This is a genomic window from Tsuneonella sp. HG094 (assembly GCF_053819285.1).
Genome location: NZ_JBSORA010000001.1, coordinates 2,073,187 through 2,124,714, shown reverse-complemented (window position 1 = coordinate 2,124,714; position 51,528 = coordinate 2,073,187). Strand labels below are relative to the sequence as shown.

At 65.3% G+C, this 51,528-nt stretch carries 68 protein-coding genes and 1 tRNA gene (2 of these 69 cut by a window edge); 34 read left to right on the top strand and 35 right to left on the bottom strand.

Going from position 1 to position 51,528, the window contains the following annotated elements:
• From ACWPMX_RS10615 to ACWPMX_RS10605, 3 genes are all read left to right on the top strand, one after another.
• Positions 1 to 479, top strand: partial view of a transglutaminase family protein gene (locus ACWPMX_RS10615; RefSeq protein WP_455699974.1) — the 3' portion only. Its footprint begins 337 nt before the window's first position; 479 of the gene's 816 nt are visible here — the last part of the coding sequence; its start codon lies off the left edge, out of view; the stop codon is at positions 477 to 479.
• Positions 480 to 541: 62 nt separating this feature from the next.
• Complete coding sequence (locus ACWPMX_RS10610) at positions 542 to 1,300, top strand: peptidase (protein WP_455699973.1); 759 nt, start codon at positions 542 to 544, stop codon at positions 1,298 to 1,300.
• A 175-nt stretch (positions 1,301 to 1,475) separates the two neighbouring features.
• Complete coding sequence (locus tag ACWPMX_RS10605; RefSeq protein ID WP_455699972.1) at positions 1,476 to 2,090, top strand: response regulator transcription factor; 615 nt, start codon at positions 1,476 to 1,478, stop codon at positions 2,088 to 2,090.
• On the opposite strand, the gene ACWPMX_RS10600 is transcribed toward ACWPMX_RS10605, so the two are convergent.
• The 11 genes from ACWPMX_RS10600 to ACWPMX_RS10550 form a co-directional block, all read right to left on the bottom strand.
• Positions 2,091 to 2,756 (bottom strand): extensin family protein, encoded by a 666-nt coding sequence (locus ACWPMX_RS10600; protein ID WP_455699971.1) that lies wholly within the window; start codon positions 2,754 to 2,756, stop codon positions 2,091 to 2,093. It lies immediately after the preceding gene.
• A gap of 80 nt (positions 2,757 to 2,836) precedes the next feature.
• A complete protein-coding gene (gene grxD / locus ACWPMX_RS10595; protein ID WP_455699970.1) occupies positions 2,837 to 3,166 on the bottom strand; it encodes a Grx4 family monothiol glutaredoxin in 330 nt (109 codons plus the stop codon).
• A gap of 36 nt (positions 3,167 to 3,202) precedes the next feature.
• Positions 3,203 to 3,436, bottom strand: coding sequence for a BolA/IbaG family iron-sulfur metabolism protein (locus ACWPMX_RS10590; RefSeq protein WP_455699969.1), 234 nt, complete (start codon positions 3,434 to 3,436; stop codon positions 3,203 to 3,205).
• A 4-nt stretch (positions 3,437 to 3,440) separates the two neighbouring features.
• Complete coding sequence (locus ACWPMX_RS10585) at positions 3,441 to 3,764, bottom strand: DUF1476 domain-containing protein (RefSeq protein ID WP_455699968.1); 324 nt, start codon at positions 3,762 to 3,764, stop codon at positions 3,441 to 3,443.
• Between the two features lie 114 nt (positions 3,765 to 3,878).
• The gene (locus ACWPMX_RS10580; protein ID WP_455699967.1) at positions 3,879 to 4,877 is read right to left on the bottom strand and encodes an NADPH:quinone oxidoreductase family protein; all 999 of its coding nucleotides are present in this window, start codon (positions 4,875 to 4,877) and stop codon (positions 3,879 to 3,881) included.
• Positions 4,874 to 5,482 (bottom strand): 3-isopropylmalate dehydratase small subunit, encoded by a 609-nt coding sequence (leuD, locus tag ACWPMX_RS10575; protein ID WP_455699966.1) that lies wholly within the window; start codon positions 5,480 to 5,482, stop codon positions 4,874 to 4,876. Before leuD ends, ACWPMX_RS10580 begins: the two co-directional genes overlap by 4 nt.
• Positions 5,482 to 5,640: an isopropylmalate isomerase gene (locus ACWPMX_RS10570; RefSeq protein WP_455699965.1), complete on the bottom strand. Its 159-nt coding sequence runs from the start codon at positions 5,638 to 5,640 to the stop codon at positions 5,482 to 5,484. Before ACWPMX_RS10570 ends, leuD begins: the two co-directional genes overlap by 1 nt.
• A 40-nt stretch (positions 5,641 to 5,680) precedes the next feature.
• Positions 5,681 to 6,202 carry a DNA-deoxyinosine glycosylase gene (locus tag ACWPMX_RS10565; protein WP_455699964.1) on the bottom strand — a complete coding sequence of 174 codons (522 nt, stop codon included), beginning with the start codon at positions 6,200 to 6,202 and terminating at the stop codon, positions 5,681 to 5,683.
• On the bottom strand, positions 6,169 to 6,576 hold the full coding sequence (locus tag ACWPMX_RS10560; RefSeq protein WP_455699963.1) for a GFA family protein: 408 nt from the start codon (positions 6,574 to 6,576) through the stop codon (positions 6,169 to 6,171). Before ACWPMX_RS10560 ends, ACWPMX_RS10565 begins: the two co-directional genes overlap by 34 nt.
• Positions 6,573 to 8,003: a 3-isopropylmalate dehydratase large subunit gene (gene leuC, locus ACWPMX_RS10555; protein WP_455699962.1), complete on the bottom strand. Its 1,431-nt coding sequence runs from the start codon at positions 8,001 to 8,003 to the stop codon at positions 6,573 to 6,575. The genes ACWPMX_RS10560 and leuC overlap by 4 nt, the downstream gene beginning before the upstream one ends.
• A 71-nt stretch (positions 8,004 to 8,074) precedes the next feature.
• Positions 8,075 to 8,443 carry a hypothetical protein gene (locus tag ACWPMX_RS10550; RefSeq protein ID WP_455699961.1) on the bottom strand — a complete coding sequence of 123 codons (369 nt, stop codon included), beginning with the start codon at positions 8,441 to 8,443 and terminating at the stop codon, positions 8,075 to 8,077.
• Between the two features lie 180 nt (positions 8,444 to 8,623).
• On the opposite strand from ACWPMX_RS10550, the gene ACWPMX_RS10545 reads away from it, so the two are divergent.
• On the top strand, positions 8,624 to 9,031 hold the full coding sequence (locus ACWPMX_RS10545; protein ID WP_455699960.1) for an acyl-CoA thioesterase: 408 nt from the start codon (positions 8,624 to 8,626) through the stop codon (positions 9,029 to 9,031).
• 55 nt (positions 9,032 to 9,086) lie between these two features.
• On the opposite strand, the gene ACWPMX_RS10540 is transcribed toward ACWPMX_RS10545, so the two are convergent.
• A complete protein-coding gene (locus ACWPMX_RS10540) occupies positions 9,087 to 9,536 on the bottom strand; it encodes a hypothetical protein (RefSeq protein WP_455699959.1) in 450 nt (149 codons plus the stop codon).
• Between the two features lie 138 nt (positions 9,537 to 9,674).
• Between ACWPMX_RS10540 and ACWPMX_RS10535 the strand changes: the two genes are divergently transcribed.
• The gene (locus ACWPMX_RS10535; protein WP_455700768.1) at positions 9,675 to 10,193 is read left to right on the top strand and encodes a sterol desaturase family protein; all 519 of its coding nucleotides are present in this window, start codon (positions 9,675 to 9,677) and stop codon (positions 10,191 to 10,193) included.
• 198 nt (positions 10,194 to 10,391) lie between these two features.
• On the opposite strand, the gene ACWPMX_RS10530 is transcribed toward ACWPMX_RS10535, so the two are convergent.
• The 10 genes from ACWPMX_RS10530 to ACWPMX_RS10485 are packed head-to-tail and all read right to left on the bottom strand — an operon-like array spanning position 10,392 to position 13,988.
• On the bottom strand, positions 10,392 to 10,814 hold the full coding sequence (locus ACWPMX_RS10530) for a SufE family protein (protein WP_455699958.1): 423 nt from the start codon (positions 10,812 to 10,814) through the stop codon (positions 10,392 to 10,394).
• A 34-nt stretch (positions 10,815 to 10,848) separates the two neighbouring features.
• Positions 10,849 to 11,022 (bottom strand): hypothetical protein, encoded by a 174-nt coding sequence (locus ACWPMX_RS10525; protein WP_455699957.1) that lies wholly within the window; start codon positions 11,020 to 11,022, stop codon positions 10,849 to 10,851.
• Positions 11,019 to 11,273, bottom strand: coding sequence for a hypothetical protein (locus ACWPMX_RS10520; protein ID WP_455699956.1), 255 nt, complete (start codon positions 11,271 to 11,273; stop codon positions 11,019 to 11,021). The genes ACWPMX_RS10525 and ACWPMX_RS10520 overlap by 4 nt, the downstream gene beginning before the upstream one ends.
• A gap of 28 nt (positions 11,274 to 11,301) precedes the next feature.
• The gene (locus ACWPMX_RS10515; RefSeq protein ID WP_455700767.1) at positions 11,302 to 11,580 is read right to left on the bottom strand and encodes a hypothetical protein; all 279 of its coding nucleotides are present in this window, start codon (positions 11,578 to 11,580) and stop codon (positions 11,302 to 11,304) included.
• Positions 11,581 to 11,582: 2 nt separating this feature from the next.
• Positions 11,583 to 11,921, bottom strand: coding sequence for a hypothetical protein (locus ACWPMX_RS10510; RefSeq protein ID WP_455699955.1), 339 nt, complete (start codon positions 11,919 to 11,921; stop codon positions 11,583 to 11,585).
• The gene (locus ACWPMX_RS10505) at positions 11,921 to 12,217 is read right to left on the bottom strand and encodes a hypothetical protein (protein ID WP_455699954.1); all 297 of its coding nucleotides are present in this window, start codon (positions 12,215 to 12,217) and stop codon (positions 11,921 to 11,923) included. The genes ACWPMX_RS10510 and ACWPMX_RS10505 overlap by 1 nt, the downstream gene beginning before the upstream one ends.
• A 27-nt stretch (positions 12,218 to 12,244) precedes the next feature.
• Positions 12,245 to 12,622: an envelope stress response membrane protein PspC gene (gene pspC, locus ACWPMX_RS10500; protein WP_455699953.1), complete on the bottom strand. Its 378-nt coding sequence runs from the start codon at positions 12,620 to 12,622 to the stop codon at positions 12,245 to 12,247.
• Positions 12,619 to 12,915: an envelope stress response membrane protein PspB gene (gene pspB / locus ACWPMX_RS10495; RefSeq protein ID WP_455699952.1), complete on the bottom strand. Its 297-nt coding sequence runs from the start codon at positions 12,913 to 12,915 to the stop codon at positions 12,619 to 12,621. The genes pspC and pspB overlap by 4 nt, the downstream gene beginning before the upstream one ends.
• Positions 12,916 to 12,918: 3 nt before the next feature.
• Positions 12,919 to 13,839: a phage shock protein PspA gene (gene pspA, locus ACWPMX_RS10490; RefSeq protein WP_455699951.1), complete on the bottom strand. Its 921-nt coding sequence runs from the start codon at positions 13,837 to 13,839 to the stop codon at positions 12,919 to 12,921.
• Positions 13,836 to 13,988, bottom strand: coding sequence for a hypothetical protein (locus ACWPMX_RS10485; RefSeq protein WP_455699950.1), 153 nt, complete (start codon positions 13,986 to 13,988; stop codon positions 13,836 to 13,838). The genes pspA and ACWPMX_RS10485 overlap by 4 nt, the downstream gene beginning before the upstream one ends.
• 133 nt (positions 13,989 to 14,121) lie before the next feature.
• Between ACWPMX_RS10485 and pspF the strand changes: the two genes are divergently transcribed.
• From pspF to ACWPMX_RS10410, 15 genes are all read left to right on the top strand, one after another.
• A complete protein-coding gene (gene pspF / locus ACWPMX_RS10480) occupies positions 14,122 to 15,147 on the top strand; it encodes a phage shock protein operon transcriptional activator (protein ID WP_455699949.1) in 1,026 nt (341 codons plus the stop codon).
• Positions 15,148 to 15,567: 420 nt separating this feature from the next.
• Entirely contained in the window at positions 15,568 to 16,788 is a 1,221-nt protein-coding gene (locus ACWPMX_RS10475; RefSeq protein WP_455699948.1) for a vanadium-dependent haloperoxidase, read from the top strand.
• Between the two features lie 209 nt (positions 16,789 to 16,997).
• Positions 16,998 to 17,591 carry a ribosome maturation protein RimP gene (gene rimP, locus ACWPMX_RS10470; protein WP_455699947.1) on the top strand — a complete coding sequence of 198 codons (594 nt, stop codon included), beginning with the start codon at positions 16,998 to 17,000 and terminating at the stop codon, positions 17,589 to 17,591.
• 6 nt (positions 17,592 to 17,597) lie between these two features.
• Complete coding sequence (gene nusA / locus ACWPMX_RS10465) at positions 17,598 to 19,247, top strand: transcription termination factor NusA (RefSeq protein WP_455699946.1); 1,650 nt, start codon at positions 17,598 to 17,600, stop codon at positions 19,245 to 19,247.
• Entirely contained in the window at positions 19,228 to 19,953 is a 726-nt protein-coding gene (locus ACWPMX_RS10460; protein WP_455699945.1) for a DUF448 domain-containing protein, read from the top strand. The genes nusA and ACWPMX_RS10460 overlap by 20 nt, the downstream gene beginning before the upstream one ends.
• 22 nt (positions 19,954 to 19,975) lie before the next feature.
• Positions 19,976 to 22,507: a translation initiation factor IF-2 gene (gene infB, locus ACWPMX_RS10455; protein WP_455699944.1), complete on the top strand. Its 2,532-nt coding sequence runs from the start codon at positions 19,976 to 19,978 to the stop codon at positions 22,505 to 22,507.
• Between the two features lie 218 nt (positions 22,508 to 22,725).
• On the top strand, positions 22,726 to 23,262 hold the full coding sequence (locus ACWPMX_RS10450) for a DUF1697 domain-containing protein (RefSeq protein WP_455699943.1): 537 nt from the start codon (positions 22,726 to 22,728) through the stop codon (positions 23,260 to 23,262).
• On the top strand, positions 23,262 to 23,663 hold the full coding sequence (gene rbfA / locus ACWPMX_RS10445) for a 30S ribosome-binding factor RbfA (RefSeq protein ID WP_455699942.1): 402 nt from the start codon (positions 23,262 to 23,264) through the stop codon (positions 23,661 to 23,663). The genes ACWPMX_RS10450 and rbfA overlap by 1 nt, the downstream gene beginning before the upstream one ends.
• Positions 23,663 to 24,238, top strand: a complete 576-nt coding sequence (locus ACWPMX_RS10440) for a thymidine kinase (protein WP_455699941.1) — start codon at positions 23,663 to 23,665, stop codon at positions 24,236 to 24,238. Before rbfA ends, ACWPMX_RS10440 begins: the two co-directional genes overlap by 1 nt.
• Before the next feature lie 23 nt (positions 24,239 to 24,261).
• Complete coding sequence (locus tag ACWPMX_RS10435; protein ID WP_455700766.1) at positions 24,262 to 24,948, top strand: site-2 protease family protein; 687 nt, start codon at positions 24,262 to 24,264, stop codon at positions 24,946 to 24,948.
• An 11-nt stretch (positions 24,949 to 24,959) separates the two neighbouring features.
• On the top strand, positions 24,960 to 25,868 hold the full coding sequence (gene truB / locus ACWPMX_RS10430; RefSeq protein WP_455700765.1) for a tRNA pseudouridine(55) synthase TruB: 909 nt from the start codon (positions 24,960 to 24,962) through the stop codon (positions 25,866 to 25,868).
• Position 25,869: 1 nt separating this feature from the next.
• Positions 25,870 to 26,139 (top strand): 30S ribosomal protein S15, encoded by a 270-nt coding sequence (gene rpsO / locus ACWPMX_RS10425; protein WP_455699940.1) that lies wholly within the window; start codon positions 25,870 to 25,872, stop codon positions 26,137 to 26,139.
• A gap of 164 nt (positions 26,140 to 26,303) precedes the next feature.
• Positions 26,304 to 28,619, top strand: coding sequence for a polyribonucleotide nucleotidyltransferase (gene pnp, locus ACWPMX_RS10420; RefSeq protein ID WP_455699939.1), 2,316 nt, complete (start codon positions 26,304 to 26,306; stop codon positions 28,617 to 28,619).
• Positions 28,620 to 28,727: 108 nt separating this feature from the next.
• Positions 28,728 to 29,780, top strand: coding sequence for a sensor histidine kinase (locus tag ACWPMX_RS10415; RefSeq protein WP_455699938.1), 1,053 nt, complete (start codon positions 28,728 to 28,730; stop codon positions 29,778 to 29,780).
• Positions 29,780 to 30,463 (top strand): spermidine synthase, encoded by a 684-nt coding sequence (locus tag ACWPMX_RS10410; RefSeq protein WP_455699937.1) that lies wholly within the window; start codon positions 29,780 to 29,782, stop codon positions 30,461 to 30,463. Before ACWPMX_RS10415 ends, ACWPMX_RS10410 begins: the two co-directional genes overlap by 1 nt.
• Here ACWPMX_RS10410 and ACWPMX_RS10405 read toward each other — a convergent pair.
• Positions 30,460 to 31,002 (bottom strand): DUF1993 domain-containing protein, encoded by a 543-nt coding sequence (locus tag ACWPMX_RS10405; protein ID WP_455699936.1) that lies wholly within the window; start codon positions 31,000 to 31,002, stop codon positions 30,460 to 30,462. The genes ACWPMX_RS10410 and ACWPMX_RS10405 overlap by 4 nt on opposite strands.
• A 65-nt stretch (positions 31,003 to 31,067) precedes the next feature.
• On the bottom strand, positions 31,068 to 31,766 hold the full coding sequence (locus ACWPMX_RS10400) for a GcrA family cell cycle regulator (RefSeq protein WP_455699935.1): 699 nt from the start codon (positions 31,764 to 31,766) through the stop codon (positions 31,068 to 31,070).
• Between the two features lie 98 nt (positions 31,767 to 31,864).
• Between ACWPMX_RS10400 and ACWPMX_RS10395 the strand changes: the two genes are divergently transcribed.
• Positions 31,865 to 32,743 carry an ABC transporter permease gene (locus tag ACWPMX_RS10395; protein WP_455699934.1) on the top strand — a complete coding sequence of 293 codons (879 nt, stop codon included), beginning with the start codon at positions 31,865 to 31,867 and terminating at the stop codon, positions 32,741 to 32,743.
• Between the two features lie 21 nt (positions 32,744 to 32,764).
• Here ACWPMX_RS10395 and hspQ read toward each other — a convergent pair whose 3' ends face one another.
• Positions 32,765 to 33,145, bottom strand: coding sequence for a heat shock protein HspQ (gene hspQ / locus ACWPMX_RS10390; RefSeq protein WP_455699933.1), 381 nt, complete (start codon positions 33,143 to 33,145; stop codon positions 32,765 to 32,767).
• 159 nt (positions 33,146 to 33,304) lie between these two features.
• Here hspQ and ACWPMX_RS10385 point away from each other — a divergent pair.
• Positions 33,305 to 33,394 (top strand) — tRNA-Ser (locus ACWPMX_RS10385).
• A gap of 153 nt (positions 33,395 to 33,547) precedes the next feature.
• Positions 33,548 to 33,736, top strand: coding sequence for an Arm DNA-binding domain-containing protein (locus ACWPMX_RS10380; RefSeq protein WP_455699932.1), 189 nt, complete (start codon positions 33,548 to 33,550; stop codon positions 33,734 to 33,736).
• A 69-nt stretch (positions 33,737 to 33,805) separates the two neighbouring features.
• Here the strand turns inward: ACWPMX_RS10380 and ACWPMX_RS10375 are convergent, their stop codons facing one another.
• Positions 33,806 to 35,422, bottom strand: coding sequence for a hypothetical protein (locus ACWPMX_RS10375; RefSeq protein WP_455699931.1), 1,617 nt, complete (start codon positions 35,420 to 35,422; stop codon positions 33,806 to 33,808).
• Positions 35,423 to 35,442: 20 nt separating this feature from the next.
• Here ACWPMX_RS10375 and ACWPMX_RS10370 point away from each other — a divergent pair, with 20 nt between their 5' ends.
• Positions 35,443 to 37,203: an ATP-dependent nuclease gene (locus tag ACWPMX_RS10370; RefSeq protein ID WP_455699930.1), complete on the top strand. Its 1,761-nt coding sequence runs from the start codon at positions 35,443 to 35,445 to the stop codon at positions 37,201 to 37,203.
• Positions 37,203 to 38,903, top strand: a complete 1,701-nt coding sequence (locus ACWPMX_RS10365; protein ID WP_455699929.1) for a UvrD-helicase domain-containing protein — start codon at positions 37,203 to 37,205, stop codon at positions 38,901 to 38,903. Before ACWPMX_RS10370 ends, ACWPMX_RS10365 begins: the two co-directional genes overlap by 1 nt.
• 368 nt (positions 38,904 to 39,271) lie before the next feature.
• Here the strand turns inward: ACWPMX_RS10365 and ACWPMX_RS10360 are convergent, their stop codons facing one another.
• From ACWPMX_RS10360 to ACWPMX_RS10325, 8 genes are all read right to left on the bottom strand, one after another.
• Positions 39,272 to 39,907: a S24 family peptidase gene (locus ACWPMX_RS10360; RefSeq protein ID WP_455699928.1), complete on the bottom strand. Its 636-nt coding sequence runs from the start codon at positions 39,905 to 39,907 to the stop codon at positions 39,272 to 39,274.
• Positions 39,908 to 40,215: 308 nt separating this feature from the next.
• Entirely contained in the window at positions 40,216 to 40,386 is a 171-nt protein-coding gene (locus tag ACWPMX_RS10355) for a DUF6961 family protein (RefSeq protein WP_455700764.1), read from the bottom strand.
• A 29-nt stretch (positions 40,387 to 40,415) separates the two neighbouring features.
• Positions 40,416 to 40,553, bottom strand: a complete 138-nt coding sequence (locus ACWPMX_RS10350; protein WP_455699927.1) for a hypothetical protein — start codon at positions 40,551 to 40,553, stop codon at positions 40,416 to 40,418.
• Positions 40,547 to 41,737 (bottom strand): conjugal transfer protein TraB, encoded by a 1,191-nt coding sequence (locus ACWPMX_RS10345; RefSeq protein WP_455699926.1) that lies wholly within the window; start codon positions 41,735 to 41,737, stop codon positions 40,547 to 40,549. The genes ACWPMX_RS10350 and ACWPMX_RS10345 overlap by 7 nt, the downstream gene beginning before the upstream one ends.
• A complete protein-coding gene (locus ACWPMX_RS10340) occupies positions 41,737 to 42,558 on the bottom strand; it encodes a type-F conjugative transfer system secretin TraK (protein ID WP_455699925.1) in 822 nt (273 codons plus the stop codon). The genes ACWPMX_RS10345 and ACWPMX_RS10340 overlap by 1 nt, the downstream gene beginning before the upstream one ends.
• Entirely contained in the window at positions 42,555 to 43,121 is a 567-nt protein-coding gene (locus ACWPMX_RS10335; protein ID WP_455699924.1) for a type IV conjugative transfer system protein TraE, read from the bottom strand. Before ACWPMX_RS10335 ends, ACWPMX_RS10340 begins: the two co-directional genes overlap by 4 nt.
• A gap of 13 nt (positions 43,122 to 43,134) precedes the next feature.
• The gene (gene traL, locus ACWPMX_RS10330; RefSeq protein ID WP_057883310.1) at positions 43,135 to 43,422 is read right to left on the bottom strand and encodes a type IV conjugative transfer system protein TraL; all 288 of its coding nucleotides are present in this window, start codon (positions 43,420 to 43,422) and stop codon (positions 43,135 to 43,137) included.
• Between the two features lie 29 nt (positions 43,423 to 43,451).
• Complete coding sequence (locus ACWPMX_RS10325; protein ID WP_455699923.1) at positions 43,452 to 43,763, bottom strand: hypothetical protein; 312 nt, start codon at positions 43,761 to 43,763, stop codon at positions 43,452 to 43,454.
• 205 nt (positions 43,764 to 43,968) lie between these two features.
• On the opposite strand from ACWPMX_RS10325, the gene ACWPMX_RS10320 reads away from it, so the two are divergent.
• Together ACWPMX_RS10320 and ACWPMX_RS10315 are read left to right on the top strand one after the other, a co-directional pair.
• Entirely contained in the window at positions 43,969 to 44,628 is a 660-nt protein-coding gene (locus tag ACWPMX_RS10320) for a hypothetical protein (RefSeq protein ID WP_455699922.1), read from the top strand.
• Complete coding sequence (locus ACWPMX_RS10315; RefSeq protein WP_057883312.1) at positions 44,621 to 44,836, top strand: helix-turn-helix transcriptional regulator; 216 nt, start codon at positions 44,621 to 44,623, stop codon at positions 44,834 to 44,836. The genes ACWPMX_RS10320 and ACWPMX_RS10315 overlap by 8 nt, the downstream gene beginning before the upstream one ends.
• 123 nt (positions 44,837 to 44,959) lie before the next feature.
• Here ACWPMX_RS10315 and ACWPMX_RS10310 read toward each other — a convergent pair whose 3' ends face one another.
• Positions 44,960 to 45,343, bottom strand: a complete 384-nt coding sequence (locus ACWPMX_RS10310; protein WP_455699921.1) for a MerR family transcriptional regulator — start codon at positions 45,341 to 45,343, stop codon at positions 44,960 to 44,962.
• On the opposite strand from ACWPMX_RS10310, the gene ACWPMX_RS10305 reads away from it, so the two are divergent.
• From ACWPMX_RS10305 to lpdA, 7 genes are all read left to right on the top strand, one after another.
• A complete protein-coding gene (locus ACWPMX_RS10305; protein ID WP_455699920.1) occupies positions 45,303 to 46,127 on the top strand; it encodes a class I SAM-dependent methyltransferase in 825 nt (274 codons plus the stop codon). The genes ACWPMX_RS10310 and ACWPMX_RS10305 overlap by 41 nt on opposite strands.
• Before the next feature lie 33 nt (positions 46,128 to 46,160).
• Complete coding sequence (locus tag ACWPMX_RS10300) at positions 46,161 to 46,796, top strand: cation diffusion facilitator family transporter (protein ID WP_120717221.1); 636 nt, start codon at positions 46,161 to 46,163, stop codon at positions 46,794 to 46,796.
• Complete coding sequence (locus ACWPMX_RS10295; protein WP_455699919.1) at positions 46,793 to 48,748, top strand: FTR1 family protein; 1,956 nt, start codon at positions 46,793 to 46,795, stop codon at positions 48,746 to 48,748. Before ACWPMX_RS10300 ends, ACWPMX_RS10295 begins: the two co-directional genes overlap by 4 nt.
• Before the next feature lie 47 nt (positions 48,749 to 48,795).
• Positions 48,796 to 49,362, top strand: a complete 567-nt coding sequence (gene lspA, locus ACWPMX_RS10290; RefSeq protein ID WP_131621708.1) for a signal peptidase II — start codon at positions 48,796 to 48,798, stop codon at positions 49,360 to 49,362.
• A complete protein-coding gene (locus ACWPMX_RS10285; protein ID WP_455699918.1) occupies positions 49,359 to 49,934 on the top strand; it encodes a hypothetical protein in 576 nt (191 codons plus the stop codon). The genes lspA and ACWPMX_RS10285 overlap by 4 nt, the downstream gene beginning before the upstream one ends.
• 134 nt (positions 49,935 to 50,068) lie before the next feature.
• The gene (locus tag ACWPMX_RS10280) at positions 50,069 to 50,590 is read left to right on the top strand and encodes a cytochrome P450 (protein WP_455699917.1); all 522 of its coding nucleotides are present in this window, start codon (positions 50,069 to 50,071) and stop codon (positions 50,588 to 50,590) included.
• A 9-nt stretch (positions 50,591 to 50,599) separates the two neighbouring features.
• Positions 50,600 to 51,528, top strand: the 5' portion of a protein-coding gene (gene lpdA, locus ACWPMX_RS10275) for a dihydrolipoyl dehydrogenase (protein ID WP_455699916.1). 481 nt of this gene lie beyond the right edge of the window; only the first 929 of its 1,410 coding nucleotides appear in the window; it begins with the start codon at positions 50,600 to 50,602; the stop codon falls past the right edge of the window.

Below are 51,528 nucleotides of genomic sequence, written 5' to 3'. Positions count from 1 at the left end.
GCCTGCGGCACCTCGTCCGGGGGCTCGACTTCACCGATCAGCGCCGCCTCGAATTCCTCCATGCGCTGTCCGCGGCGGTGCGCGAGGAAGTAAAGTACGCGACGGGCGCCACGGGCGTCTCGACCACCGCTGAGCAGGCCCTCGAAGCAGGGTGCGGCGTTTGCCAGGATCATTCGCACATATTCATCGGCGCGGCCCGCAGCGTGGGAGTGCCCGCGCGCTATGTCTCGGGCTACCTGATGATGAACGACCGGATCGACCAGGAAGCGACCCACGCCTGGGCCGAAGCCTACGTCGACGGACTCGGCTGGGTGGGTTTCGACATATCGAACGGGATCAGCCCGGACCCGCGCTACGTGCGCGTGGCGACGGGCCGCGATTACCGCGACGCGGCTCCGATCACCGGAATCGTCTTCGGCAGCGCGACCGAAAACCTGCACGTCGACGTCGCTGTGGAACAACAAAAGCAGGAACAGTGACGCCGCCGAAGCTTTGGTACCATACCGAGCGGGGCTAAGAAGGGCCGGGGGGCCAGGAAGACATGACCTATTGCGTGGGAATGGTGCTCGAAAAGGGCCTCGTCCTTATGAGCGACACGCGGACCAACTCGGGCGTCGACAATATCTCGGTGTTCCGCAAGATGATGCACTGGGAAGTGCCTGGCGAACGGGTGGTCGCGTTGATGACCGCGGGTAACCTCGCCACCACCCAGGCCGTCGTCAGCCAGCTCGAAGAACGCACCAAGGCGCCGGGCGACCGGCACAACACCGTTTACGATGCGCCGACGATGTTCCAGATCGCGACCGAGATCGGCCGTTTGCTGCGCGACACGATCGACGAGCGGCAGCTCGCCAACGGCGCGCATGGGCAGGGGCGCTTTACCGCCTCGATGATCATCGCCGGGCAGATCAAGGGCATGGAGCCGCGGCTGTTCCTGATCTACCCCGAAGGCAACTTCATCGAAGCAAGCTGGGACACACCGTTCTTCCAGATCGGCGAGACCAAGTACGGGCGCCCGATCTTGCTCCGCGCTTACGACCGAACGATGAGCTTCGAAGACGCGGTGAAGCTGCTGATGGTGAGCTTCGATTCCACGCTCAAGGCGAACCTCTCGGTCGGCCTGCCGCTCGACATGATGGTGATCGAACGGGATACCTTCGCCGCTTCTCACCAGCGCCGCATCACGCACGAGGACAGCTATTTCCAAGCGATATCCGCCGGATGGAGCGACTCGTTGAAGGACGCTTTCACGAGGCTTCCCGACTACAGTTTCTACAGCGAAGACGCGGAGAAGCACTAGATTAGGACTCGAACCGCCGTCGAAATGCGGGATTCTGCGTAAATTTAGCTCCGAATCGGAGCGAACGACGCCAAGCGACGAGAATAGCGCCACGGATGATTACTTATTCGAGAATATCCGTTTCGGTATTGGTCTCGAATTGTCATGAAGGCGCATCCGGCTGACTATCATCGGCATGGGTCACAAACTGTTCGTCCACTTCATCGAGGCCGACATGTGGATGCGCGCGGAGCTTGCGCGCACCACGTTCGGATTGGGTCACCACGCCGAGGTTTATGCTGACCTCGACGAGTTGCGCGAGCATCCGCCGCAGCATGGCGTCATCGCGGTGCGCGATGCCGAAGAGGCGGGAGGTATCGCGGCGACGCTCGAGCAGCTCGAAAATTGCGGAATCTGGTTGCCGGTCGTGGCGATGGGCGCGGCGCCGCATACCTCGAAGGTGGTCGCCGCGATCAAGGCGGGTGCGCTGGATTACCTCGCGCTACCGCTCGAACCGCATCGCCTCAGCGCCATGCTCGAGCGGATCGGAGAGGAGGCGCGCGACCAGGCCGAACTTCGCCGCCGGATGATCGAGGCACGCGGGCGGATCGACAATCTTTCGACCCGCGAGCGGGAGGTACTCGACCTCCTTGCGGAGGGCAGCAGTAACAAGGCGATCGCGCGCGATTTGCAGATCAGCCCGCGGACGGTCGAAATCCACCGGGCCAACATGATGAGCAAGCTCGGTGCGAGCCATGCGGCGGAGGCAGTGCGCTTGCGCATCGAAGCCCGCCTCGACGGCGTGAGCTGATCAGCGGCAGAAGCCGCGGCCGGTCGCTTCGAGATGAAAATGGTCGCGGTGCGCGGCGTTATAGGCGGGGCCGAGGATCGTGCCGAAGCGCTTGCAGGCACTCGCATGGACCAGTTGCAGGAAGCGGCGCTCTTCGGGGGTACCGGCGCCCCAGTCGTCGAGCACGCTCACGCGGCGGCCGTCGGCGAGGATGAAGGCGGCGACGTCGACCGCTTGCGCGGTCGCATGGGCCGACATTCGTCCGCTTCCCGCGACCGTGCGGCACGAATAGCTTCCCATGGTCTCTATGCGGACGAGCGCGCTGCCCATCACTTCGCGCGCCGCGCGATCGACGCCGTAGCGTGCCCATGCCGCGAGCGTGTCGGCCAAAGGACAGGCGACTGGGCCAAGGTTGCTCAGCTGGAAGCCGGCGTCGTCGCCCTGCAAGCCTGCAAGGGTGACCGTGCCGACGGTCGAGCAGCCTGCGCCATAGAAGCGGTCGGGCAGCGGCGTGAAGTTCGCTCCGCGGGCGCCAAGCTCGCCGAGGCACACCTGGTTTTGCGGACTGACGGCGACCGCTCGCGGTGCTGCCTGCACCTGCGGTTTAGCTGGAGCTCGTGCATCAGGCACAAGCCCGCCGCACGCAGCGAGCGCAAGAGCGGCAAATGGGGCGAGGCGGCGGAGCACAGCCGCCACTCTCAGGCACCGTGGTTAATCGAACCCTAACTGCGGCGCCATTTGCGGCGAGCCGAGCGCAATGCGAGCGATCAGTCGCTCGTCGCCAGTCCGTTTTCGTTGAACATGGTCTGCAGCTCGCCGGCCTCGAACATCTCCATCATGATGTCGCTGCCGCCGACGAATTCGCCCTTTACGAAGAGCTGCGGGATCGTCGGCCAGTCGCTGAACGACTTGATGCCCTGGCGGATCTCCATATCCTGCAGCACGTCGACGCTTTCATACGTCACGCCGCAGTGATCGAGAATCGACACCGCGCGATTGGAGAAGCCGCACTGGGGGAAGAGCGGGGTGCCCTTCATGAACAGGACGACATCGTTGGTGCCGACGATGTCGGAAATGCGCTGGTTGACGTCGGACATGGCCGGACCTTGCTTATGGAAACGGGAAGTTGGTGGTCAGTTGGGTACGGCGGTCGTCAGTTGCAAGGCGTGGAGTTCGCCTCCCATCCGTCCGCCCAGCGCCTCGTAGACCAGTTTGTGCTGGGCGACGCGGCTCAGCCCTGCGAACTGCGGTGCGGTGACATGGGCCGCCCAGTGATCGTTATCGCCGGCGAGGTCGCGCATTTCCACGACCGCGCCGGGCAAGGCTGCCGCGATCATATCGACGATGTCGCCCGCGGCCATCGGCACGGGATCAGGACCCGGTCATGAACTGGCGGCGGGCCTCGATCGCCTTCGCGTCGAGCGCGGAGCGCACTTCGGCTTCGTCCACCTCGACCCCCGCCTGGGTTAGATCGCCCAGGACCTTTCGGATCACGTCCTCGTCGCCCGCTTCTTCGAAGTCGGCCTGCACCACCGCCTTCGCATAGGCGTCAGTTTCCTCAGGCGTGAGGCCCATCTTTTCGGCGGCCCACTGCCCAAGCAGGCGATTGCGCCGCGCAGCGATGCGGAATGCGGTGTCTTCGTCCATGGCGAACTTCGCCTCCTCGGCGCGCTCACGATCCTGAAAACTGGTCATGGAAAATCTGCCTGGTTGAATCGATGCGGGTTCGCCCACGTGCTTTGCACATGGGCCCGCCGGGTGACAAGCGAAACGGACGGCTGCGGGAATCCCTAACGGCCGCACGCACCATCAGTCGAAGGTGACCACCAGCTTGCCGACAGCCTCGCGCGCTTCGAGCTTGGCGATCGCCTCGCCGCCCCGCTCGAGCGGGAAGGTCTCGGAAATGAGCGGATCGATCTTGCCGGCCTTGAGCAGGTCGAACAACTCGGCCGTCTGCGCGCGGAACTTCTCGGGCTCGCGGGCAACGAAGGCGCCCCAGAACACGCCGCAGATGTCGCAACTCTTCAGCAGCGTCAGGTTGAGCGGCATCTTCGGGATCCCTGCGGGGAAACCGACGACGAGGAAACGGCCTTCCCACGCGATCGCGCGTAGGGCCGGCTCGGAATACTGCCCACCGACGATGTCGTAGACGATGTTGGCGCCCTCGGGGCCGCAGGCGGCCTTGAACTTGTTGGCGAGGTCCTTCGACGCATCCTTGTCCATCGCTTCGCGCGGATAGATCACGACATCGTCGGCCCCGGCCTTGCGCGCGACCTCGGCTTTCGCTTCGCTCGATACGGCGGCGACGACCTTCGCCCCGAACGCCTTGCCGAGTTCGATGGCCGAGAGGCCGACCCCGCCTGCCGCGCCGAGCACGAGCATGACGTCGCCAGCCTTGATATGGCCGCGGTCCTTGAGGCCGTGGATCGTCGTCCCGTAGGTCATCATCAGCGAGGCGGCCTTTTCGAACGGCACGCCGTCAGGGACGGGGAACAGGCGCCGCGCATCGACCACGACCTGTTCTGCGAGGCCGCCGTTGCCGATGCCGCCAAATACGCGATCACCGGGCTGAAACGCAGTCACGCCCTCGCCCACCGCCTCGACCACTCCAGCGATCTCTCCGCCGGGCGCGAAGGGGCGCTCCGGTTTGAACTGGTAGAGGTCACGAATGATCAGGGTGTCGGGATAATTGATCGCGCAGGCCCTGACCGCGACGAGCACCTGTCCGACTCCGGGCGCAGGTGTCTCGATCTCGTCGAGGGTAAGCGTCTCCGGGCCCCCGACCGCGTGCGTGCGCAGTATCTTCATGCGGCTATCCCCGTTCCCGTGCCTTGGGCCAACCATGGCATCTGGTTTGCCCGGCGATCCTCGTATTTCGAAATGGAACTGTCGCGCGCCAGCGTGAGTCCGACCTCGTCGAGGCCTTGCATCAGGCAGTCCTTGCGAAACGGATCGATCGCGAAGCTGAAACGGTCCTGGAACGGGGTCGTGACGACCTGGTGTTCGAGATCGATGAAGATCGGATCGGTCCGCGCCACTTCGAGCAGGCGGTCGACCTGTTCCTGCGGCAGAGCGACGGTCAGGATGCCGTTCTTGAATGCGTTGCCCGAGAAGATGTCCGAGAAACTCGGCGCGATTACTGCGGTGATACCAAGATCGAGCAATGCCCAGGCAGCGTGCTCGCGGCTGGACCCGCAGCCGAAGTTGTCGCCCGCGATCAGGATCGGTGCCCCGGCGAACTCGGGATCGTCGAAGACGTTGCCGGGCTGCGCGCGGACGGTCTCGAACGCGCCGCGGCCGAGGCCTTCGCGGCTGATCGTCTTGAGCCAATGGGCTGGAATGATGACGTCGGTATCTACGTTCTTCGCGCCATAGGGAATGGCGCGCCCCTCAACCTCTCGCAGCGGCTCCATCAGTCGGTCTCGGGCGGCTCGCCGGAGGGGGTGGGCGCGGGTTGCGGCGGGTCCTTCTTCTCCTTGCGCTTGCTTGCGTAGAGCAGCGCGGCGGCGATGGCGGCGGAACCGATCGCGGCACCCGCGGCGATGGCCTTGTTGGTCAGCTTTCTGGTCATGGCCTTACCCATGCGGAACCGCGCCAAGCCGCGCAAGTGGTCAGCCGAGGAAATCGGCTAGCCGTGCCCAAAGTCGCTCTTTCTGCGCCAGCGGCATGGCGGCGTAGGCGGGCGATGACGAGGGGAGGTCTATCAGGGCAAGGCTTCTCCCCTCAATTTGGCGCCGCCCGATTTTGCTGGCGGTCCGGCCATTGAAGGCCACCGCGCGCAAGGCTGGCAGCGTGACGACGAAATCGGCGAGCGGTGCATGCTCGGCGTCGCGGATCGCCGCGTCGAGGCTTCCGGACCGGTGTGCGGAGGCGACCGTGTCCCACAGCGCGATACCGCTCGATGTGAGTAAATCGAGTCGGCGATCGTAATCGAGCGAGACGAGATCGGCACCAAGCGCTGTTCCCACGAGATGCCAGAAGCGGTTTCGGGGATGCGCATAATAGTGAGCGGCGGCGAGAGAGGCCTCACCCGGCAGGCTGCCAAGGATCAGGAGCCGGGCGTCGGACGCGGCGACCGGGGCGAAGGCGTTCTTGCGCGTCAGAACACCGTGCCCTCGCCATAGGGCAGGCATGGATGGCGCTCATCGGGTCGCTCGCCAGTCCAGTTGAGGCCGTCGGGAAACCGGGTTTCGATGCCCTTCAGTTCCGAGGGCTCGAAAAGTCGCATGTTGACGCCCATCCTGCGGCTGTCGAACTCGGGTAGCGGGACCCAGCACACCACCGCGCCGCAGGTCGGGCAGAAGCGCGTCTCGAGGCAGGTTTCCTCGGGCTTGAGATCGCTCCGGACGAACCCGTGCACCTCGCCCGAGACGGTCACCTCGTCGCGGTCGTAGTAGCCCCAACCGCCTCCCATCCGGCGGCACAGCGAACAGTTGCAGAAGTTGATGTAGTCAGGCGGATGCGCGACCGAAACGGTCACCTGCCCGCAGGCGCAGCGGCCCTTCACACCAGTTCGCGCACGTCGGTCAGCTTGCCGGTGATCGCCGCTGCTGCTGCCATCGCCGGGCTGACGAGGTGGGTGCGGGCACCCGGCCCCTGACGGCCGACGAAGTTGCGGTTGCTGGTCGATGCGCAGCGCTCGCCCGGCGGGACCTTGTCGGGATTCATCGCGAGGCAGGCCGAACAGCCGGGTTCGCGCCACTCGAGACCGGCGTCGATGAACACGCGGTCGAGACCCTCGGCCTCGGCCTGCCGCTTCACGAGGCCCGAGCCGGGGACGACGATCGCCCACTTCACGCTATCGGCTTTGCGGCGTCCGCGCACAACGTCGGCGGCGGCGCGCAAGTCTTCGATCCGGCTGTTGGTGCAGCTGCCGATGAATACGTTCTCGATGGCCACGTCGGTCATCGGCTGGCCGGGTTCGAGGCCCATGTAGTCGAGGCTGTGGCGCGCGGCATCCTGTTTGGCGGGATCGGCGAAGCTGGCCGGATCGGGCACCGTGCCGCCGATGGGGACGACGTCTTCCGGGCTGGTGCCCCAGCTGACGGTCGGCTCGATCGCGCCGGCGTCGATCACCACCGACTTGTCGAACGGGGCGCCGGAGTCGGTGTGAAGCGTGCGCCACCAGGCGACCGCGCGGTCCCAGTCCTCGCCTTTGGGCGCGTAGCGACGCCCCTCGAGATAGGCAAAGACGGTGTCGTCGGGTGCGATCAGGCCGGCGCGCGCGCCGGCCTCTATGCTCATGTTGCAGACGGTCAGCCGCCCTTCGACGCTCATCGTCTCGAACACCGGGCCGCGGTACTCGATGACGTGGCCGGTTCCGCCCGCGGTGCCGATTACGCCGATGATATGGAGGATCAGGTCCTTTGCCGTCACGCCCGGTCCGAGGTGCCCTTCGACGCGCACTTCCATGGCTTTTGATCGGCGCAGGAGCAGCGTCTGTGTCGCCAATACGTGTTCGACCTCGCTCGTGCCGATGCCGAACGCCAATGCGCCGATGCCGCCATGCGCAGCGGTGTGGCTATCGCCGCAGACGATCGTCGAGCCGGGGAGTGAGAAGCCCTGCTCGGGACCGACGACGTGGACGATCCCCTGCTCGGGCGCGGTGGCGCCGATGTATTCGATGCCAAAGGCGGGTGCATTGGCCTCGAGCGCGGCGAGCTGCGCGGCGCTCTCGGGGTCGGCGATCGGCAGGCGCGAGCCGTCGGGCGCGAGGCGCGGGGTGGTCGGCAGGTTGTGGTCGGGTACCGCCAGCGTCAGGTCGGGGCGCCGCACCGGGCGGCCGCTCTCCCGCAATGCTTCGAATGCCTGCGGGCTGGTGACTTCGTGGACGAGATGGCGGTCGATGTAGATCAGGGCCGTCCCGTCGTCGCGCGTTTCGACGACGTGGGCGTCCCAGATCTTTTCGTAGAGGGTGCGGGGGCGGCTGGCCATGAGGGGAGGGCTAGGCCCGCCGCCCCGCCGCGGACAAGATGGGAAATCTTGTCCGCGCCCAGTAGCGGTGTTTAACGACGCCAGCCGTCGCGCGGGTCGTTGCGGGTGAAGCGGTCGCCGTCTCGCGCCTGGACGGCAACCTGGCGCTTCAGGGCGGAGACCCGGGTGTCGAGCGATGCGAGTTCGTAACGGGTGAACCCGCCGCGGGCGTAGCTGCGGAAAATCGATTCGAGTCGGTCGACCTGCGCATTGAGCTGGGCGGCTTCGCGGCGCGAGATGATCCGGCGATCCTCGGCGCGGTCGATCTGCCGGTCGAGCTGGGCGATCTCGGCGCGAAGCTGGCCGGGCCGGTCATAGACGGCGGCGGCGGCGGGCACTGCCGCACCCAGCGCCAGCGAGGCGACGAGGGCCGAAGCAGCGATCTTGGTGACGGTCTTCATGATGTGGTCCTGTCCGTAAATGCGAGGGGTTCGACCCGCACGTTCAGAAATATGGCCTTAAACATGAATGGCGGAGATACGATCGGTCGCCATTTGCCTCAGCTTGGTAACGAAATGTCGCAGCGGGCTAATTTGCTCGACGTCATGGCATCGCAACACGTTCTGCGCTAATTGACAGCCATGTCAGCAGCTTTGCCCTTCCGCTTCCCGATTCGCATCGTTCCCGGCGACATCGACTTCATGGGGCATGTGAACAACGCGCGCTATCTCGGCTGGGTGCAGGATGCGGTGCTGGCGCACTGGAACAAGCTCGCCCCGCCCGACGCGGTGGCGGAGCGGCTGTGGGTCGCGCTCAAGCACGAGATCACCTACCGCCGTCCGGCTTTCCTGGACGACGACGTGATCGCGAACACCGTGCTCGAAAAAATCCACGGCGCACGTGCATTCTATCGCACGGTCATCCAGCGCGGCGAGGAGGTGCTGGCCGAGGTATCGTCGAGCTGGTGCTGCGTCGATGCCGACACCCTGCGCCCTGCGCGGATCGGCGAGGAAATTTCGCGCTTCTTCTTCCCCGGCGGCCAATCCTGAACGCCGAAGGCGCCCCGCCGGTAGCGGGACGCCTCCTGTCTAACGCGGGTTCCGATTACCAGCCGCGGCCGTCGCGATCACGACGTTCATAACCTAGACGCTGGCGCACCTGCTGGATGCGGCTTTGCAGGACCTGCGCTTCTCGCTGGGTCAGCCCGTTGCGGGCATAATCGCGATACTGCTGGCGCAGCGCATAGACCGAGCGGCGCAGCTGCGCGGCTTCGCGCTCCGAAATGCGGTCGCGGCCATCGGTCCGCTGGATACGCCGTTCGAGCTGTTCGATCTGCGTGCGGATGGCGTTGGCCTGCCCGCGATTGTCCCAGCGGTTCTGATGATAATCGTCGCGGTCGCGATAGTCGTCACGGTCGCGATAGTCGTCGCGATCGTTGTAACGCTGGTCGTACGGGTCGCGTTGCGGCCAGCTTTGGGCCTGGGCCGGAGCGACGGCTGCGAGCGAGGCGCTGCCGACGAGGGCGGCGATGATGAGCCGGTTGGACTTGCGCATGGGTAGCTCCTTGGCTGGCCGAAGATTCGGCTTACCGTTCAGGTTTTAGCCTTCCAATATGAACGGCTTGCGAACCGTTTTGGCGGCCGCGTGAAAGAATGGCTCGTGCCAGTGCCGGTGGTCGCCTATATTCGGCAGATGGAATGGCTTGTCCCTCTAGGCATCGTCGCCGTGACTGTGGTCGCGATGGAATTCATCGCGTGGAGCAGCCACAAGTACGTGATGCACGGGTTCGGCTGGGGGTGGCACCGCGACCACCACGAACCGCACGATAACATGCTCGAAAAGAACGATCTTTACGCCTTCGTCGGCGCGGTTTTGAGCATATCGATGTTCGCGCTCGGCAGCTCGCTGGTGATGGGAGCCGATGCATGGTGGCCCGGCACCTGGATCGGACTCGGCGTGCTCGCCTACGGCGTAATCTACACGCTGGTGCACGACGGACTCGTCCATCAGCGCTGGTTCCGCTGGGTGCCCAAGCGCGGCTATGCCAAGCGCCTGGTCCAGGCGCACAAGCTGCACCACGCGACGATCGGCAAGGAGGGAGGGGTCAGCTTTGGTTTCCTGTTCGCTCGCGACCCGGCGCGGCTGAAGGCCGAGCTCAAGGCCCAGCGCGAAGCGGGGATCGCCGTCGTCCGCGACAGCGTCGGAGCCTGATTCGCGCGAACGGGGTGACGACCTGTCACCCATGGCCACAAAAAAGTGTCATGAAATTCAGTGCGTTGTGCGACCGACTAGGGTGACGCCCAACACGCCATCCGCGATACGGCCACGCGGTCCCTTGTCGACTGTTTGAAAGAGCCGCCGCGATTGTGACGCGGCGCCGCCGTGTAGGAAAATGCTTTCTCGCCCGGCTCAGCCAGCAGAGATCCGCGCCGCATGGTCCTGCACCAGCGCGATCATGTTGGGTACGCCCTGCGTGCGGTTGCTGCTGAGCTGGTTCTTGAGGTCGAACGGCGCGAGCGCCTCGGCCACGTCCATCGCGGCCACCTCGCTTGCGGGCTTGTCCTGCACCGCGGCGATGACCAGCGCGACGATGCCTTTGGTGATGGCGGCATTGCTATCGGCGAGAAAGTGCAGCTTGTCTGCTTCACCCGCCTCGTGCTCCAAAACCGGATAGACCCACACCGCTGCCGAGCATCCGCGCACCAACGTGGCATCGGTCTTGAGCGCATCGGGCATGGGATCGAGGTCGCGGCCGAGTTCGATCAGCAGGCGGTAGCGGTCGTCGGGGTCGAGGAACTCGTATTCCTCGGCAATGTCCTGGAGGCTGCGCATCGCGCGCGCCCCTAGCCGAGCTTGCGGCGGCTCGCTAGCCCGCGAGACCGCCGGGACGGGTGAACGCGTAGTAGATCACGTAGAACCAGCCGAAGAACCCCTGGATCGCCGCCCACAGGATCGATTTGTGCAGCGACCATGAGATAGCGACGGCGATTGCGCTGCCGAGGCCGATGCCGGCCTGCGCGGCGTTGTTCGCGGCGCTCACAGGTCGACCCCGCTGGCGATCGCTTCCAGCTTGCGGATGCGTTCCTTCAGGTCGCTGATCTCGATCCGCGCGGCGCCGAGCGCGCTGCCGGTATCGGAGCGGTGCTCGGGCTCGTGACGCAGGGTGGTGCCACGTTCGAGCTCGTGCTCCTTCAGCGTCAGCCAGCCCTGCCAACCGCGCAGCATCGCGAACGCGACGATGGCGATGGCGGTGAGCGAAATGCCGGCAGTGATGATCTGGTCGCTCAGCATGGGACAGGTCCTCCTTGAACCGTGGCCGTTACGAATGTTCTCTGTCGCGCAGCGACTCGATCTCGTCCGCGACGCGCCGCGAGGTGAGGGCGGCGCTGGTATTGGCGTCGGTGGCGATGCGTTCGAGCACCTTCACCCGTTCGCGCAGCTCGGCGATCTCGCGCTGTTCGGCTTCGCGGCGGGCGGCCTGTGCCGGGTCGTCACCGGGTTGCACGTCGCGGTCGGTGCGGCCCAATGCCTCATAGCGTTTCATCATGACGCTCGCGACCATGGTCACGATCACGATGACGACGATTGCGGTCCACATGCTCACTGCACTTTCTCCTTGCCGTCGCGCAGGCGCTCGATTTCGTGGGTCAGGCGATAGCCGCCGTCGGTGACGATCCGCTCGACTGTCTCGAGCCGCTCGCGCATCGCGCCCACCTCGGCCTTGAGTTGGGCGTTTTCCTGGGTCAGCAGCGCGACACGCGCGGCGGCGTCCTTGTCGCTGCCGGGCTTGAGCGATTGGCCCCACATGCCCTCGAGCGGATAGCCGTTCTTTATCTTGAGCCGCGTCGTGTGCACCGAGGCCAGGATGCCGATCGTGCCGATACCGAAGCCAGCGGCAATCAGGTAGCCGATGTACGGGGCAATCTGGACGAAATCCATCAGACACGCTCCTTCCGCAGGCTTTCGATCGACAGGCCGCTGTCGACCTCGTCGACCCGGCGCTGGTCGCGCAGCGCCTCGATCTGGGTGGCGACGTCGTAGCCCTTGTCGGTGACGATGCGTTCGAGCACCCGGACGCGGTCCTCGAGCGCCTGAATGTTCGTCGCATACTGCGCGGCCTTCTCGGCGCTCTCGTGCGCGGTGCTATTGAGGCGCTTGGCCTCCAGCTTCGACCGCGACACGATCCAGACGATGCCGAGCACCATCAGGAAGGGGGCAAAGGCAACCAATTCCATTAAGCGAACTCCCCAAATCGAATGTCGTCAGCGCAGCCGCTCTATCTCGGCATTCAGGCGCGGATTGCTGGTGACATAGTAGGTCTCCACTTCCGCCAGCCGCCGGTCGATGTCGCGGAACTTGCCGCGGATCTCGCGCGCGGTCCGCTTGGGGCTCTGGCGCACCCGCTGCCAGTACTGGGTCTCTTCCTGGTCAACGTAGAGGTGCGGCGGCTTCTTGTTCAGCAGCATACCCGCGATGAAGTAGCCCGGCAGCAGGATCGGGGCGACCGTGATCAGGAGCAGGATGAAGGCCAGTCGGACCCACATCACGTTGACCCCGGTGTAGTCGGCGATCCCCGAGCAGACGCCGAGCAGCTTGGCGTTCTGCTTGTCGCGGTAAAGCGTGGTGCGTGGGCTGTTCACGGGCGGGCTCCCTTCTTCTCGGCGATGAGGCGGTCGAGTTCGCGCAGCGGCGCGTTGTCGACCTCGCGGTCGTGCATCAGGCGTGCGGGGCGGAAGTCGTCGTTGTCGCTGGCGACCAGGCGCTCGACAGTGTCCATGCGCGCATCGAGGCGCTTGGCGAGGCTGTAGAGTTCTTCCAGCAGCGCCTCGTCGTCGGTCGTGATCGTCGCGGCGGTCTTCCACTTGGTGACGTAGTGCAGCACGAGCCAGGGGAGCGCGATGAACAGCGATCCGAAGATGATGAATTCTTCCATGTGTCAGTCCCCCTTGGTCTGGTCGTCGGTGTCGAGGCCGAGCGCGCGCTTCATTTCCGCGAGCTCGTCGTCGATCTGGTCCTTGCCCGCGAGCGCGGCGATTTCGTCCGACAGGCTCGGCTTGCCGCTGCCGTCGGCGATCGACAACGCATCGGCGCGGCCTTCGGCGTAATCGACCCGGCGCTCGAGTTGGTCGAAGCGGGCGAGCGCATCGTCGGTGCGTTCGTTGGTCATCAGGCTGCGCAGCTTGACCCGGTTCTCCGCGCTCTCGAGCCGGGCCGCGATCGCAGTCTGGCGGCTGCGCGCCTCGCGGAGGCGGACCTGCAGTTTCTCGATGTCCTGTTCGTAGGCACGCAGGGCATCGTCGAGCACGGCGATTTCCTGCTTCAGCTGGTCGGCCATGTCGCCGGCCTTCTTCTTCTCGACCAGCGCGGCGCGGGCGAGGTCTTCGCGGTCCTTCGACAGCGCGAGCTGCGCCTTTTCGGCCCAGTCGGCCTGCAGCCGTTCCAGCTTCACCGTGTGGCGGTGCATTTCCTTCTGGTCGGCGATCGTGCGCGCGGCACTCGCGCGGACCTCGACGAGGGTCTCCTCCATCTCGAGGATGATCATGCGGATCATCTTCGTCGGGTCGTCCGCCTTGTCGAGCATGTCGTTGAAGTTTGCCGCGATGATGTCCCGGGTGCGGCTGAAGATACCCATGAAGGCGACTCCGTAGTTGGCGATGTCCCGCTGGGCCTGCGATTGGCCGGGGGACTGGGTGGGGGTGGGGCTACGGCGCAGGCGATCGATCTCTTCATCGAGCCGCGAAGCACGCGCGAACGACTGGGGGCGGGCCGGAGCGTCGGCGTCGCGGGGGGACTGCCCGCGAAGGGGGCTGTCGTCGCGCTCCGGCCCTAAGGGGTCAGAAGAAGTGGGCTTGTTCATGCGAGTTCCGTTGCGGTGACGAGACCGTCGGCAGCATAGGCCGGGGTGGCCTGGATCTGCGCGCTCAGAGCGACGAACAGCGCCATCGCGGCGACACTCGCCATCGCGGCCTGTCCGAGGCGGGTCTGAAGAAAACGACGGTCGAACATGGATACCTCCCTTGGATATTCACACTACAGCAAGGGGCGTGCCAACTGGCTTTTACGGATAGCGGATCGTTTTTGACGAACGACATGGTGGTTAGGATTGCCGAGATATGGGAAATTCCGCTATTGATTGGGCATGGAACGGGAAAGTCAGTTCATCGGGCAGTCCGACGCCTTTCTGGATGCGGTCGACCGCGCCAGTCAGGCCGCCCCGATGCACCGGCCCGTGCTGGTCATCGGCGAGCGCGGCACCGGCAAGGAACTGATCGCAGAACGCCTTCACCGCCTGTCCACCCGGTGGGACGAGCCGCTGATCACCATGAACTGCGCGGCCCTCCCCGAAACGCTGATCGAGGCGGAACTCTTCGGGCACGAGGCGGGTGCCTTCACCGGCGCGACCCGCGCACGGGCTGGCCGCTTCGAGGAGGCGGACCGGGGCACGCTGTTCCTCGACGAACTCGCCACGCTGTCGATGCAGGCGCAGGAACGGCTGCTCCGCGCGGTCGAATATGGCGAGGTCACGCGGATCGGTTCGAATCGTCCGATCCGAGTCGATGTGCGGATCGTCGCGGCGACCAACGTCGACCTGCCGCGACTGGCAGACGAGGGGCGCTTCCGGGCCGACCTGCTCGACCGGCTGAGCTTCGAGGTCATCACCCTGCCGCCGCTCCGCGTGCGCGAGGGGGATATCATCGTCCTCGCCGAATTCTTCGGGCGGCGCATGGCGAGCGAGCTTCGCTGGGATAGCTGGCCAGGGTTCGCCGACCACGTCCGCGACCAGTTCGAAAACCACCAGTGGCCGGGCAACGTGCGCGAACTGCGCAACGTGGTCGAGCGTGCGGTCTACCGCTGGGGCGAGTCCAAGCAGCCGATCGCGCACGTCGTATTCGACCCGTTCGAGAGCCCGTGGAAGCCGGCCGCGACGAGCAGCGAACCGGTCAATCAATCGCTTCAACCGGCCCGTAACAACAGTATGAATGCGCCGGATTTCGATTCGATCGAAGACTTGCGCGCCGCAGTCGATGCGCACGAACGGGCGATCGTGGAGAACGCGCTGGGCCGCAACCGATGGAACCAGCGCCAGACCGCCAAGGCGCTCGGCCTGACCTACGACCAGCTGCGCCATTGCATCCGCAAGCACGGGCTGGCGGAGAGCGAATAGTGACCTTGATTAATAAAGGTTAACGGCGCATCGTCGCCTTGGCACTCCATTAATCGACGAGTCGCAGGCAAGGCAAATGGCTGTCCAGAAGGGGCCAACGCCTTCAAACTTAAAATAAAACAATCGCGGATGCCGGCTTGATGGCGCCTTGCGTATCGAAAGGGGAGGGACATTAGGCACCCCGGCCTGGCGCCAGCTTCGATCCTTAACGAGGGAGCTTGTGCCATGTCGAACTTGTCTGAGACGTTTTCTTCTTTTGTCCCGTTTTCCGACGGCAATCCGGTCATCCACAAGCAGCGAACGCGCGCGAGACGATCTGCGTCCAGTCGCCTATCGATTGCGCTGGCCACGTTCGGTGCACTGTTGGCAGCTCCAGCCGGTGCCGAGGAAAATTCGGTACGAGTCTGGAATCAGAGAGCCGTGGTAACGCTAACCAACGCGTCCAACGCAGGAACTCCCGGAGCGGGATTTGCTCCTCCGGTCGCGCTGATCCACATGGCGATCGTCCAGGGGGCGGTCTACGATGCGGTGAACGCGATCAAGGGCGGGCACGACCCGTACATTCGCGGGCTCAAGGCTCCGACCAGCGCATCCAAGAGCGCGGCGGCGGCCACCGCAGCATATCATGTCTTGTCCGGCGTCATCGACCAGATACCGGTCGCCAACCTGTCGGATTCGGCCAGGTTCTCGATCAAGGCCCGCCTCTATGAAGAATACGGCAACTCGCTGGCGGGCGTGCCCGATGGCCCGGCGAGGGACAAGGGGATTGAGGTCGGGGCCGCCGCGGCGGCTGCAATGATGGCGAGCCGCATGAACGACGGCCGTTTCGGGGCGGGTGGTTATCCCGTGTCGAACGCACCCGGCGGATGGCGCCCGGTTGGTCCGACCTTCGGCAACGACCCCAATGGCTGGGTCCGCGCCGTCCGCCCGTTCATCCTGCCGGCTTCTGAATATTTCCACACACCGGGGCCGTGGAGTCTGACGAGCGACCAATACACGGCGGACTACATAGAGGTGAAGGCATTGGGCTCGCTCAACAGTGCGACCCGAACCGGTGCCCAAACCGCGCTGGCCCTCTGGTCCGCCCCACATCCGGTGCCGATGACGTCCGGAGCGCTGCGGCAGCTCGCGCAGTCAAAGGGGCTGACGGTCGCAGAGGAAGCGCGGTTCTACGCCATGACCAGCATGACCGCGGCGGATGCCGCGATAAACTGCTTTGCGGAAAAGGCGCATTGGACTTTCTGGCGTCCGACGACGGCGATCGCCGAAGCCGACCTCGACGGGAACCCGGCGACGATTTCGGAAGCGGGGTGGACGTCGCTCTTGCCGGTGCCGCCCTACGCGGACGAGCCATCCGGCGCGAATTGCGTCTACGGGTCGATCATGACCAGCGCGAAACTGTTCTTCGGGACCGACGTCGTGCCGGAATTCACGATCTCGAACGCGGTGGCATCGCGGCCCTACACCCGATTTTCCGACGTGATCAAGGACGTGATCGATGCGCGCGTGTACGGCGGCCTGCACTTCCGCCGGGCGGACTTGAACGGCGCAGATCTGGGCAAGAAAGTTGCCGAGTACGTGGACCAGAACTACTTCAACTGCGGTCCTCCGGGACAGTGCAGGCAGGAAAGGCTCCACTGACGCCGATCGGATAATTCGCCCCGGCCGAGGGGGCGAGAGGAGGGCGGTTGCCGCGGTAGCCGCCCTCTTATCCGCGTCGTCTCTTCGCACTTGCCTTCCCTCGCTTTCGCGCCTATCTGGCCATCCATCCCGACATCGCGAGACTGAAGGGGCTGGCGCCGCGAGGGGCCGGCACCGAAGGCGCTTGCGGAAACCGACGAAAGACTGCCTTGGCCGATATCGCGCGCCTTACCGAACTGGTCGAACCCGAAGCCGCCGCGCTCGGGCTGGAACTGGTGCGCGTGCGGATGATGCAGTCCGAGGCCGGCGACGGCGGGGAGGCGCTGCAGATCATGGCCGAGGACCCGGCGACCGGGCAGCTCGTGATCGATCAGTGCGCCGCGCTCTCGCGCCGCGTCAGCGACGTGATCGACGCGCGCGAGGAAGCGGGCGAAGTGCTGATCGACGGCGCCTATCACCTCGAGGTCTCGAGCCCCGGCATCGACCGCCCCCTGACTCGCGCGAAGGATTTCGCCAACTGGACCGGGCACGAGGCGCGCATCGTCATGGACAAAGGCTACGTCGACCGGTCCGGGGGCCAGCGCGTGCTGAAGGGCGATCTCGTCGGCATCGATGCCGACGACGCCGTGACCATCGCCGATCGCAAGGCGGGCGAAGTCACCGTGCCCCGCGGCCAGATCCATTCGGCCCAGCTCGTCCTCACCGACGCGCTGATCGCCGCGACCAGACCGCTCGACACGACCGGAGTCGAAGAGACTCTTGGCGGTGCCGAGGAAGAGATACTCGAAGCAGAGGAAGAGTAAGACCCAATGGCCAGTTCGATTTCCGCCAACAAGGCTGAACTGCTCGCGATCGCCAACTCGGTCGCCTCGGAAAAGATGATCGACAAGGCGATCGTCATCGAGGCGATGGAAGAAGCGATCCAGAAGGCCGCCCGCGCGCGCTATGGCAACGAGAACGACATCCGCGCCAAGCTCGACCCGATGACCGGCGATCTCCGTCTCTGGAGGGTCGTCGAGGTGGTCGAGGAAGTCGACGACTACTTCAAGCAGGTGAACCTGGAACAGGCCGGCAAGCTGCAGGCCGATGCCAAGGTCGGCGACTACATCGTCGACCCGCTGCCCCCGGTCGACCTCGGTCGCATCGACGCGCAGAGCGCCAAGCAGGTGATCTTCCAGAAGGTCCGCGATGCCGAGCGCGAGCGCCAGTTCGAGGAATTCAAGGACCGCGCGGGTGAAGTGATCACCGGCGTGATCAAGTCGGTCGAATTCGGCCACGTGATCGTAAACCTCGGTCGTGCCGAGGGCGTGATCCGCCGCGACCAGCAGATTCCCCGCGAAGCCGCCCGTCCGGGCGAGCGCGTGCGTGCGCTGATTACCAAGGTGGAGCGCAACAACCGCGGTCCGCAGATTTTCCTCAGCCGCGCGCACCCCGAGTTCATGAAGAAGCTGTTCGCGCAGGAAGTGCCCGAAATCTACGACGGCATCATCACCATCCAGGCCGCTGCCCGTGATCCCGGTTCGCGCGCCAAGATCGGCGTCATCAGCCGCGACAGCTCGATCGACCCGGTCGGCGCCTGCGTCGGCATGAAGGGTAGCCGCGTGCAGGCCGTCGTGCAGGAACTGCAGGGCGAGAAGATCGACATCATCCCCTGGAGCGAGGACACCGCGACCTTCGTGGTGAACGCGCTGCAGCCGGCGACCGTCGCGCGCGTCGTGCTCGACGAGGACGACAACCGCATCGAAGTGGTGGTCCCCGACGACCAGCTCAGCCTCGCGATCGGCCGCCGCGGCCAGAACGTGCGCCTGGCGAGCCAGCTCACCGGCCACCAGATCGACATCATGACCGAGGAGGAGTCCTCCGAGAAGCGCAGCCGCGAATTCGCCGAACGCTCGAAGACCTTCGAGGAAGAGCTCGACGTCGACGAGACGCTGTCGCAGCTGCTGGTGGCCGAAGGCTTCGCCGAGCTCGAGGAAGTCGCCTACGTCGACCTCGCCGAGCTGGCGACGATCGAGGGCTTCGACGAGGACCTGGCCGAAGAGCTGCAGAGCCGCGCGCAAGAAGCGCTTGAGCGCCGCGACGCCGCCTACCGCGCCGAGCGGCAGGGCCTTGGTGTCGAGGATGCGCTGGCCGAAATCCCGCACCTGACCGAGCAGATGCTCGTCACGCTGGGCAAGGGCGGCATCAAGACGCTCGACGACCTTGCCGACCTCGCCACCGACGAACTCATCGCCAAGAAGCGCGAGGCCCCGCGTCGCCGTCAGGCGCCGACCGACGGTCCGCGCCTGCGTTCGGACCGCCCGAAGCCCGAGGACAAGGGCGGCGTGCTCGGCGAATACGGCCTGACCGAAGAACAGGGCAACGAAATCATCATGGCCGCGCGCGCGCACTGGTTCGAAGACGAGGATTCGTCCGGGCCAGCATCCGAGGAGGCCGCGCATGCGGACTCCGAACAATGAGCGCCTGACGCCCGACATCGTTGACGCGCAGGGCGGGGTGAAAGCCGCGCCCGAGCGCAAGTGCATCCTCTCCGGGGAGCATGGCGCGCGCGATACCCTCGTCCGGCTGGCCATCTCGCCCGATGGGCTGGTGCTGCCCGACGTCCACGCCAAGGCGCCCGGTCGCGGCGCGTGGCTCGGCGTCTCGCGCGGCGAGCTGGAACAGGCGATGGCCAAGGGGCGGCTGAAAGGCGCGCTCTCCCGCGCCTTCAAGGGCGCACCGCTGAGCGTGCCGGACGATCTGGCGCAGCGCATCGAGGATGCGCTGACCCGCGCACTGCTCGACCGACTGGGCCTCGAACTGCGCGCCGGACATCTTATATTGGGGTCCGACCGGATCGCGGAACACGCACGCGGCGGGGCGGTGGAGCTGCTGCTACACGCCAGCGATGCGAGCGCCGACGGCAGCCGCAAGCTCGACCAGGCCTGGCGCGTTGGGCGCGAGGCCGAAGGGTCGGGCGAAACCGGCACGACCTTGCCACTGGACCGGGCGGCTTTGTCTGTGGCAATGGGCCGCGACAATGTCGTCCACATGGCGCTGGCCGATCCTCAAGCGGCAGCCCGGGTGTCCCACGCCCTGACGCGCCTGATGCACTATCTTGGGGCCGATACGGCCACGCCACATGGCGAAGGGCCGGACGACCGGCCCCTCGCGACGACCGACTGATTGAAGGACTGGACCGAAGTTTATGAGTGACAGCAACGACACCCCGCGCGAACGCAAGCCGCTTGGCCTCAAGCGGTCGGTGGACGCCGGCGAGGTCAAGCAGACCTTCAGCCATGGCCGCACCAACAAGGTGGTGGTCGAGGTCAAGCAGCGTCGCAAGCTCCTGAAGCCGGGCGAAACCCCGCCGCCGCCTCCGCCTCCGCCGCCGCCCCCTCCGCCCCCGCCGCCGCCCGCGGCTGCCGCTCCGGTCGCGAAGAAGCCCGCGCCTGCCGGTGAGACCCCGCAGGAACGCGTCGCGCGCCTCCAGCGCGAGGCCGAGGAGGCGCGTCTTGCGACGCTGGCCGAACAGACCGAGCGTGAAACCGCCGAGCGCGCCGCCGCTCTGGAAGACGAGAAGCGCCGCGCCGAAGCCAATCGCGAGGCCGAGGCCGAGGCTGCGCGCCAGCCCGCGCCGGCGCCCGTGGTCGAACCGGCTGCCGCCGTCGAGGAATCGACTGCTGCGGACGAAACCGCCGAAGGCGAGGGCGACACGTCCACGCCGACCCCGGCCGCGCGCCGCTTCACCCCGGTCGCCCGCCCCGAGATCAAGAAGCCCGAGCCCAAGAAGAAGGAAGAGAAGCGTCCTGCCGCCAACCCCGAGCGTGGCGGCGGCGGTGCCGGCGATCGCCGTTCGGGCAAGCTGACGGTCACCCGCGCGCTCAACGAGGACGAAGGCCGCCGCGCGCGTTCGCTCGCCGCGCTCAAGCGGGCGCGTGAGAAGGAGCGCCGCCTCCACGGCGGTCCCGCGCAGAAGCGCGAGAAGCAGGTGCGCGACGTCGTCGTGCCCGAAGCGATCACCGTCCAGGAACTCGCCAACCGCATGGCCGAGAAGGGCGCCGACCTGGTGAAGGCGCTGTTCAACATGGGCATGATGGTCACCGTCAACCAGACGATCGACCAGGACACCGCCGAGCTGCTGGTCGAGGAATTCGGCCACAACATCCAGCGCGTGAGCGAAAGCGACGTCGACATCCAGGTGGATGAAGACACCGACGCGCCCGAGACGCTGAAGGCCCGTCCGCCGGTCGTGACCATCATGGGCCACGTCGACCACGGCAAGACCTCGCTGCTCGATGCCCTGCGCGGCACCGACGTTGTGAAGGGCGAAGCCGGCGGCATCACCCAGCACATCGGCGCCTACCAGATCACCACCAAGGGCGGTGACAAGGTGACCTTCCTCGACACCCCGGGCCACGCAGCGTTCACCGAAATGCGCGCGCGCGGTGCCAACGTCACCGACATCGTGATCCTCGTGGTCGCGGGCGACGACGGGATCATGCCGCAGACGATCGAGGCCATCAATCACACCAAGGCCGCCGGCGTGCCGATGATCGTCGCGATCACCAAGGCCGACCGCGAGGAATACAACCCGCAGAAGATCCGCGAGCGCCTGCTCGAGCACGAAGTCATCGTCGAGGCGATGTCGGGCGACGTGCAGGACGTGGAAGTCTCGGCCAAGACCAGGGCCGGGCTCGACGAGCTGGTCGAGAAGATCCTGCTCCAGGCCGAGCTGCTCGAACTGAAGGCCAACCCCGATCGCGACGCCGATGCGGTGGTGGTCGAAGCGCAGCTCGACAAAGGCCGCGGCCCGGTCGCGACGCTGCTCGTTACCCGCGGTACGCTCAGGCGCGGCGACACCTTCGTCGTCGGCACCGAGAGCGGCCGTGTGCGCGCGCTCGTCAACGACAAGGGCCAGCAGGTCAAGGAAGCGGGTCCCTCGGTCCCGGTCGAGGTGCTCGGCCTCGGCGGCGTGCCCGATGCGGGCGATCACCTGACCGTGGTCGAGAACGAACAGCGCGCCCGCGAGGTCGCCTCGTTCCGGCAGCAGAAGGCGACCGAGAAGCGCACCGCGCTCGCGCCGACGAACTTCGACACGATGTTCTCCAACCTCAAGAGCGACGTGGTCGAATGGCCGGTCGTGGTGAAGGCGGACGTGAAGGGTTCGGTCGAGGCGATCGTGACCGCGCTGCACAACATCTCGAACGACGACATCAAGGTCCGCGTGCTCCACGCGGGCGTGGGTGCCATCACCGAAAGCGACGTGACGCTCGCCGCCGCCAGCGGCGCGCCGATCATCGGCTTCGGCGTGCGTCCCAACCCCAAGGCGCGCGACCTGGTGGCGCGCGACAAGGTGCGGATGATGTATTACGACGTCATCTACCACCTGACCGAGGACGTCGCGAAGGAGATGGCCGGCGTGCTCGGTCCGCTCAAGATCGAGAACGTGCTCGGCCGTGCGGAAGTCAAGCAGGTGTTCCCGGCCGGCAAGAAGGACAAGGCCGCTGGCCTGCTGGTGGTCGAAGGCGCGATCCGCAAGGGCCTGTTCGCCCGTCTCACCCGCAACGACGTCATCGTCTCGGCCACGACCATCCAGTCGCTGCGCCGCTTCAAGGACGACGTCGACGAGGTCCGTGCGGGCCTCGAATGCGGCGTCGTGCTGGCAGACACCAACGACATCAAGGCGGGCGACCAGCTCGAGGTGTTCGAGGTCGAGGAGCGCGAGCGGATCCTGTAAGGATTTCGCCGAAAGTGGTACTTTCGGCGAGGAGGTCGGATGGAAAACCCAGTCAAGGGCGGTTGCCTAGGCGCAGCGCTAGCCGCCAGCTTTCCCCTCGGCATTCTTGCTGGGGAGAATGAATGGTTTGGCCCCATCCTGGGTATCGTTGCCGCACCTTGGCTGTTTCTGATTTGGTGGGGTTGGCGCAATCGATCGGCCTCGGCCGATAAAGACTGATGCCCCGCTACGTCGCGCTGCTCGGGTCGATCAATGTCGGCGGCAACCGGCTGAAGATGGCCGATCTCAAGGCGGCGATGGAGCGCGCGGGCTTCGCCAACGTCGAGACCGTGGTGGCGAGCGGCAACGTGCTGTTCGACCGCGCGGCTGCGGCGGACGCAAAGCTGGAGGGCGAGATCGCCCGGATCGTCAAGGATCGCTTCGGGATCGCCACCTTCGCGGCGGTGCGCACGAAGGCGGAGCTGGAAGCGGCGCTCGCCGAAAGCCCGTTCGCGGGGAAGGGCGAGGACAAGCTGGTCCATGTCCACTTCCTCGCCGGGCAGCCGACGAACGCGCAGTTCGATACGCTCATTGCCGACCATGAGGGGCGGGGTGAGGAGAAGCTTGCACCGGGCACCCGCGCGCTGCACATCGATTTCGTGAGCGGTGCCGGAAATTCGAAGCTGACCGGGGCCTTCATCGAGCGCCGGCTGGGCTGCAAGGGCACCGCGCGCAACGTGCGGTCGCTGAAGAGGATCATCGAGAAACTGGGCTGATGGCGCGCAACACTTCCACTCCCGAACAGCAGTCGGTCCGCGTGCTCAAGGTGGGCGAGCGGGTGCGGCATATCCTCTCCGAGCTGCTCGCGCGCGGGGAGGTGCACGACGACGTGCTGACCGCGCACTCGGTCTCGGTCACCGAGGTGCGGATGACGCCCGACCTGCGCAACGCCGCCGCCTACGTGAAGCCGCTGCTCGGCAAGGATGAGGCGGTGGTGCTCAAGGCGCTGCGCACCAACACCGCGTTCTTCCAGCGCGAGGTGGCCAAGCGCCTCGGCCTCAAGTTCGCGCCGAAACTCCAGTTCAAGCCCGACGAGAGCTTCGACGAGGCCGAGCGGATCGAGCGACTGCTGAACGATCCCAAGGTCGTGCGCGATCTCGACGACGAAGACGCCTGATGGCCAAGCTTTATTTCTACTACGCCAGCATGAATGCGGGGAAATCGTCCACGCTGCTGCAGGCGGATTTCAACTACCGCGAGCGCGGGATGCGCACCATGCTGTGGACCGCGCAGCTCGACACGCGGAGCGACGGGCTGGTGCGCAGTCGCATCGGGCTTGAGGCGGACGCGCACCGGTACACGCCCGAGACCGACCTGTGGGCCGCGATCACCGCCGCGCACCGCGCCGAGCCGCTCGATGCGATGCTGATCGACGAGGCGCAGTTTTTGACCAGGGCGCAAGTCTGGCAACTCGCCCGGCTGGCCGATGAAGCGGGCATCCCGGTGGTCTGCTACGGCCTGCGCACCGATTTCCAGGGCGAGCTGTTCCCCGGTTCGGCCGCGCTGCTCGGTATCGCCGACAAGCTCGTCGAGTTGAAAGGCGTCTGCCACTGCGGCCGCAAGGCGACGATGAACCTGCGGGTCGACGCCACCGGCGCGGCGGTGAAGGAAGGCGCGCAGACCGAGGTAGGCGGAAACGAACGCTATGTCGCGCTTTGTCGCCGCCACTTCAGCGAAGCGTTGGCGGGTTAGGGCGGAACCACTACATGAGCGGCATGTCCGAAACGCTGCAGCTCGCACTGCTCCTCATCCCCTGCCTGATCGTCGCGATCGTGTTTCACGAGGTCGCGCACGGCTGGACCGCCCTTGCGCTCGGCGATCCGACCGCCAAGGAGCAGCGGCGGCTGAGCCTCAACCCGATCCGCCATGTCGATCCCATCGGGACCATCCTCGTCCCCGGCGCGCTGGCGCTGTTCGGCGGCCCGGTGTTCGGCTGGGCCAAGCCGGTGCCGGTGAATTTCCGCCGGCTGAACAATCCGCGCGTGGGCATGATGCTGGTCGGCGCGGCGGGTCCCGCGATGAACATCCTGCTGGCGACGGTCGCCGCGATCGTGCTCGGCCTTTACGCGGGCACTCTCGTCGCGCCGCCCGAGGGCGTCAGCGAATACGTCTTCGGCGGGCTGCAGCTATTCATCCTGATCAACGTCTTCCTCGCGCTGTTCAACCTGCTGCCGATCCCGCCGTTCGACGGATCGCACATCGTGGAAGGGCTGCTGCCGCGACGCCTCGCGGTGCACTACGCCAAGCTGCGCAACGTCGGGATGCTGCTGTTCATCGCGCTGATCGCGGCGACCTGGGCGTTCCCCGACGCGGGCATCATCGACAAGGTGATCGGTCCGCCGGTGGAATGGGTGCAGGGGCAGTTCTTCGCGCTGGCGGAGTGGGTCGCGCGCGCAACGTGACTGCGGGCCCTATGCTTCACGGCTGGCTGATCCTCGACAAGCCGCGCGGCCTGGGGTCCACCCAGGCGGTCGGCGCGGTCAAGCGTATCTTGCGCGAAGGGGGCTATGCCAAGACCCGCATCGGCCACGGCGGCACGCTCGATCCGCTGGCCGAAGGCGTGCTGCCGATCGCGCTGGGCGAAACGACCAAGCTCGCCGGGCGGATGCTCGATGCGAGCAAGGTCTACGAGTTCACCGTCCGCTTCGGAGAGGAGACCGATACGCTCGACATGGAGGGCGCGGTGGTGGCGACGAGCGACCGCTTGCCGACTGCGCACGCGATCGCAGCAGTGCTGCCCCGCTTCACCGGACCGATCGCGCAAGTTCCGCCGGCCTATTCGGCGCTCAAGGTCGACGGCAAGCGCGCTTACGATCTCGCGCGCGCCGGAGAGGCGGTCGAGCTGGCGACGCGCGCGGTGACGATCCACGAGCTCGAGCTAATCTCCGCCGAGGCGACCAGCGCGACCCTCCGCGCTCACGTGTCTAAGGGAACGTACATCCGGTCCCTTGCACGGGACATCGCACGTGCCCTCGAAACCTGCGGTCACGTGACCTATCTGCGGCGCACGAAGGCGGGACCGTTCGCGCAAGCGCAGGCGATTTCGCTGGACTTGGCGAGCGATTCCGCTAAGGGCGCGAGCCTTCAAGACCACCTCCTGCCGCTGGAGGCGGGGCTGGACGGTATCCCGGCCCTGCAACTCGACCCGGATAGCGCGCAGGCGGCCCGACAGGGCCGGGTCGTTTCCGGAAACGCCCTGCCCGACGGGCTCTTCCTTGGCATGGCCGGATCGGTTCCGGTGGCGCTGATGGAATCCGACGGGACGACCGCGAAAGTGGTCCGGGGCTTCCACTTCCCCGATACCGCGAAGAAAGACGACTGACATGACCGTTACTGCCGAAAAGAAGCAGGAAATCATCAAGGACAACGCCCAGGCCAAGGGCGACACCGGTTCTCCCGAAGTGCAGGTCGCGATCCTCACCGAGCGCATCCGCAACCTGACCGAGCACTTCAAGGGCCACCACAAGGACAACCACTCGCGCCGCGGCCTGCTGATGATGGTCAACAAGCGCCGCAGCCTGCTCGCATACCTCAAGAAGAAGGATGTGGAGCGGTACAACGCGCTGATCGCGAAGCTCGGCCTTCGCAAGTAACCGTTTTCTCGAAGCGGCCCCTCAGCGGGCCGCTTCGTTTATCCGGCAGGCCGCATTCGGCGGCTTGCTTCATGGGGCGCAAATAGCCCCGCACCGGACCGGGACGGCATACCCGGCAGCAAACCCCGCCGTAGCAATAGGGCCGGCGGGCCTAAGGAAACGAAATGTTCGACACCAAGACTGTAAGCATGGAGTGGGGCGGAAAGACCCTCACCCTGGAAACTGGGCGCATCGCGCGCCAGGCCGATGGCGCCGTGCTGGCGACCTATGGCGAGACCGTGGTGCTCTGCGCCGTGACCGCCGCCAAGAGTGTGAAGGAGGGGCAGGATTTCTTCCCCCTGACCGTCCACTACCAGGAAAAGTTCTTCGCCGCCGGGCGCATCCCGGGCGGCTTCTTCAAGCGTGAGCGCGGCGCGACCGAAAAGGAGACGCTGGTCTCCCGCCTGATCGACCGTCCGGTCCGCCCGCTGTTCCCCGAAGGGTTCTACAACGAGATCAACGTCATCGCCCAGGTGCTGAGCTTCGACGGCGAGGTCGAGCCCGACATCGTCGCGATGATCGCCGCTTCGGCTGCGCTGACCATCTCGGGCGTGCCCTTCATGGGTCCAATCGGCGCCGCGCGCGTCGGTTACGTCGACGGTGAATACACCCTCAACCCGCGCCAGCCCGAAGCCGCCGAAGGCGCGCTCGACCTGGTCGTGGCCGCTACCAACAACGCGGTCATGATGGTCGAATCCGAAGCCAAGGAGCTTTCGGAAGAGGTCATGCTCGGCGCTGTGCTGTTCGCCCACGACGAGATCAAGAAGGTCTGCGGCCTCATCGTCGAGCTCGCCCAGCAGGCGGCCAAGGATCCGTGGGAAGTCGCCGTCAGCGACAACGCCGCGATCAAGGACAAGCTCAAGGGCGTGGTCGGCGGCGATATCGCCGCCGCCTACAAGCTGACCGACAAGTCGGAGCGTTCGAACGCGCTCAACGCCGTTCGCGCCAAGGCCAAGGAAGCGTTTGCCGACGAAGACGGGCAGACGCAGATGGTCGCCGGCAAGGTGGTCAAGAAGCTCGAGGCGGAAATCGTCCGCGGTGCGATCCTGAAGGACGGCACCCGCATCGACGGCCGTCGCACCGATCAGGTCCGTCCGATCGAGAGCCAGGTCCACATCCTGCCCCGCGCGCACGGTTCGGCGCTGTTCACCCGCGGTGAAACGCAGTCGATCTGCACCACCACGCTGGGCACCAAGGACGCCGAGCAGATGATCGACGGGCTGGAGGGTCTCTCCTACTCGAACTTCATGCTGCACTATAACTTCCCGCCGTACTCGGTGGGCGAGGTCGGTCGCTTCGGCGCCCCGTCGCGCCGTGACACCGGCCACGGCAAGCTTGCCTGGCGCGCGCTGCGTGCGGTGCTGCCGACGAAGGAAGAGTTCCCGTACACGATCCGCGTGGTGTCCGACATCACCGAGTCGAACGGCTCGTCCTCGATGGCGACCGTGTGCGGCGGTTCGCTTGCCCTGATGGATGCGGGCGTTCCGATCACGCGTCCGGTTTCGGGCATCGCGATGGGCCTGATCCTCGAAGGTGACGATTTCACCGTTCTCAGCGACATCCTCGGCGACGAGGATCACCTGGGTGACATGGACTTCAAGGTCGCCGGTACCTCCGAAGGCATCACCACGATGCAGATGGACATCAAGGTCGCCGGCATCACCCGCGAGATCTTCGAGACCGCGCTCAACCAGGCGAAGGCCGGCCGTGCGCACATCCTGGGCGAAATGCAGAAGGCGCTGGGCGAAGCCCGCACCGAGGTTTCGGCCCACGCCCCGCGCATCGAGACGCTGCAGATCGACAAGTCGAAGATCCGCGAAGTCATCGGTACCGGCGGCAAGGTGATCCGCGAGATCGTCGCCGAGACCGGCGCCAAGGTCGACATCGACGACGAGGGCCTGATCAAGATCAGCTCGTCCGACCTGTCCCAGATCGAAGCCGCGAAGAAGTGGATCCAGGGCATCGTGGAAGAAGCCGAAGTCGGCAAGATCTACGACGGCAAGGTCGTCAACATCGTCGATTTCGGTGCCTTCGTGAACTTCATGGGCGGCAAGGACGGTCTCGTCCACGTCAGCGAAATGAAGAACGAGCGGGTCGAAAAGCCGACCGACGTCGTGACGGAAGGCCAGGAAGTGAAGGTCAAGGTCCTCGAGATCGACCAGCGCGGCAAGGTCCGCCTGTCGATGCGCGTGGTCGACCAGGAAACCGGCGAGGAGCTGGAGGACACCCGTCCGCCGCGCGAACCCCGTCCGGATCGTGGCGATCGCGGTGACCGTGGCGGCGACCGCCGTGGCCCGCGCTCGGGTGGCGGCGACCGAGGTGGCCGGGGTGGCGACCGTGGACCTCGCCGCGATGGCGGCGGCGACCGTGGTCCCCGTCGTGATCGCGACGACCGTCCGAGCGGTGGCGAAGGCCACATTCCGGACTTCCTGAAGGATTGATCGTCCTTTACGATAGCGAATAACGGGAAGGCCGCGAGGACTTACGGTTCTCGCGGCCTTGCCGTGTGTACGACAGGCCCGGATGTTCCGGGAGGGGGACGCAAGACTTTGGACAAGGTAACCGCCACCGGCACTGTTCCGCTGCTCGCGCGGCTTCCCCTGGCGCAGTCACGCCAGTGGATCGGTTATTGCGTCGCGATCGTCCTCGCGTTTCTGGCGTGGTGGGTGCGGCTGGAGATCGGGAGCGCGCTGCCTCCCGGCTTTCCGTACCTGACTTTTTTCCCGGCGGTGATCCTGTCGGCCTTCTTCTTCGGGTTGCGTCCGGGAATCGTGTGCGCGGTCCTCTCGGGTCTTGCTGCCTGGTATTTCTTCATTCCTCCCGTCAACAGTTTCGCGCTGGGCTTCGATTCCGCGCTGGCGCTGGCCTTTTTCGCATTCATCTGCACGGTCGACATCGCGCTGGTCCACTGGATGCAGACCGCCAACGGTGCGCTCATCGTCGAGCGGCGGCGCAGCCTCGACCTCGTCGAGAACCGCGAGCTGCTGTTCCAGGAACTCCAGCACCGCGTCGGTAACAACCTGCAGATGGTCTCCTCGCTCATCGCGCTGCAGAAGCGGCGGCTGACCGACGATGCCGCGCGCGACGCGCTCGACGAGGCAAGCAGGCGGCTGGGGCTCGTCGGCCGCATCCACCGCCAGCTCTACGATCCGGCGGGCGCGCAGCTGAGCCTTGCCGCATACATCGACCAGATTTCGCGCGACGTGATTGCGGCGTCGGGCCGCGAGAACCTGACGTACGCTTTCACCGCCGATGCCGATCCGATCCTGCCGGCGGAAAAGGCGATCCCGACCGCGCTGGTCGTCGCCGAGGCGCTCAACAACGCGATCGAGCATGGCTTCGGAGCAGGCGGGGGCGGGCACGTCATCGTCACCGTCGCGCCGGTCTCGACGGGGGTGGAAGTCACCATCGCCGACGACGGCGCGGGCCTTCCCGCCGGGTTCGATGTCGATACCTCTGACAGCCTCGGCCTCAAGATCGCGCGCACGCTCGCCCAGTCGCTCGGCGGGCGCTTCACGCTCGCGGCGGCGCCGGTCGGGCGGGGCACCATCGCCCGGCTCGAGATCGCGCTCGCACAGCCCGATCCGCCGGTGCTCGGCTGATGCTCCCGCGCGAGACCCTTGCCGTTGCCGCGATCCCCGGTGGCGACACTCTGACCCTGGTGCGTCATGGCACCGATTTCATAGTCATGCTCGGCCGCGACGAGCTGATGGGAACGCGGATGCGCTTTTCCGAAGAGCAGCTCGCCGAGCTCACGATCGCCGAACTGGCGACCGATGCGCCGCGCGTGCTGATCGGCGGCTACGGGATGGGCTTCACCTTGCGCGCCGCGCTCGCAAAGCTGGGCGCGAAAGGCCGGGTCACGGTTGCCGAGATCGTGCCCGAAATCATCGAATGGGCGAAGGGGCCGCTCGCGCATCTCACCGCCGACACGCTCGCGGATCCGCGCGCCGACGTGCAGTTGTGCGATGTCGCCGCGCTGATCGACGACGCGCTCGACGGCACCCGGCCCATGTGGGACGCGATCGTGCTCGACGTCGACAACGGACCCGACGGAATCGTGCGGACCGGCAACGAGCGGCTCTACACCCGCACCGGCCTTGCTCGCGCACGCGACGCGCTCGCGCCGAACGGCGTGCTGGCAGTGTGGTCCGCCGCGCCCGATCCGAAGTTTACCCGCCGCATGAAGGATGCCGGTCTGGAGGTCGAGGAACGCGTCGTCCGCGCGCGGCCCAACAACAAGGGTCCGCGGCATACGATCTGGTTCGCGAAGAAGGTGGTCTAGCCCGCCGCGCGCTGGAACATCGGTCCGGCAGGATTTCCCATGTAGTCGCGCTTGCCCAGCGGCACGCCCTTGCCGCGCAGGATACCGTAGAACGTCGTCGCGTGGAACTGCAGGTTGGGCATGTTGAACCCGAGCAGGAACCGCTCGCCCGGCAAGGTGAAGCGGGTCTCGCCGCCCAGCACGAAGTCGACCGGCTTCTCGGCGATCGCGTCGATCTCGGCCGAGGTCGCCGACGCCAGCCGCGACTCCGCCTCGGCCACCATTGCACGCATGGCGTCGAAACTGTCGGGAATCAGCGTGAAGTCGGGCGTGAAGGCACCTGTGGCGAGCTGGTCCAGCGCATAGCCGCTGTGCACCCAGCACGAGCGGACGTGCCAGGGCAGCGGCCACATGTCGTGCGCCAAGCGCGCTTCGATCAGGTCACCGGGTGCCGTGCCGGTATCGGCGCAGAACGCCTCGGCCTTGTCGATCACTCCCGGAATCGCGCCGAGCAACTGCCGCGCGGTGGGTACGAACGCTGCATAAAGATCGAATGCCATCGGCTCTCTCCCAAATTGAAAAAGGCCCGCCGGTTTTGCGCCGACGGGCCCAGTGTAGTGTCAGGTCAGCGTACCCGCGGGCCGCCGAACGGCAGCGGCGGAGGGGGACGGCGCGCGCCCCGCGGCAGCTGCGCCTGGTAGGCGCGCCCGCAATGCTCGACGCAGTAGGGGAAACCGGGGTTCACGTTTTCTCCGCAGAAGTGGAAGTCCGGTTCGCCCGGGTGGCCCATCGGCCAGCGGCAGACCTTGTCGCTCAGATCGAGCAGGCTCGTCTTGTCGGCTATGCTCGGGCTCGGCTTGGCCGGTACGAGGCGGCGCGGCGGCGCGGGCGGGATCGGCGCCTGCTGGTCGCCCGGACCCTGGCGCAGGAAGCCGCCGGGACCGACCGAGACGATCTTGGGCATGTTCGCAGTCGGATTGGGCAGAGGCTGGCTCGGCGTATCGGTCGACACACCTGGCTGGGTGGCAACCGGGCGGGCCTGCGGCGCGGCAGCCGGAGCGGGCGGAGCCGACGGGCGCGGGGCGACGGGCAGCGGAATCTTCTTCACCGGTGACTTGGCGGCAGGGGTGGCGGCCTTCACCGGTTCGGGCTTGTCCTCGGTCGGCTTGACCGGCGACGGTCGCGACTTGAGGCCAAGGCGGTGCGCCTTGCCGATCACCGCGTTGCGGCTCACGCCGCCGAGTTCGTCGGCGATCTGGCTGGCGGTCGCGCCGCCTTCCCACATTTTCTTCAGCGTCGCGATGCGTTCGTCGGTCCAGCTCATCGGGGGGTATCGGTCCTGTCTTTTCGTGGGCAGCTTATCGTGGGCGGCTTACAGCGCCCGCCTTGCCAGCAGGGGCACTTGGCCCTAGTCGGCGCGCAATGGCCGATCAAGCCCAGCCCGTGAAAACCGCCGAGTCAACCATCGCGTCGTTCAGGCCGCGCGGGGAACCGGTGATCCTGGGCATAAACCGGATCGGATTGTGGAGCCTCTATATTAAGGAGGTTCGCCGGTTTCTCAAGGTGCAGACACAGACCGTCTGGGCACCGGCGGTGACTACGCTGCTGTTTCTGGTCATTTTCACGGTAGCCCTGGGCGGGGCGGGGGGCCGGTCGGGCAGGGAAGTGCTCGGCGTTCCGTTCGCGACTTTCGTCGCGCCGGGCCTCATCGTCATGGGAATGATGCAGAACGCGTTCGCCAATTCCAGCTTCAGCTTCCTGTCGGGCAAGATCCAGGGGACGATCATCGACCTCCTGATGCCGCCGCTCTCCTACGGCGAACTGATGACCGCGATCGTCGGCGCCGCAGTGACGCGCGCGGTCCTGGTCGGTGTCGCGGTGGGATTGGCAATGCTGCTCTATCCGGGCGTGAGCCTTGCGATGGCGCATCCGTGGGCGGTGGTGTGGTTCGGCCTGATGGGATCGATCATGCTCGCGCTGCTCGGCCTGATCACTTCGATCTGGGCGGAAAAGTTCGATCATGCGGCTGCGGTGACCAACTTCGTCGTCGCGCCGCTCAGCCTGCTGTCGGGCACGTTCTACGTGATCGATAACCTCGCGCCGACATTTCAGGCGATCAGCCGCGCCAATCCGTTTTTCTACGTGATCTCGGGCTTCCGCTTCGGCTTCCTCGGCCAGAGCGACATCGGCAACACCAACCTGGCAGTGATCTGGAGCGCGCTGGGTCTCGGCCTGTTCAACGCCGTGCTGGGTCTGGCAGTCTACGCGGTGCTGCGTTCGGGCTGGAAACTGAAGAGCTGAGGGCGCGCGACAGGGAAGTCGCTAGTGCGTCAGCCCACGGCGCATGCGGTAGCGGCCCTCTGCGAAGTCCTCGAACAGTTCGGCCACCTGCGGATGGTCGACCGGGCCGTTCTCGGCATCCTGCAGCAGGTTCTGCTGGCTGACATAGGCAACGTAAGACGAATCGCCATTCTCCGCGAGCAGGTGATAGAACGGCTGGTCCTTGCGCGGACGGACCGCGGCGGGGATCGCTTCGTACCATTCCTCGCTGTTGGCGAAGACCGGATCGATATCGAATACGACGCCGCGGAAATCGAACACCTTGTGCCGCACGACCTCGCCGATGCCGAAGCGGGCACGGGCGTGGCGCGGGGCCTCGATCGTGCGACCGGCGGTGGGCGAGAAGAACTGGGCAGTGTCCATCAGGCTTCGAATATAGGCTTTCGCAGGTGCGAGACAAGCCGATCGCGCCGATCGTCCACCGCGGCGCGCTTGAAGGGGTCTTGGCAAGCGCCACGCGCTCGGCTAGGCGGCGCCCTCGTTTCGGCCGGGACCACTCCAGTCCCACACGCAGAACCTCGCGGAGAGGTGGCAGAGTGGTCGAATGCGCCGCACTCGAAATGCGGTGTGCGGGAAACCGTACCGTGGGTTCGAATCCCACCCTCTCCGCCAATTACCAATTCCCTATACTTCCCAGATTGTCTCTAAAAGCGGCGGATTTCCGCCATTTTCTGGCTTGCTGTCATCTCAGTTGTTCTCTATATGTTTCACGACATCTCCCGCATGGTGTGGGGAAGAATGTGGGGAAAGGAGTGTGGCGGACGCATGGGAAGCCTAACCGCAATCAAGGTTAGAAACCTCAAGGATGCCGGACGCTATTCCGACGGCAGCGGGTTGATCCTTGTCCTCAACCAGTCGGGCAAGGCTAGCTGGATCGTGCGTGTGCAGAATGCCGGACGCCGAAGGGATATAGGAATCGGCTCCTATCCTGAAATTTCATTGGGCGAGGCGTGAAAAGCGGAGCATGCACTTGGATAGCACGGAGCTTTGTCCGGCGTCGCTGATCCCGCTTCAAAGGCGTCGCTATCGGGAGGTGTAGATGGCCGATGGATACTCGCGGAAAATCCACTCGTCGCCGCCACTTTCGCGGCTTAGCATCCTCACGGTGCTCTCGACGACGCCCGGGTTTCCGTGATCGGTCGGTATCGGATACTGGCGGACCAGGAAGGCCGCCGGGACGCGGATGCCGCCGTCGTGCTCCCAATCGCCGATGCGGTCCATGAGCGCCTTCGTGCGGTTGTCCGCGATGTCCGCCCGCGCGCCTTCGGCGTAGGCGACGTAGACGAGGCCGAACTCGCCACGCGGGATCTGGGTCATGGCCTTGCTGAACAGCCCGACGGGCGCGCGGCTCTTCTTTATCACCGCCTCTTGCGCAACCACGCGCCATGCTAGGGCGACGGGCGACCTGGCGACGTCGAGGGCCCCTGCCGGCGAATGTGCGACCTTGCAGACGAGGCCGTCCCACTCGGGTGCCTCCATGTCCCATCCGAAGGCGAGCTTGAGCATGGCCGGGCTGTATACCTTGGTCACCTCTGCAAGGTGAAGGCGTCTCGGCAGCTCATGGAACGCGACTGTGCCCCAGGGATACTCGAGCGGCGAATCGGGGTGGGCCGCCAGTCGTTGCAACGCGCACTTCGAGGCGATCGCGTCCAGGTCCACGCCCATGGCCTCGACCGTCAGTTCCACGTCGAATCGGCCGAACTGCCCCCGGTGGAGACAGGAGGCCTGCAGCCGTCGGAACAGGTCGCGCATCCGCGCCTCCTCCGCGACCTCGTAGTCCGAGAGCGCCTTGCTGCGCTTACACTCTACGACCATACTAAACTTGTCGTTGCACCTGAGGTCCGGCGACTTCTTCTCCGTTGCCTCAACGAAGGACATATCGCGGCCCCTGACTGCGCATGCTGCCGCAACCAAGAGCTCGAACATGGTGGCGTCCGTGTCCGCGCCCGAGAAAAGCGACTGGATCCTGTCGCCGGAACCAACGACGCCGCGCAGCGCGTCGGCGCGCGCGCCGAGTTGCGCCAGCTGCGTGACGGCGAGCGCACCGGCGAAGTGGTCGTAACGGGCGTCGCCGTCGAGATAGTCCTGCGCGAGGCGGACCGCCTGCCTCAGCCGGTGCCCCTTCGGCCGCTCGCTCTCGAGCCTGACGCCTTTCACAATAGAGATGGGCTCGCCGTCGTCCGCCTCGGTGAGGCGGAATAGTTCGGCCGGTTCCCGCTCGAGCCATCCCTTCGGTGCGCGGAGGCCGATAAGCGCCAGCGCATTCGGCAGATGGTCCTCGACGAACGCGCTGGCCGCCGGCGCAGCGAACATTACCGTCTCGCGCGCGATGGCGGGGAAGGGATCGCCTGTCGGTGGCGGAACGGGTCCTTCGAGCTGGTCAGGATCGATGCCGCTGGCTTCGACCATCGCCGCAATCGCCGCCTCGAGTTCGTCCCGTGCGATTTCTGCCTCGCGTATCGCGTCCACCATCGCCGTCCTCGCCGCCTCGCCGCCGTCGACGAAGTAGATGCGCCGGAGGCGGAGCACCTCGGGCCAGAGGTCGTCGAAGGTCCGCTGACATTGCTCAACTCGCTCGACGAGCGGACGCAATTGCTCTGGAAGATCGTCCGGTAATGATGGAGAAAAGTCGTCGGTCATTTCCGTTGAACGCGATAGAGATGGAAAGAAGCGCCAGACTGGGGGAAAACGTGTATCTCGCGCAGCTTACGATCAAGAACTTCCGTCGCATCGCCGAGGCGTCGCTTGAGTTTCGTCCTGGGCTCAACGTCATCGTCGGGCCGAACAACATAGGCAAGACCGCGATCGTCGACGGCCTGCGCGCGCTGCTCGCCGGCGCGGACGACCCGTATCCCCGTTTCACCTGCGAGGACATCCATATTCCCTCGGGCGGAACGGCCGCCGGCGAGATCAGGTTCGAATACCTGTTCCGCGGGTTGAGCCACGACGACGAGGCCGAGTTCATACACGCACTGCGCGAGCATTCCGACGGGACCACCGAGGCGCTGATGGGCGTGACCTATGGAGAGGCAGACAAGTCGGGGCGGCTTAAGCCGCGCCGCTGGTGCGGCGAGTTCGATGAGGTATCGATGACGTCGTCGATGCTGGAGAACCTGCGAAGCGTCTACCTCCAGCCGTTGCGTGATGCCGAGCAGGGGCTAAGGCCGAGCCGCAATAGCCAGCTTTCTCGTCTGCTCCACCTTCTGTCGGACGACACTGGCCGTGAGGACATCGCGAAGGCGCTGCGGGAGCTCGATGACAAGCTGCGGTTGCACAAGCCGATCAAGGACACGCATTCCGCCATCTCGGGACGCCACGTCTCGATGCTTGGCGCCAAGCTTGCGCAGGCAGTGGAGGTGGGCCTCGCCGGCACCGACTTCGGCAAGCTCGCGGCCCGGCTGTCGCTCGTGGTCGATACCTTCGAGATCGAGCGCAACGGCCTTGGCTACAACAACCTCATCTACATGGCGGTCGTGCTGAGCGAACTCTCGAAGAACGCGGACGCGGCGTTCCGCAGCTTGGTCGTCGAGGAGCCGGAGGCCCACCTCCATCCGCAGCTTCAGGCGGTGCTTCTGCGCTATCTGTCGGGCATCGATACCGGAGATCCCGGCGAGAAGCCGGTCCAGGTCTTTGTGACGAGCCATTCGCCGAACTTCGCAAGCATCGCGGACCTCAATTCGCTGGTGTGCCTGGTGGAGAATGCAGGTCGGGCTGTGGCCTTCCACCCTCGGTCGGTCGACTTCGCAAAGGGCAAACGCGAGAAGTTGGCCCGCTACCTCGACGTGACCAGGGCGGAGTTGTTCTTCGCGCGGCGCGCCCTGTTCGTCGAGGGCGCCGCCGAGCTACTGCTGGTCAATGTCCTCGCGCTGCGTCACGGATACGACCTGCGTGACCACGGCGTCAGCCTCATCAGCGTGGAAGGCCTCAACTTCGACAGCTTCATGCCGCTGTTCGGCGAGAAGGCGATCACGGTCCCGGTCGCCGTCCTGACCGATGCAGACCCCTCCACCAAGATCGATGGCAAGACGGTCGCGCTCTATCCTGGACCGTGCGACACGGTGGTGCCGTCGGACACGGCGAAGCTGATGCTCGCTGGCCAGGACGATCTCGTGAAGGTTTTCCTCGGCAAGAAGACTTTCGAGTATGACCTCGCGCTAATCGCCGGCAACAGGCCCACGATGTTGGCGGCGCTGAAGGAGCTGCATCCGCTGATAGGTGCGAGCGTCGCGACCGCGGTGGACAGGGTGGTCGGCGACCAGGCCAAGGCTAGGGCCCTGTTCAGCGGAATGTTCGAGCGCGAGCACGGCAACGTCTCGAAGGGTCGGTTCGCGCAGGCGCTGGCTGCGCAAATCGAGGACGAGAAGCTCCACATTGAGGCGCCCGGCTATATCCTAGACGCTATCAAGCACGTCTGTCAGTGATGGCCTCCCTGTCGTCTGAACAGATGGACGTCGTCAACATGCCCCTCGGGCCGATCGCGGTGACCGCCTGCGCGGGCAGCGGCAAAACGCGGACGGCGGTGCATCGGCTCGCATTGATGCGGAGGATGGAGGAGGGTCGCGGCTTAGTCGCGCTCTTGTCGTTCTCCAACGTGGCGGTCGACACCTTCCGCCGTGACTATGCGGACCTCCTTCGCAGCATGCCGGTCATCGGTCGCTCAGCGTCCGTCGAGATCGACACGATGGACGGGTTTATCACCACCAACGTGTTGCGGCCGCACGGCCATCTCGTGATGGGTTGCTCGCGTGCGCCCTATCTCGTCGAGGGAAGCGAGGCGTTCCTCAAAGCCTTCACAGTCTTTGACGGCAAGATCCCGCGGCCGACGGCCGACATCGACGTCGCCTGGGATGGCGTGAGGTTCAGCTTCCTAGCCGGACGGGCGGCGATACAACTCCCGTCGGCTCGGGCGGAGGCTGGGTTAGCTCGGCTCGGTTCCTTCGGCGCCTATTCGCACTCGGCCGGCAGGTATTGGGTCCTGCGGATCCTTCGCGAGAAGCCGTTCGTGCTGCGCGCGCTGTCGCGGCGATACCCCCACATCCTGGTGGACGAAGCGCAGGACGTTGGGCCGGAGCACCAGGCCATCCTCGATCTGCTGATCGACGCCGGGTCGCAGGTCTCGCTCATCGGCGATCCGAATCAGGGAATCTACGACTTCGCCCGTGCCGACGGGGGCTTTCTCCGATCCTATGGCGCGCGATCCTCGGTCTCGGCGCGCACCCTCTCCGTGAATTACCGGTCGCTACCTGGGATCGTCGATGTCGCCAATCGCCTAACCGGCGGCTCGGACACCGCCGACCGCAAGTCCCCGAACCAGCGCAGCGTCGCGTATTACATTCCATACAGGATGGATGGTCGGGACGATGCGCTGGCGTCCTTCCGCAGCCTGATGGGCGCCGCCGGTCTCAATGCGCAGAATGGCGTGGTGCTCTGTCGCTCGTCGGATCTGACAGCGGAGTGGCGCGGGGAGATGGATGGCCAGGGCGTCGGAGTCGTTCGCTGCATGGCGGAGGCCGCGATCAGCCGAGACCGGCGCGACTTCAATAGAGCGTTCCAGAAGGCGTGCGTCGGCTTGTCAGGGCTGCTGGCCGCCAAGCACGGGTCGGTGGGATCGGAACTGGCGCGCCCCATCGATGAACGGACGCGGTTGCTCAGGAGACTGGTCTGGTCATTCGTCCGCGATCCCGTCGCGGGTCTGCCTTCCGCCGCGCTGGTGGCCGACACCGTCTGGCATCCACAGATGAACACGCGTGTCCGCGCCATCGTCGCAACGATGGTGGCCGACTTCGGGTTCGAGGCGGCCGACAACCTCGGCCAGCGCCTCGCAAACAAGAAGCTGACGAGCCAGCCCCTTGTCGCGGCACCCACCCTCGCGACCGACCAGGCGGCGCCGCTCCGCACCTCTACCGTGCACCGCGTGAAGGGAGAGAGTATCGAATCGGTGCTTTATGTTGCCAAGAAACCGCACGTGCGCGCCCTGCTCGCCGGCACCGGCACCGAGGATGGTCGCATCGGCTATGTCGCGTTGACCCGTGCCAAGGACCTGTTCGTCCTTGCCGTGCCCGAGAACTGCCTCAAGGAGTTCGAGCCCGCCCTGCAGGCGGCAGGCCTCGTTCAAGCATGATCGCGTCCATGCAATTGGCCTAGGTTGTTCCACACATCCAAGCCGCTGCAAAATCTACTGTGTCAGATCGCGACCTCTGGAGCGTGGTTGGCACGACCCACCGCCAGGCGCTGATGCCATCTGAACAAATGGGACTTTCTCTGGACCAACAGCCGGTCATGCGGAAGGCTCGGATCGGGCGATGCTGTCCGCCAAGCAGATACGAGGCAAATGGCAGTCGGCGACTAAAGCTGCCATTCACGCATCGCTGAATGAACGACGAGATCTGAACGACAACCCCCGCTTTAGTAGGCGGTCGAGCAGGGCAGATATGCCGCCATTGACTATGGAAAGCTGCCAGGCGGCAACCGGCCCAATTTCGGTCGATCCTAAAGGGCTCTCCCAAACCAGATCACTCGCCCGACCACATGCACTTCGGAGCGGTTCATGTCGCTCCAGGTCGGGTATGCGGGATTGTCGCTGGCGATTGTGATTTGCTTGCCTCCCGGCTTAATGGCGACGCGTTTCACCACAAGTGCATCGTCGGCGCGCAGCACGTAAATTCCGTCACGCAGCCGCGATGCGTGGTCGGACGCATCGACGAGCACTTCATCGCCGTCACTAAGGGTAGGCTCCATGGAGTCGCCCATCACGCAGACGATCGACAGACTAGCGCTCTTTGCCGACGTCAAACTGCGGAGCCAGCGCTCATCAAAGCCGAAGCGGGTGCGCGCAGTCTCGCTGGCCGCCACCGCGCCAAAACCCGCCGACGCCTCGACATCGAGCACGGGGATCTCGACGAGGCCCTCCCACACGACATTAGCCGGACCCCCGAAAACCTGCTCATCGACGCCGAAAAAGCTCGCCAGTTTCCTGCGGTCTTCATCCTCAAGCTTGCGGGGCGACCCCCGCTTGATGAACTGCTGGATGTAGCTGGCATTGCGCCCTAACAGCCTCGAAATCGCGGCGTATCCATATCGGTGCTTGTGGATCAGCCGGTCCAGCTCTTCCCTGACGTTCTCCATGGGTCGGTCCTTCATTGCGTCTCGTCGGGTGTAGGATTCTTCCTAGACTCACAAATCTCTTCCTACTAAGAACATATCAGGAACACAAGTAAGAAGCGAGTCGAGGTCAGGAGCGATGACATTGTTGGACAGGATCGAGATGCACCTCATCAGTCACCGCATTTCCGCGACACGCTTCGGCCGCCGCGCAGTCGGTGATCCGAGGTTCGTTCTCGATCTGAGATTGGGAAGGCGCCCCAGGCGACGCACCCTCGAACGACTGAACGCCTATCTCGCATGGATCGAGAGCGGCAAAGAGAGGCAAGGCCCTACGAAGACCGCTCGTCTTTCTGCTTGTCGGCGAGACATTCAAAGCGGCGACCAACCGCCCGCCATAGCCGAACCCCCTCCTCTTCTCCGGATTGAGCAAGCGCGTCTATTCTCTCGCCGATGAAATGGGGCCCTTGGTCGCCGTGCGTCCTCTCAACCCAAAGCGCCATGCCCCACAATTCCTGGTCCCGCGTAAGCGTCATTTCAGCCACCCGAAAGCGCCCGCGATCGCCAACAGCATCGCGGCCCCGATCAGCCACGCTTCGAGATGGAGTTTCCAGGCGTTCGCTTCATCCTCGGCGCGCTCCGCGTCGGTCTGCCAATCGCGCATCAGCACCACGTCTCCCGTCGCCCGGTCCAAGTGCGGGCAAAATTTTCCGATACAAGCTGATCGCCCAATGACCGGCCGCTTCGCATTATGACGCGAAGCTTGCGTCCGTATTGGTCTTTGTCGCGGCTTCCGATGGGGCGCAGTTCGAACTCGCCTTCATTGAGCAACACCACAAGCCGATCGCGCGCACGAATTCCTCTCTCGTACTCGACATCGCATTGCGGCGAAGAAATCTCAGGCGTGACCTCGCTCACCGCGTAGCGGCCGCCGGGCTGCGCGCAGGTCATCCGCGCGAGCTTGACGTAGACCTTCTCGGCCGAGAGATCGCCGCGCGCCGCGCCGTTGACGAGGCACCCAGTAAGATCGGTGGTCAGCAGCCGCTTGCCGCTCAGGACCGATCGCGCGGGACCGGTGATCCTGAGCACAACGGGCAGCGGATCGGTCTGGCTGGCAACGCCGGTCGAAGCATCGACCCCGACGATCACGCGCGCCGGCGCATAGGAATTGGGCGGCAGGTAGTCGCGGCTCGCCTCGAGTATCAGCGCGGGCGCGCGTTCTGTCGCCGGGCGGCTTTTTGCCTCACCCGCCTCGCCGAAGCTGAGCGTGCTGAGGCCTCCGGCCTGCGGACCCGGTGCGAGCGCGTCGTCCTGTTGCGGCCCCCGTTGCGGCTGCGGCGGCGTGACACCCGGCCCATAAATCGGCGGCGGAACGGCCGGCGCCGAAGGCTCGGCCTGGCGAACCTGCCGAAGCTCGCCGCGCAAGGCGGCGTTCTCGGCCGAAATCGCATCGATCGCCGTCTGCCCGTCGCTGCGCATCTGCGCGTTTTCGGAGCGCAGCGCTTCGAGCTCCTCCTCGATCGCGGGCCGCGGCACTTGCGTTTCCTGCAGGTCCTTGATCGCGCGGCCCTGCGCATCGAGCCGGTTGCCATAGGTGGCGACGAATTCGCGCTGAGACAGGTTGCGGTTGACGAGACCGCCGGTGTCGATGGTCGCCGCGCCTTCTGCCGTGGCGCCGCCATCCTCCTCGCCGCCGAAGACGATCCACGACCCGCCGATCAGGACAAATCCGCCGATGCCCGCGAGCAGCAGCTTCTGCCGCCTGGCGATCTGGGTGTTGAGGGTGCGGCGGCCTTCCGCCTGACCGGCATCATTGGGCGCGCGTTCGAGCGCCGTCTCGGTTGCGTTAGCCATCATTCGGGTCCTCCAGTCGCGAAGACAAGGAAGGCGCTGGTCGCTTCGCCGGGAGGCAGCGTGTCGCGGCCGTAGGCGAAGGCGAGCGCGCCCGCGGGCGCCTCGCGTTCCTCGCCGAGCGAGATCGGCTCCTTGCCCAAGTTGCGGATGAGGAAGCGCTGGCCCGTCAGCGCCGCGCCGTCATACTGCGCGACCTGCTGAACCTCGATCCCGCCGGTGCGGCGCGGCCGCGACAGCTCGGCGCGCGCCGAGAAGCCCGGCAGCACCCCATCGCTCGCCATCGCCTCGATCAAGCGGATCGCGGCTTCGTCTTGTCCGCTTTCCTGCTCCCACTCGGCCGCCTCGCCGCGGACGAGCGCCGGATTGGTGATGAACAGCTGGCCCGCCTCCGGGCCGCCGAGGCGGCAGGCGAACCTGTAGACGTAGCCGGCCTTGCTGGTGGCGAAGAAACTGATCTTGTCGGAGGCGAACTGCGGCGGCACCGAGATGTAGATGTCGCCGCGCACCGGCTCGTGCGTCACCTGAAAGTCGTTGTAGGGAAAGCCGCTGGCGATCTTCGAGACATTGGCGAAGCCGTCCTCGACGAGTGCGATGCGCGTCAGTTCGCCGCGCGCGAGTTCGCAGTCGATCGTCGCGTTGTCCGCCGCCTCGACGAACTGGTCGGCGTGCGCAGGGACCGCGACCAGCGCGAACGATGCCGCCACGAAGGCCGCGCCAATCGCGCGCAGGCCGCTGTCGGGAACCCGGGCCGCGCCGATGCAGAAACAGGCAAGGCCGGTCCCGGCGAGCGCTGCGCTCAGCGGAGTTGCAAAGAGGCTCATTGTGGTTGCTCCTCGTCTGTTGAGATTTGCTCGAAGCCGGTAAGGCCAAGCGAAAGCCCGCGCTTCGCCCAGGCGAAACGGAAGGTCCGCTCCTGACTTGCGATCACCTGCGCTCCGACGAACGTCTTGAGCGTGCCGGTGACGGTTGCGGTGAGGCTCCTAATGTCGACGCGCATCGCGCGGATCACGAAGGCCTGGCTGACGTCGGAGCCGCGCTGCTCGTCGACGATCTTGACCAGCTCGGCCTTGAGGCGGCCGTGCGCCGCCGGATCGGCCACTTTCAGGATCTGCTCCATCCAGTAGTCGAGGCTTTCGGGCGCCCGGTTGAGCAGCATCAGCGCGGTGTCGCGGGTGACGAGCTCGAGGTAGTGCGTATCGATCCCGCCGCTCGAGACTGTCAGCGTCTCGGCGGTGACCGGCACGAGAACAACCTGCTCATCGCGGGTGATTGCGGCGCCGATACCCAGCACGCTGGTCGCTGCCAGAATGGCGCTCAGCCCTGCGAAGCGGTTGCGCTGAGCGAGATACCGTTGGGCCTGCGCATGCGCGAATTCGGTTTGCATGTCGGTCCTCCTCTCAGCCGGCCAGCAGGCGGCAATGGGAGGGCGGCGTGGCTTTCAATCCCAGGAAGCTCCCGGGCAGATACCAGTAGGCAGCATGCACCAGTTTCGACCCAGCATTGCCTGCCTTCGCCTTCCGCAGGGCGAACCAGGTCACGACCGATAGGCCCGTGCCGATGATGATGTGCTGCGCAAGAATGCCCCAGGCGAACGGGACGAGAAGTCCCGCGAACTCGTCGATGGTCCAGAAGCCGATGAGCTCCGGATCGTCGAGCCGCCGTGGAACAAGGTATCTGTCGGCCATGATGCCGCCCTCCTGCCGAGTGACCGCTGTCAGATGACCGCGGTCACGACCGAGGTGACGATCGGCACGCCGGTGCCGACGCCGATCCCGACACCCACCGGCACCGCCACCTGACCGAGCGCAAAGCGCCCCGAGGCCAGTGCAATGAGGCCGCCGGCGAGCGACATGACGGTGATGATCTTGCCGCCCGAACCTTCGAGAAAGTCGGTGAACTTCTGCAGTGCCGGATCGAAAGTGGTGTCGGCGCCTGCATAGGCGGCACCGGCGCAGGCGAGCGCTACAATGGCGGGAAGAATGTAGTCGCGGCCCCGGGGGCGGGGGGCGCTGAGCGGCTTGGTCATCATCGGGAGGAACTCCGGGAAGGTTGAACATCGAACCAGCGAGCGTGTTCGCTGTATGTTCATTCCTCGCCTCGAAGTCGCGGTGTAGGAAATGGCCGAGTAGGTTTCGGCTCTATCGACCAAGCGAAAAGCGACCTGGAGGAGGGTCTGGGCCGGGTTTCGCGCTGGTCGGGCGGCGAATCGCGCAAACCTGGCTGCATTCTGCGTGGGGCGTGCCGCGAATTGCGATCCGGCAGCCGGAATCCGCGCGAATCGCCATAGGAAGCTGATTCGTTCTTTCCTCTCTGTTCCCTTCTTGTTCTTTTCGTTTTCCTACAGGCTTCCTTCGCGGTTAGCCGTCGAGTCGATCACCAACACGCGAAAGGATTCGTCGATGACCAACATGGCGCTCTTTGCCGAACAGCAGGTTCGCGCAGACCTCGCCCGGCTCCTGCTTGCCGCAGTCGGGGCCAGCGGCCGGACGCGCTGCGATATCGCGCGCGACGCGCAGATTCATAAGGACGCCCTGCGCCGTGTTTTGGCAGGCGAGCGCTCTGCCAGCCTTGGCGAGGCCTTGCGCATTCTTGCCGCGAGCGGCGTTACCCCCCAGGCCCATATCCTGCTGTTCCTCGTCAGCAGCGGCGATCATGCGATCGCTTGGCTGCAATCTGATCTCGCGCAGTTCTTCGAGGACTTTACCAGCGAGCTGCCGTCAGCCCTTGAACGTGTCTTGGGCAATCAGGTCCACAACGTGAGGCCGCGCTGGGCCAAGGGCACGGCGCACCGCGTCGCCCGGCTCCTGTCCGACCATATCGAGGAACTCGAACGCAGGGATGCGCTGCTTGGTGACGGTTTCCCCTCGAGCCAGGGAGGCCATCATGGGTGAGGCGATCGATCCTGCAGCGCCTGAGCCGCGCAAGGTCCCGCGCCTTATCCGTCTCCCTGAAGTCAAGCACCGGGTCGGACTGGGCAGGTCGACGATCTACCGCTGGATGGCCGAGGGCAGGTTTCCGAAACCGGTCCAGCTTGGGGGCTATGTGGTGGCGTGGCCAGAAGATGAAATCGAGCACTGGATTTCCGCGAGACTAGAATGATCATCCATAACGTCGACTGGGACAGCGGGCTCAGCTTAATGAGTCGGCTTTTCCGCTCCTGCTTGCCCCGCGGCGGCGGTCATCTCCGTGTGTACGCAGGCAATCTGGATGGCGGGCGGGCTGCTAGGCGCCAAGGCTATCCATGATCCGGCATTCTGAAACCGATCCGCCCGCGCAGGAACGAGCGATTTGTTCGAGTTCATCGCGCAGAAGCGCGAGCCTGGCGATTTTTTCGTTCACATCGTCGAGGTGCCGCACCGCGATTTGCGTCACTTCGTCGCATGGTCTTTCAGGATCGTCACTCAGCGCGAGCAGCGACCGGATCTCCTGGGTTTCGAACCCTAGCTTCCTTGCGTGCCGGATGAAGCGCAGTCGTTCCAGATCACCCGCACCGTAAGTCCGCCGGCCTGATTGGGTCCGCGCTGCGCGGCGCATCAGCCCGATCTCTTCATAGAAGCGGATCGTGTTGACCTTCGTTCCGGTTGCGGCGGCAAGATCGCCTATCATCAACATCTTCGACATTCCGCTTGATCCTCCAGTCACTGGAGGATGTAGGAGAACGAAGAGCCGCCGCCAAGGCCGGAGTGGAGACGCCCGCAAGATGCATAGCAACCATTTCACTCCCGCACTGGGAAGACCGGGGCTAACGCGTGCCTATGACCTGGCGATCCGACTCTTGACGCGTGAGACCGTCTGGCGGAGCGAACTTCTTCGACAGGTCGCGCCGCACAACAACGAGACGATCATCGATGTCGGCTGCGGTACCGGTACATTCGCGCTGATGTTGAAGCGCGCGGCGCCGGGAGCCCGGATTACCGCGATCGATCCGGACCCACACGTGCTCGCACTAGCTCGGAAGAAGGCCGAGGCCGCTGGCATCGAGATCGCCTGGCGGCAAGGGTTTGCTCGGGACGTCGCCGGTCTTGGCGGAAGCTACGACAAGGCCGTGTCGAGCCTGGTCTTCCATCAGGTGCCGCTCGCGGGCAAACGAGAGGGTGTGGCGGCGATGTTCGCTAGCATCAGGCCGGGTGGCGAAGTCCACATCGCGGATTACGCTCACCAAAGCGGCGCGTTGATGCGTGCGCTGTTCCGCCTGACGGTCCAGGCGATCGACGGCCTGGCAGACACCCAGCCAAACGCAGACGGGGCGTTGGAGAGCATCCTTTCCGACTATGATGAGGCCGCCGTCGCACCTCAAGCCGTCGTGCCGACCGCCACCGGTGCGATCAGCCTCTTCAAGGCGATAAGGCCAATCCAAAACAATTGCGACACGTTCGCAGAAAGGGCTTGATCCTCCAGCGGCTGGAGGTTGTAGGGACCGGCAATGGAAGCGAACGAATCAGACGGCTGCGGCTGCACCGGCGACACCAAGCGGGCCCAAACCGATCCCGCGTACCGCCGCGCGCTGTGGTGGGTGGTCATCCTCAATGTGGGCTTTGGCCTCGTCGAGATCGTCGGCGGATTCATCGCCAACAGCCAGGCGCTGAAAGCTGACGCGCTCGATTTTCTCGGTGACGGCTCGATCACTTTCGTCGGTCTGCTCGCTCTCGGATGGGCGGCATCCACCCGGGCGCGAATAGCGATGACACAGGGGCTCTTTCTCGGCGCGCTCGGCCTCGCCGTCATCGCCATGGCCATTTGGCGCGCTCTGAACGCCATTCCGCCGGAGCCCGAGCTGATGGGGGGCATCGGCATCGCAGCGCTGATCGTGAACGTGACCGCGGCCCTGATCCTCGCTCGTTTCCGGGACGGTGGCGACGCACAAGCCCGAGCGATCTGGCTGTTCTCGCGCAACGACGCGATCAACAACGTGGCGGTAATCGCGGCAGCTGCGCTCGTCTTCTTCCTCGACAGCGCGTGGCCCGACATCATCGTGGCTGCCGTAATTGCCGTAATTTTCCTGCAGTCGGCGTGGGAGATCATCCGAGACGCTGGCGGCGAGTTGCGTGCGAAGGCATGACGACTTTCCGCTACCTCAGGGCGTTGGCCCTCGCGCTTCTGCTCGGCTGCGTCCTCGCCGCTCCGGCCCGTGCGCAGACGGCGCCGGCTCAGACCATATGGCGTCTTCTGGACTATATCGCAGTCGATTACGCAGGTGCGGTCTCTGACGGCCGAGTGGTGAACGAGGCCGAATACGTCGAGATGGTGGAGTTCTCCGCGAGCGTGCGCCAGCGCCTCGGCGAGCTAGCGCCAACCGAAGCGCGGGCAAACCTGCTGCAAGGAGCAAAGCGACTTGAGGCCGATATCGCTGCGAAGGCGGCCCCGGAAAGCATCGCCACGTCGGCCCGGCAGCTGGGAAGAGTCCTCTTGGCTGCTTACCCGGTGCCGCTCGCCCCGTCGAACCTGCCCGATCTCAGCCGAGGCGCAACGCTCTATGCTCAGAACTGCGCCAGCTGCCATGGATCGATGGGCGACGGGCGAGGTTCGGCGGCAGGCGGCATGGACCCGCCTCCGATCGACTTCACCGACGAGGCTAGAGCGCGTGAACGGAGCCTCTTCGGCCTCTATCAGGTCATCGAGCAGGGCCTCGAAGGCACGGCCATGCCTTCCTTTGCACAGCTCAGCCCTGATGACCGATGGGCGCTCGCATTCCACGTTGGCCGCTACGCGTATCCAAACAAGCTTGCTCGCTCTGGAGAGACGGCCTGGTCGAATGACGATGCGCTGCGCCGCCTGATCCCGAACATGACTGTCTTGGCCGGCATGACCCCGGCGCAGCTCGAAGAGAAGCTGGGAGCTGAGAAGGCGCGGGCCGTCACCGCCTATTTGCGCGGCAATCCAGAGGCTCTTTCCGGAGCGGAGGGCTCACTCAGTCTGGCCAAGGAGCGATTGCAGGAGGCGCTCGACGCCTACGAGGCTGGCCAGCGGGCGAGAGCAACCGATCTGGCGCTTTCTGCCTACCTCGACGGTTTCGAGCCCGTTGAGCCGCTCCTGACCGCGCGTGATGCTTCGCTGATGAGGCGGATCGAAGGGGCGATGGCCGAGCTGCGCGCCCGCATCGGCCGCGGCACGCCGGTGGACGAGGTGCGAGCGCAAGTCGCGATAGTACAGACCCTCTTCACAGACGCCGAGGTTCAGCTCAGCCCCGACAAGGCCAGCACTGCATCCAGCTTCCTGGGTGCCTTCACCATTCTCCTTCGGGAAGGGCTGGAGGCGCTTCTCCTCGTTATCGCGATGATCGCGTTCCTCAGGAAGGCCGATCGCCAGGATGTGCTGGGCTATGTTCATGGCGGGTGGGTGGCAGCGCTGGTGGCTGGCGTAGCCACCTGGGCGGCAGCGACCTATCTGATCAGCGTAAGCGGAGCGAGCCGCGAGCTGACCGAAGGCTTCGGTTCGATCTTGGCTGCGGTAATTCTCCTGTCGGTCGGAATCTGGATGCACGGGAAAGCTCAGGCCGGGGCATGGCAGCGCTACATACACGAGCGGCTCAGCAAGGCGCTCTCGAAGCGGTCTGCCTGGTTCCTTTTTGGGCTTACCTTCCTCGTCGTCTATCGCGAAGTGTTCGAAACGGTTCTCTTCTATGCAACGCTCTGGAACCAGGGAAATTCGGGCGCTGTCGCAGCGGGAGCGCTCGCGGCCATCGTTCTGCTTGCAGTGATCGCTGTGGCCATGCTTCGTTACAGCCAGAAAATTCCGATTGCGAAGTTCTTCACCTACAGCTCCGCGCTCATCGCCGTCCTGGCCGTGATCCTCGCAGGCAAGGGCGTATCGGCCCTTCAGGAAGCGGGGCTGATAGACGTGCGGCCGCTCGCAGTTGTCCCTCGGATCGACCTGCTTGGTCTCACGCCCACTGTTCAGTCGGTGCTCGCGCAGCTGTTCATGCTGGCCGCAGTGCTGTTCGGCTTCTGGTACAATCGGCGAGTGGCTCAACAGCGCTCCGCCCAGGTGGTTTCAATCGGCCGGCCGGCATGATCCGGAGGCAAGATCGAGGAGGGGTGCGGGGGGGGAGCCGGTCCGCGATGACGTGGCCAGATCTGCCCACGGCCCCGCGCGGCGCTGAGGAGCCCTTGCAACCGCCGTCCTCTCCACGGCGCGCTTCTGCAGCGTTCGCGGCGGCAATTGCGGCTGTTGCGGCCGACCAACTGACGAAGACGCAAGCCTTCGCTTATGTGGCGTACAATGGCGATCTCGAGCTGAACCCGTTTCTCGGGATCACCGCCGGCACCAACTCTGGCATCGCCTTCGGGCTGGCAACAGCGCTGCACCCCTTGCTGTTGGTCGGAATTGCCGTCGCAATCTGTGTGTGGATCCTGATCCTCATACGAGCGTCGCACGGCTTGCTGCGACAGGCCGCGCTCGGCACCATACTCGGCGGTGCGCTCGGCAACATTATCGACCGAGCGAGGCTGGGCGCGGTACGTGACATCATCGACCTTCACTGGGAAGGTTGGCACTGGCCCACCTTCAACCTTGCCGATGCGTTCATCCTTACCGGCTTGCTGTTGCTCGTCTTTCTTCCCGATCCAGCCCGATCCGAAATCGGCGACACCCCGGGCAGTGCCACGGCGGCCGAGCCAGGGAAATGAAGGCGCCACGCGGACCAAACTCAGATATCACCGCGGCGCTGCTCAAAGCTCCCTACGACTATGTCCGCCGCACCTGCGACGGTCTCGGTTGCGATTTCTTCGAGGCGCGGCTCCTGCTCCGCCGCACCACCTGCATGCGCGGCCCGCGAGCAGCCGCCTTATTCTATGACGAGAGCCGTTTTGTTAGGACGGGCGCCATGCCGGAGCCGGTACAGGCGACGCTGCTCGGCAAAGGTGGCGTCCAGGGTTCTGACGGAGCGACGCATCGCCGACGCAAGGCACTCTTCATGTCGTTCATGACGCCTGGCAATGTTGATGAGTTGGCGCGCCTAGTCGAGCGCCAGTGGTTCGAGGCCATTCCCGCTTGGAGCGCCGCCGGCCCCGTCCCGCTCTACGGCGCGATCCAGCCCATACTGATGCGGGCGGTGTGCAGCTGGGCCGGCGTGCCGTTGTCCGAGCCATTGGTTGAGGCGCGCACTCGCGACACAGTAGCGCTGTTCGACAAGGCGGCTGCGCTTGGCGTCGGGCATTTGCGGGCACGCTTCGCGCGCAGACGCTTACGAGCCTCATAAAGGAGGTGCGCCGAGAGCGACCCTTCACGCAGAGAACCGCTCTCGACGCGATCGCGCACCATCGGGACGGATCGGGCCGGCTGCTTCGGCCTCGCATCGCGGCGGTCGAGCTCCTGAACTTGATACGGCCGACAGTGGCGGTTTCAGTCTATATCGCGCTTCTCGCCCACGCCGTCAAAACCTACCCGGCCACCGTTCCCGCAGCGGATGATGCCGAAGGCTATGCGCATTTCACCCAGGAGGTCCGGCGGTTCTATCCCTTCTTCCCGGCGCTGATGGCGCGGGTCCGGCAGGAATTCCAATGGGAAGGCGTGGCCTTCCCGCTTGGGCGACGCGTCCTCCTCGATCTACACGGTACCAACATGGCGCAGGAATGGGGGGATCCCGAAGCGTTCCGGCCGGATCGGTTTGCCGAAGACCGGTACGATCCATTTCTGCTCGTGCCCCAAGGCGGGGGCAATCATTATGAGCATCATCGCTGCCCAGGCGAGGCGATCACCCTTGCGCTGATGAAGCTCGCGCTGCGCATGCTGACGGCATGCCTCGCTTTTGATGTGCCGGAGCAGAAGCTGGAGATTGATCGGAGCCGGATGCCCGCGCTGCCTGCGGACCGGTTCGTGCTTACTAGCGTTCAGGTCAGTGACCGGATTAGCTAGGACAACCCAATGAGCGACAGCTTCGACATCATCGTAATCGGCGGTGGCACCGCGGGCTACCCAGCAGCCATCCGCGCAGCTCAGCTAGGGATGAGCGTCGCCTGCATTGAACGTCGGCCCACGCTGGGCGGCACCTGTCTCAACGTCGGCTGCATTCCCTCCAAGGCCCTTCTCCATTCCACGGAATTGTTCGCTGAAGTGAGCGAAGGGCTGGAGCAGCACGGTATCGGTATCGGCGGCGTTGCCTTGAACTTGGCCCAGTTGATCGGGCGCAAGGACGAGGTCGTCGCCGGGCTTACCAAGGGCGTCGAGCACCTGTTGAAGAAAAACGGCGTCGAATGGGTGAGAGGAAGCGCCCGGTTCGAGGCTGCCGACCGGCTCACCGTTGACTTGGTCGAAGGCGGTGCCCGATCGCTGACCGCGAGCAAAGGCATACTCGTCGCGACTGGGTCCGACGTGGCGCGCCTGCCGGGGATCGATATCGACGAGATGAGCATCGTCTCCAACACCGGCGCACTCTCCTTGACGAGGGTGCCAGAGCATCTGGTCGTGATCGGCGGCGGCTATATCGGCCTCGAGCTTGGCTGCGTCTGGCGGCGTCTAGGGGCCAAGGTCACGGTGATCGAGTTCCTCGAAGGTATCGTCCCCAGCATGGATCGCGAAATTGCGCGGCATCTGCTCAAGGCACTGAAGCAGCAGGGCCTGGAATTTCATTTCGAAACCAAGGTAACCGGTGTCGAGAAGCGCCCTGACGACCTGCTCGTATCGGTCGAACCGGCTCAAGGCGGCGAAACCGAGACGCTCACCGCCGATGTCGTACTCGTCGCGGTGGGGCGCAGGCCGTACACCGACGGCCTGGAACTGGAGCGGGTGGGAATCACGCTGGATCCCAAGGGGCGCATTCCGGTCGAGCTTGGTTTCAAGACTCAGGTTTCAGG

What these genes read in the sequence shown, in the direction of transcription:
- ACWPMX_RS10345 (WP_455699926.1), bottom strand. Translation starts at nt 41,737, where the DNA reads ATGGCTAACGCAACCGAGACGGCGCTCGAACGCGCGCCCAATGATGCC.
- ACWPMX_RS10300 (WP_120717221.1), top strand. Translation starts at nt 46,161, where the DNA reads ATGGAAGCGAACGAATCAGACGGCTGCGGCTGCACCGGCGACACCAAG.
- rbfA (WP_455699942.1), top strand. Translation starts at nt 23,262, where the DNA reads ATGGCGCGCAACACTTCCACTCCCGAACAGCAGTCGGTCCGCGTGCTC.
- ACWPMX_RS10380 (WP_455699932.1), top strand. Translation starts at nt 33,548, where the DNA reads ATGGGAAGCCTAACCGCAATCAAGGTTAGAAACCTCAAGGATGCCGGA.
- pspF (WP_455699949.1), top strand. Translation starts at nt 14,122, where the DNA reads ATGGAACGGGAAAGTCAGTTCATCGGGCAGTCCGACGCCTTTCTGGAT.
- grxD (WP_455699970.1), bottom strand. Translation starts at nt 3,166, where the DNA reads ATGTCCGACGTCAACCAGCGCATTTCCGACATCGTCGGCACCAACGAT.
- ACWPMX_RS10485 (WP_455699950.1), bottom strand. Translation starts at nt 13,988, where the DNA reads ATGTTCGACCGTCGTTTTCTTCAGACCCGCCTCGGACAGGCCGCGATG.
- ACWPMX_RS10400 (WP_455699935.1), bottom strand. Translation starts at nt 31,766, where the DNA reads ATGAGCTGGACCGACGAACGCATCGCGACGCTGAAGAAAATGTGGGAA.
- ACWPMX_RS10405 (WP_455699936.1), bottom strand. Translation starts at nt 31,002, where the DNA reads ATGGCATTCGATCTTTATGCAGCGTTCGTACCCACCGCGCGGCAGTTG.
- ACWPMX_RS10585 (WP_455699968.1), bottom strand. Translation starts at nt 3,764, where the DNA reads ATGACCAGTTTTCAGGATCGTGAGCGCGCCGAGGAGGCGAAGTTCGCC.
- ACWPMX_RS10535 (WP_455700768.1), top strand. Translation starts at nt 9,675, where the DNA reads ATGGAATGGCTTGTCCCTCTAGGCATCGTCGCCGTGACTGTGGTCGCG.
- ACWPMX_RS10285 (WP_455699918.1), top strand. Translation starts at nt 49,359, where the DNA reads ATGAAGGCGCCACGCGGACCAAACTCAGATATCACCGCGGCGCTGCTC.
- nusA (WP_455699946.1), top strand. Translation starts at nt 17,598, where the DNA reads ATGGCCAGTTCGATTTCCGCCAACAAGGCTGAACTGCTCGCGATCGCC.
- ACWPMX_RS10310 (WP_455699921.1), bottom strand. Translation starts at nt 45,343, where the DNA reads ATGATAGGCGATCTTGCCGCCGCAACCGGAACGAAGGTCAACACGATC.
- ACWPMX_RS10450 (WP_455699943.1), top strand. Translation starts at nt 22,726, where the DNA reads ATGCCCCGCTACGTCGCGCTGCTCGGGTCGATCAATGTCGGCGGCAAC.
- ACWPMX_RS10315 (WP_057883312.1), top strand. Translation starts at nt 44,621, where the DNA reads ATGGGTGAGGCGATCGATCCTGCAGCGCCTGAGCCGCGCAAGGTCCCG.
- ACWPMX_RS10360 (WP_455699928.1), bottom strand. Translation starts at nt 39,907, where the DNA reads ATGGAGAACGTCAGGGAAGAGCTGGACCGGCTGATCCACAAGCACCGA.
- ACWPMX_RS10530 (WP_455699958.1), bottom strand. Translation starts at nt 10,814, where the DNA reads ATGCGCAGCCTCCAGGACATTGCCGAGGAATACGAGTTCCTCGACCCC.
- ACWPMX_RS10550 (WP_455699961.1), bottom strand. Translation starts at nt 8,443, where the DNA reads ATGAAGACCGTCACCAAGATCGCTGCTTCGGCCCTCGTCGCCTCGCTG.
- ACWPMX_RS10605 (WP_455699972.1), top strand. Translation starts at nt 1,476, where the DNA reads ATGGGTCACAAACTGTTCGTCCACTTCATCGAGGCCGACATGTGGATG.
- ACWPMX_RS10545 (WP_455699960.1), top strand. Translation starts at nt 8,624, where the DNA reads ATGTCAGCAGCTTTGCCCTTCCGCTTCCCGATTCGCATCGTTCCCGGC.
- hspQ (WP_455699933.1), bottom strand. Translation starts at nt 33,145, where the DNA reads ATGGACACTGCCCAGTTCTTCTCGCCCACCGCCGGTCGCACGATCGAG.
- truB (WP_455700765.1), top strand. Translation starts at nt 24,960, where the DNA reads ATGCTTCACGGCTGGCTGATCCTCGACAAGCCGCGCGGCCTGGGGTCC.
- ACWPMX_RS10540 (WP_455699959.1), bottom strand. Translation starts at nt 9,536, where the DNA reads ATGCGCAAGTCCAACCGGCTCATCATCGCCGCCCTCGTCGGCAGCGCC.
- ACWPMX_RS10510 (WP_455699955.1), bottom strand. Translation starts at nt 11,921, where the DNA reads ATGGATTTCGTCCAGATTGCCCCGTACATCGGCTACCTGATTGCCGCT.
- ACWPMX_RS10570 (WP_455699965.1), bottom strand. Translation starts at nt 5,640, where the DNA reads ATGACCAGAAAGCTGACCAACAAGGCCATCGCCGCGGGTGCCGCGATC.
- ACWPMX_RS10365 (WP_455699929.1), top strand. Translation starts at nt 37,203, where the DNA reads ATGGCCTCCCTGTCGTCTGAACAGATGGACGTCGTCAACATGCCCCTC.
- ACWPMX_RS10520 (WP_455699956.1), bottom strand. Translation starts at nt 11,273, where the DNA reads ATGCTGAGCGACCAGATCATCACTGCCGGCATTTCGCTCACCGCCATC.
- ACWPMX_RS10460 (WP_455699945.1), top strand. Translation starts at nt 19,228, where the DNA reads ATGCGGACTCCGAACAATGAGCGCCTGACGCCCGACATCGTTGACGCG.
- ACWPMX_RS10435 (WP_455700766.1), top strand. Translation starts at nt 24,262, where the DNA reads ATGTCCGAAACGCTGCAGCTCGCACTGCTCCTCATCCCCTGCCTGATC.
- ACWPMX_RS10340 (WP_455699925.1), bottom strand. Translation starts at nt 42,558, where the DNA reads ATGAGCCTCTTTGCAACTCCGCTGAGCGCAGCGCTCGCCGGGACCGGC.
- ACWPMX_RS10370 (WP_455699930.1), top strand. Translation starts at nt 35,443, where the DNA reads ATGGAAAGAAGCGCCAGACTGGGGGAAAACGTGTATCTCGCGCAGCTT.
- ACWPMX_RS10375 (WP_455699931.1), bottom strand. Translation starts at nt 35,422, where the DNA reads ATGACCGACGACTTTTCTCCATCATTACCGGACGATCTTCCAGAGCAA.
- infB (WP_455699944.1), top strand. Translation starts at nt 19,976, where the DNA reads ATGAGTGACAGCAACGACACCCCGCGCGAACGCAAGCCGCTTGGCCTC.
- pspA (WP_455699951.1), bottom strand. Translation starts at nt 13,839, where the DNA reads ATGAACAAGCCCACTTCTTCTGACCCCTTAGGGCCGGAGCGCGACGAC.
- ACWPMX_RS10580 (WP_455699967.1), bottom strand. Translation starts at nt 4,877, where the DNA reads ATGAAGATACTGCGCACGCACGCGGTCGGGGGCCCGGAGACGCTTACC.
- ACWPMX_RS10440 (WP_455699941.1), top strand. Translation starts at nt 23,663, where the DNA reads ATGGCCAAGCTTTATTTCTACTACGCCAGCATGAATGCGGGGAAATCG.
- ACWPMX_RS10395 (WP_455699934.1), top strand. Translation starts at nt 31,865, where the DNA reads ATGGCCGATCAAGCCCAGCCCGTGAAAACCGCCGAGTCAACCATCGCG.
- ACWPMX_RS10335 (WP_455699924.1), bottom strand. Translation starts at nt 43,121, where the DNA reads ATGCAAACCGAATTCGCGCATGCGCAGGCCCAACGGTATCTCGCTCAG.
- ACWPMX_RS10505 (WP_455699954.1), bottom strand. Translation starts at nt 12,217, where the DNA reads ATGGAATTGGTTGCCTTTGCCCCCTTCCTGATGGTGCTCGGCATCGTC.
- rpsO (WP_455699940.1), top strand. Translation starts at nt 25,870, where the DNA reads ATGACCGTTACTGCCGAAAAGAAGCAGGAAATCATCAAGGACAACGCC.
- ACWPMX_RS10325 (WP_455699923.1), bottom strand. Translation starts at nt 43,763, where the DNA reads ATGACCAAGCCGCTCAGCGCCCCCCGCCCCCGGGGCCGCGACTACATT.
- ACWPMX_RS10515 (WP_455700767.1), bottom strand. Translation starts at nt 11,580, where the DNA reads ATGTGGACCGCAATCGTCGTCATCGTGATCGTGACCATGGTCGCGAGC.
- ACWPMX_RS10410 (WP_455699937.1), top strand. Translation starts at nt 29,780, where the DNA reads ATGCTCCCGCGCGAGACCCTTGCCGTTGCCGCGATCCCCGGTGGCGAC.
- ACWPMX_RS10295 (WP_455699919.1), top strand. Translation starts at nt 46,793, where the DNA reads ATGACGACTTTCCGCTACCTCAGGGCGTTGGCCCTCGCGCTTCTGCTC.
- pspB (WP_455699952.1), bottom strand. Translation starts at nt 12,915, where the DNA reads ATGGAAGAATTCATCATCTTCGGATCGCTGTTCATCGCGCTCCCCTGG.
- lspA (WP_131621708.1), top strand. Translation starts at nt 48,796, where the DNA reads ATGACGTGGCCAGATCTGCCCACGGCCCCGCGCGGCGCTGAGGAGCCC.
- ACWPMX_RS10610 (WP_455699973.1), top strand. Translation starts at nt 542, where the DNA reads ATGACCTATTGCGTGGGAATGGTGCTCGAAAAGGGCCTCGTCCTTATG.
- ACWPMX_RS10565 (WP_455699964.1), bottom strand. Translation starts at nt 6,202, where the DNA reads ATGCCTGCCCTATGGCGAGGGCACGGTGTTCTGACGCGCAAGAACGCC.
- ACWPMX_RS10355 (WP_455700764.1), bottom strand. Translation starts at nt 40,386, where the DNA reads ATGGCGCTTTGGGTTGAGAGGACGCACGGCGACCAAGGGCCCCATTTC.
- traL (WP_057883310.1), bottom strand. Translation starts at nt 43,422, where the DNA reads ATGGCCGACAGATACCTTGTTCCACGGCGGCTCGACGATCCGGAGCTC.
- leuD (WP_455699966.1), bottom strand. Translation starts at nt 5,482, where the DNA reads ATGGAGCCGCTGCGAGAGGTTGAGGGGCGCGCCATTCCCTATGGCGCG.
- pnp (WP_455699939.1), top strand. Translation starts at nt 26,304, where the DNA reads ATGTTCGACACCAAGACTGTAAGCATGGAGTGGGGCGGAAAGACCCTC.
- leuC (WP_455699962.1), bottom strand. Translation starts at nt 8,003, where the DNA reads ATGGCCAGCCGCCCCCGCACCCTCTACGAAAAGATCTGGGACGCCCAC.